Annotated in this window: 45 protein-coding genes (2 of these 45 running past the window's edge); 18 read left to right on the plus strand and 27 right to left on the minus strand. The window is 67.6% G+C overall.

Features of this window, described 5'->3' with window-relative positions:
* Positions 1-1,419: the beginning of a sialidase gene (locus ACOGXI_RS05520; RefSeq protein ID WP_419937884.1), read on the minus strand. The gene continues 1,803 nt to the left of window position 1, outside the view; 1,419 of the gene's 3,222 nt are visible here — the first part of the coding sequence; the start codon lies at positions 1,417-1,419; the stop codon falls past the left edge of the window.
* A gap of 120 nt (positions 1,420-1,539) precedes the next feature.
* Here ACOGXI_RS05520 and ACOGXI_RS05525 point away from each other — a divergent pair, with 120 nt between their 5' ends.
* Entirely contained in the window at positions 1,540-2,157 is a 618-nt protein-coding gene (locus ACOGXI_RS05525) for a Uma2 family endonuclease (RefSeq protein ID WP_419937885.1), read from the plus strand.
* Positions 2,158-2,256: 99 nt separating this feature from the next.
* Here the strand turns inward: ACOGXI_RS05525 and ACOGXI_RS05530 are convergent, their stop codons facing one another.
* The 4 genes from ACOGXI_RS05530 to ACOGXI_RS05545 all read right to left on the minus strand — a co-directional run bounded on the left by ACOGXI_RS05530 (position 2,257) and on the right by ACOGXI_RS05545 (position 5,312).
* On the minus strand, positions 2,257-2,688 hold the full coding sequence (locus ACOGXI_RS05530) for a PaaI family thioesterase (RefSeq protein WP_419937886.1): 432 nt from the start codon (positions 2,686-2,688) through the stop codon (positions 2,257-2,259).
* A gap of 87 nt (positions 2,689-2,775) precedes the next feature.
* Positions 2,776-3,849, minus strand: coding sequence for a M48 family metalloprotease (locus ACOGXI_RS05535; RefSeq protein ID WP_419937887.1), 1,074 nt, complete (start codon positions 3,847-3,849; stop codon positions 2,776-2,778).
* A complete protein-coding gene (locus tag ACOGXI_RS05540; protein ID WP_419937888.1) occupies positions 3,849-4,208 on the minus strand; it encodes a Bor family protein in 360 nt (119 codons plus the stop codon). The genes ACOGXI_RS05535 and ACOGXI_RS05540 overlap by 1 nt, the downstream gene beginning before the upstream one ends.
* A gap of 255 nt (positions 4,209-4,463) precedes the next feature.
* Positions 4,464-5,312 (minus strand): CPBP family intramembrane glutamic endopeptidase, encoded by an 849-nt coding sequence (locus ACOGXI_RS05545; RefSeq protein ID WP_419937889.1) that lies wholly within the window; start codon positions 5,310-5,312, stop codon positions 4,464-4,466.
* Between the two features lie 125 nt (positions 5,313-5,437).
* On the opposite strand from ACOGXI_RS05545, the gene ACOGXI_RS05550 reads away from it, so the two are divergent.
* The gene (locus ACOGXI_RS05550) at positions 5,438-7,789 is read left to right on the plus strand and encodes an ATP-binding protein (RefSeq protein WP_419937890.1); all 2,352 of its coding nucleotides are present in this window, start codon (positions 5,438-5,440) and stop codon (positions 7,787-7,789) included.
* 57 nt (positions 7,790-7,846) lie between these two features.
* On the opposite strand, the gene ACOGXI_RS05555 is transcribed toward ACOGXI_RS05550, so the two are convergent.
* From ACOGXI_RS05555 to ACOGXI_RS05570, 4 genes are all read right to left on the minus strand, one after another.
* Positions 7,847-9,307, minus strand: coding sequence for a pyridoxal phosphate-dependent decarboxylase family protein (locus ACOGXI_RS05555; protein ID WP_419937891.1), 1,461 nt, complete (start codon positions 9,305-9,307; stop codon positions 7,847-7,849).
* 211 nt (positions 9,308-9,518) lie between these two features.
* Entirely contained in the window at positions 9,519-10,157 is a 639-nt protein-coding gene (locus tag ACOGXI_RS05560; protein ID WP_419937892.1) for a hypothetical protein, read from the minus strand.
* A 29-nt stretch (positions 10,158-10,186) separates the two neighbouring features.
* Entirely contained in the window at positions 10,187-12,052 is a 1,866-nt protein-coding gene (locus ACOGXI_RS05565; RefSeq protein ID WP_419937893.1) for a peroxiredoxin family protein, read from the minus strand.
* A gap of 85 nt (positions 12,053-12,137) precedes the next feature.
* The gene (locus ACOGXI_RS05570) at positions 12,138-12,590 is read right to left on the minus strand and encodes a hypothetical protein (protein ID WP_419937894.1); all 453 of its coding nucleotides are present in this window, start codon (positions 12,588-12,590) and stop codon (positions 12,138-12,140) included.
* Positions 12,591-12,790: 200 nt separating this feature from the next.
* Here ACOGXI_RS05570 and ACOGXI_RS05575 point away from each other — a divergent pair, with 200 nt between their 5' ends.
* Positions 12,791-13,906, plus strand: a complete 1,116-nt coding sequence (locus ACOGXI_RS05575) for a hypothetical protein (RefSeq protein ID WP_419937895.1) — start codon at positions 12,791-12,793, stop codon at positions 13,904-13,906.
* Between the two features lie 85 nt (positions 13,907-13,991).
* Here the strand turns inward: ACOGXI_RS05575 and ACOGXI_RS05580 are convergent, their stop codons facing one another.
* Complete coding sequence (locus ACOGXI_RS05580; protein ID WP_419937896.1) at positions 13,992-14,330, minus strand: type II toxin-antitoxin system VapC family toxin; 339 nt, start codon at positions 14,328-14,330, stop codon at positions 13,992-13,994.
* A gap of 208 nt (positions 14,331-14,538) precedes the next feature.
* Between ACOGXI_RS05580 and ACOGXI_RS05585 the strand changes: the two genes are divergently transcribed.
* A complete protein-coding gene (locus ACOGXI_RS05585; protein ID WP_419937897.1) occupies positions 14,539-15,780 on the plus strand; it encodes an AAA family ATPase in 1,242 nt (413 codons plus the stop codon).
* Here the strand turns inward: ACOGXI_RS05585 and ACOGXI_RS05590 are convergent.
* Positions 15,767-15,943 carry a hypothetical protein gene (locus ACOGXI_RS05590; protein WP_419937898.1) on the minus strand — a complete coding sequence of 59 codons (177 nt, stop codon included), beginning with the start codon at positions 15,941-15,943 and terminating at the stop codon, positions 15,767-15,769. The genes ACOGXI_RS05585 and ACOGXI_RS05590 overlap by 14 nt on opposite strands.
* A 48-nt stretch (positions 15,944-15,991) precedes the next feature.
* Between ACOGXI_RS05590 and ACOGXI_RS05595 the strand changes: the two genes are divergently transcribed.
* From ACOGXI_RS05595 to ACOGXI_RS05610, 4 genes are all read left to right on the plus strand, one after another.
* Positions 15,992-16,390: a hypothetical protein gene (locus tag ACOGXI_RS05595; protein WP_419937899.1), complete on the plus strand. Its 399-nt coding sequence runs from the start codon at positions 15,992-15,994 to the stop codon at positions 16,388-16,390.
* Between the two features lie 54 nt (positions 16,391-16,444).
* Positions 16,445-16,732 (plus strand): hypothetical protein, encoded by a 288-nt coding sequence (locus ACOGXI_RS05600; RefSeq protein ID WP_419937900.1) that lies wholly within the window; start codon positions 16,445-16,447, stop codon positions 16,730-16,732.
* Positions 16,733-16,857: 125 nt separating this feature from the next.
* The gene (locus ACOGXI_RS05605) at positions 16,858-20,763 is read left to right on the plus strand and encodes an Eco57I restriction-modification methylase domain-containing protein (RefSeq protein ID WP_419937901.1); all 3,906 of its coding nucleotides are present in this window, start codon (positions 16,858-16,860) and stop codon (positions 20,761-20,763) included.
* Positions 20,760-23,909, plus strand: coding sequence for a helicase-related protein (locus tag ACOGXI_RS05610; RefSeq protein ID WP_419937902.1), 3,150 nt, complete (start codon positions 20,760-20,762; stop codon positions 23,907-23,909). The genes ACOGXI_RS05605 and ACOGXI_RS05610 overlap by 4 nt, the downstream gene beginning before the upstream one ends.
* Here the strand turns inward: ACOGXI_RS05610 and ACOGXI_RS05615 are convergent.
* The 4 genes from ACOGXI_RS05615 to ACOGXI_RS05630 form a co-directional block, all read right to left on the minus strand.
* Positions 23,823-24,500, minus strand: a complete 678-nt coding sequence (locus ACOGXI_RS05615) for a hypothetical protein (protein ID WP_419937903.1) — start codon at positions 24,498-24,500, stop codon at positions 23,823-23,825. The genes ACOGXI_RS05610 and ACOGXI_RS05615 overlap by 87 nt on opposite strands.
* Positions 24,501-24,524: 24 nt before the next feature.
* Entirely contained in the window at positions 24,525-25,817 is a 1,293-nt protein-coding gene (locus ACOGXI_RS05620) for an HNH endonuclease family protein (RefSeq protein ID WP_419937904.1), read from the minus strand.
* Positions 25,818-26,407: 590 nt separating this feature from the next.
* Positions 26,408-27,355 carry a hypothetical protein gene (locus tag ACOGXI_RS05625; protein ID WP_419937905.1) on the minus strand — a complete coding sequence of 316 codons (948 nt, stop codon included), beginning with the start codon at positions 27,353-27,355 and terminating at the stop codon, positions 26,408-26,410.
* Positions 27,356-27,491: 136 nt separating this feature from the next.
* A complete protein-coding gene (locus ACOGXI_RS05630; protein ID WP_419937906.1) occupies positions 27,492-31,601 on the minus strand; it encodes an FG-GAP-like repeat-containing protein in 4,110 nt (1,369 codons plus the stop codon).
* Between the two features lie 232 nt (positions 31,602-31,833).
* Between ACOGXI_RS05630 and ACOGXI_RS05635 the strand changes: the two genes are divergently transcribed.
* The gene (locus tag ACOGXI_RS05635) at positions 31,834-33,417 is read left to right on the plus strand and encodes an ATP-binding protein (RefSeq protein ID WP_419937907.1); all 1,584 of its coding nucleotides are present in this window, start codon (positions 31,834-31,836) and stop codon (positions 33,415-33,417) included.
* On the opposite strand, the gene ACOGXI_RS05640 is transcribed toward ACOGXI_RS05635, so the two are convergent.
* Together ACOGXI_RS05640 and ACOGXI_RS05645 are read right to left on the minus strand one after the other, a co-directional pair.
* Positions 33,398-35,212, minus strand: coding sequence for a CRTAC1 family protein (locus ACOGXI_RS05640; protein WP_419937908.1), 1,815 nt, complete (start codon positions 35,210-35,212; stop codon positions 33,398-33,400). The genes ACOGXI_RS05635 and ACOGXI_RS05640 overlap by 20 nt on opposite strands.
* Positions 35,209-38,226, minus strand: a complete 3,018-nt coding sequence (locus ACOGXI_RS05645; protein ID WP_419937909.1) for a tetratricopeptide repeat protein — start codon at positions 38,224-38,226, stop codon at positions 35,209-35,211. Before ACOGXI_RS05645 ends, ACOGXI_RS05640 begins: the two co-directional genes overlap by 4 nt.
* A 176-nt stretch (positions 38,227-38,402) precedes the next feature.
* Here ACOGXI_RS05645 and ACOGXI_RS05650 point away from each other — a divergent pair, with 176 nt between their 5' ends.
* From ACOGXI_RS05650 to trxB, 3 genes are all read left to right on the plus strand, one after another.
* The gene (locus ACOGXI_RS05650; RefSeq protein ID WP_419937910.1) at positions 38,403-39,593 is read left to right on the plus strand and encodes an ATP-binding protein; all 1,191 of its coding nucleotides are present in this window, start codon (positions 38,403-38,405) and stop codon (positions 39,591-39,593) included.
* Positions 39,594-39,865: 272 nt separating this feature from the next.
* Positions 39,866-40,693 (plus strand): AAA family ATPase, encoded by an 828-nt coding sequence (locus ACOGXI_RS05655; protein WP_419937911.1) that lies wholly within the window; start codon positions 39,866-39,868, stop codon positions 40,691-40,693.
* Positions 40,690-41,655, plus strand: a complete 966-nt coding sequence (trxB, locus tag ACOGXI_RS05660; protein WP_419937912.1) for a thioredoxin-disulfide reductase — start codon at positions 40,690-40,692, stop codon at positions 41,653-41,655. The genes ACOGXI_RS05655 and trxB overlap by 4 nt, the downstream gene beginning before the upstream one ends.
* A 43-nt stretch (positions 41,656-41,698) precedes the next feature.
* Here the strand turns inward: trxB and ACOGXI_RS05665 are convergent, their stop codons facing one another.
* The 9 genes from ACOGXI_RS05665 to ACOGXI_RS05705 form a co-directional block, all read right to left on the minus strand.
* Positions 41,699-42,121 carry a type II toxin-antitoxin system VapC family toxin gene (locus ACOGXI_RS05665; RefSeq protein ID WP_419937913.1) on the minus strand — a complete coding sequence of 141 codons (423 nt, stop codon included), beginning with the start codon at positions 42,119-42,121 and terminating at the stop codon, positions 41,699-41,701.
* Positions 42,118-42,357: a CopG family transcriptional regulator gene (locus ACOGXI_RS05670; RefSeq protein WP_419937914.1), complete on the minus strand. Its 240-nt coding sequence runs from the start codon at positions 42,355-42,357 to the stop codon at positions 42,118-42,120. The genes ACOGXI_RS05665 and ACOGXI_RS05670 overlap by 4 nt, the downstream gene beginning before the upstream one ends.
* A gap of 141 nt (positions 42,358-42,498) precedes the next feature.
* The gene (locus ACOGXI_RS05675; protein WP_419937915.1) at positions 42,499-44,028 is read right to left on the minus strand and encodes a solute:sodium symporter family transporter; all 1,530 of its coding nucleotides are present in this window, start codon (positions 44,026-44,028) and stop codon (positions 42,499-42,501) included.
* Positions 44,025-44,438 carry a type II toxin-antitoxin system VapC family toxin gene (locus tag ACOGXI_RS05680; protein WP_419937916.1) on the minus strand — a complete coding sequence of 138 codons (414 nt, stop codon included), beginning with the start codon at positions 44,436-44,438 and terminating at the stop codon, positions 44,025-44,027. The genes ACOGXI_RS05675 and ACOGXI_RS05680 overlap by 4 nt, the downstream gene beginning before the upstream one ends.
* A gap of 4 nt (positions 44,439-44,442) precedes the next feature.
* On the minus strand, positions 44,443-44,703 hold the full coding sequence (locus ACOGXI_RS05685) for a type II toxin-antitoxin system Phd/YefM family antitoxin (protein ID WP_419937917.1): 261 nt from the start codon (positions 44,701-44,703) through the stop codon (positions 44,443-44,445).
* 62 nt (positions 44,704-44,765) lie between these two features.
* Positions 44,766-44,966 carry a hypothetical protein gene (locus tag ACOGXI_RS05690; RefSeq protein ID WP_419937918.1) on the minus strand — a complete coding sequence of 67 codons (201 nt, stop codon included), beginning with the start codon at positions 44,964-44,966 and terminating at the stop codon, positions 44,766-44,768.
* Positions 44,967-45,008: 42 nt separating this feature from the next.
* Positions 45,009-47,138 (minus strand): amino acid permease, encoded by a 2,130-nt coding sequence (locus ACOGXI_RS05695; protein WP_419937919.1) that lies wholly within the window; start codon positions 47,136-47,138, stop codon positions 45,009-45,011.
* A gap of 57 nt (positions 47,139-47,195) precedes the next feature.
* Entirely contained in the window at positions 47,196-47,477 is a 282-nt protein-coding gene (locus ACOGXI_RS05700) for an OsmC family protein (protein ID WP_419937920.1), read from the minus strand.
* A complete protein-coding gene (locus ACOGXI_RS05705) occupies positions 47,478-47,690 on the minus strand; it encodes a hypothetical protein (protein ID WP_419937921.1) in 213 nt (70 codons plus the stop codon).
* A 91-nt stretch (positions 47,691-47,781) separates the two neighbouring features.
* On the opposite strand from ACOGXI_RS05705, the gene ACOGXI_RS05710 reads away from it, so the two are divergent.
* Positions 47,782-49,584, plus strand: coding sequence for a DUF885 domain-containing protein (locus ACOGXI_RS05710; protein ID WP_419937922.1), 1,803 nt, complete (start codon positions 47,782-47,784; stop codon positions 49,582-49,584).
* A 69-nt stretch (positions 49,585-49,653) separates the two neighbouring features.
* Positions 49,654-50,718 (plus strand): hypothetical protein, encoded by a 1,065-nt coding sequence (locus ACOGXI_RS05715; RefSeq protein WP_419937923.1) that lies wholly within the window; start codon positions 49,654-49,656, stop codon positions 50,716-50,718.
* 32 nt (positions 50,719-50,750) lie between these two features.
* Here ACOGXI_RS05715 and ACOGXI_RS05720 read toward each other — a convergent pair whose 3' ends face one another.
* Entirely contained in the window at positions 50,751-51,548 is a 798-nt protein-coding gene (locus tag ACOGXI_RS05720; RefSeq protein ID WP_419937924.1) for an alpha/beta fold hydrolase, read from the minus strand.
* 20 nt (positions 51,549-51,568) lie between these two features.
* On the opposite strand from ACOGXI_RS05720, the gene ACOGXI_RS05725 reads away from it, so the two are divergent.
* The 4 genes in view from ACOGXI_RS05725 to ACOGXI_RS05740 are tightly spaced (at most 59 nt apart) and all read left to right on the plus strand, a layout consistent with a single transcriptional unit that may run on beyond the window.
* Positions 51,569-52,627, plus strand: a complete 1,059-nt coding sequence (locus tag ACOGXI_RS05725) for a YheT family hydrolase (protein ID WP_419937925.1) — start codon at positions 51,569-51,571, stop codon at positions 52,625-52,627.
* A gap of 59 nt (positions 52,628-52,686) precedes the next feature.
* Positions 52,687-55,086 carry a choice-of-anchor B family protein gene (locus ACOGXI_RS05730; protein WP_419937926.1) on the plus strand — a complete coding sequence of 800 codons (2,400 nt, stop codon included), beginning with the start codon at positions 52,687-52,689 and terminating at the stop codon, positions 55,084-55,086.
* On the plus strand, positions 55,086-56,195 hold the full coding sequence (locus ACOGXI_RS05735; protein WP_419937927.1) for a YncE family protein: 1,110 nt from the start codon (positions 55,086-55,088) through the stop codon (positions 56,193-56,195). Before ACOGXI_RS05730 ends, ACOGXI_RS05735 begins: the two co-directional genes overlap by 1 nt.
* 22 nt (positions 56,196-56,217) lie before the next feature.
* On the plus strand, positions 56,218-57,671 hold the 5' portion of the coding sequence (locus tag ACOGXI_RS05740; protein ID WP_419937928.1) for an FG-GAP repeat domain-containing protein. Its footprint extends 463 nt past the window's final position; 1,454 of the gene's 1,917 nt are visible here — the first part of the coding sequence; it begins with the start codon at positions 56,218-56,220; its stop codon lies beyond the right edge, outside the window.

Below are 57,671 nucleotides of genomic sequence, written 5' to 3' on the forward strand. Positions count from 1 at the left end.
GATGTTCGGGTCGGTCGGATCCGGCGTGGCGAAGCCGCTCTCCCCTCCCCCGACGTGGTGCCACGTGCCGCGCGGGATGTGGTTGATGCGCCGGGTGCCGAGGATGCGGCTGTTGCTCGGGCCGCGGTAGGTCGGCTCATCCTGCTTGTTCCCGAGCACGTTGTAGGGGACCGCGTTGTCCACCGTCACGTGGTACATCTGCGCGTTCGTGAGCCGCTGCCGGAACCACGTCTTCGTGCGGTTGATCGAGATCGACAGCCCCTGGTCGTGCGCCACGATCATGCGGTCCGGGTTCGTGGGATCGATCCACATGTCGTGGTGGTCGCCCCCCGGCGCCTGCGGGCGCGGCGTCACGTCGAGCGTGCGCCCCCCGTCCGTCGACACCGTGAAGGAGGCGGTGAGGAAGTAGGCCTCGTCCTCGTCGTCCGGCGAGATGACGACGCGAGAGTAGTAGTGCGGGCGCCCCATCGCGTTCCGGTTGCGGGTGATGAGCGCCCACGTGCGGCCCCCGTCCTCCGAGCGCCACAACTGGCCGTCCTCCGTGGGCTCGCCATCCCACGGGATCCCGTCGCCCGTCTCGAGCATCGCGTACACGCGCTGCGGGTTGGAGGGCGCGACCGCGACGGCCACCTTGCCGACCGGCTTCTTCGGCAGGCCGATCGCGTTGTCCGGGCCGTTCAGCTTCTCCCACGTGTCCCCGCCGTCGCGCGACACGTGCAGGCCCCCGCCCGGACCGCCGCTCGTGCGCCCCCAGGTGTGGATCTCGAGCTGCCACGTGCCGGCGAAGAGGATGCGCGGGTTGGACGGGTCCATCGCGATGTCCGAGCACCCCGTGTCCTCGTCGATGAAGAGGACGTGCTCCCAGTTCTCGCCCCCGTCCATCGTGCGGTAGACGCCGCGCTCCGGCTGCGGCCCGTAGGAGTGGCCCAGCGCGCACGCGAAGACGATGTCCGGGTTCGAGGGATGGATGACGAGGCGCGGGATCCGTCCCGTGGGCTCGAGTCCCATGAGGGTCCACGTCTCCCCCGCGTCCGCCGACTTGTACACGCCCTGCCCGATGGAGATGTGGCTGCGGATCTTCCCCTCCCCGGTCCCCGCCCAGACGATGTTGGGATCCGCGACGGAGACGGCGAGCGACCCGATCGACTGCACCGGCTGGTCGTCGAACATCTCGTCCCAGTTCACGCCGCCGTCGGTCGTCTTGTAGATCCCGCCCGAGGCCGCGCCCACGTAGTAGGTGTACGGCTGGCCGGGGATCCCCGCCGCCGCGCTGAAGCGGTTCCCCTCCGGCCCAATGTTCCGCCATCGGAGCGTCTCGTAGGCGGCCGGGTCGGGAGCCGACTGCGCCGCCAGCGGGGTGACCGCCGGAAGCGAGAGGATGAGAAGCGCGAAGAACGCGCAGAAAGGTCGGACGCGCATGTTGTGCCTCGCCGGGTTGAGCTGGACGGATGCCGAGAATGTGCCGGAACGCACGGTGCGCCGGGAAACCCCGGCTGACAAGACCGCCCTTTGCCGGTCGCAGGTGTTGTTGAAGGCCGGATGATGGCGCTCGGCATGGTGGAGTTGGACTTGGAGACGATTCCCGCCCGGAGCTATGATGTGCCGACCATGCCGCTACCCTCGATCACCTGGCAGGACGTCCAGCAGATGCCGGACGATGGCAATCGCTACGAGGCGATCGAGGGCGACCTGTACATGACGCCTGCACCGTCGATCCGTCACCACCGTCTCACGAGGGCGCTCTACGACGCCTTCAAGCCCCTCCTCCACAAGCCGGAGTACGGAGAACTGTTCTGGGCGCCCGTGGGCGTCGAGTTCCCGGCGACGGGCGAGGGCGTTCAGCCGGACCTCATGTTCGTGTCCAACGAGCGTCGGGGGATTATCGGGGAGGCCGGGATCGTCGGGGCACCCGACCTCGTAATGGAGATCCTCTCCCCTTCGACGGCGATCCGCGATCGCACCATCAAGCTCCGGCTCTACGAACGGCAGGGCGTGGGCGAGTACTGGATCGTCGATCCGGACGAGAACGCCATCGACGTGTGGCGATTCGGGGAGCAACCTGCGCACGAGCGCTTCACGGGAACCCTACCGGTCAGGCTCGGAGCCGAAGCGGTGGGCGTGATCGATCTGGAGGCCGTGTTCGCTCCCGACCTCTGATCGCCAACCCTCAGATCCAGACGTTCGAGTCGGCGGTGAGGTCGCCGCATTCATCGCCGGTGTTTACGACGCCGCGGGGTTCGACGAGCATCAGCTTCTCTAGTCCGGGGAGACCGATGAGCTCACTTTACGAATCGTCCCTTGAGCGGTGGCGCACAGAGTCTCGGAACGGCCGGATGCCGCGAAGATGTCACAGCGGCACACGGCTTGCCGCCTGCCATGATGGACCACGCCGGCCCGCGCGACCAGGGAATCTCCCGCCGCGGGACGCAAGTAGTTGATCTTGAACTCGGACGTGACCACGCCGGGGCCGAGTACGCTACCGCCCGCAAACGCCAAGGCGTTGTCCGCTGCGTAGCTCAGTACGCCGCCGTGAACGTGGCCGTGTTGCTGCCTTACGTCCGGCGTGACCGGCACCCGGATCACCGCCAATCCCGCCGCCAGACTGAGCAACTCGGCACCGAGCAGGACGCTGAACGGTTGGGACGCCAGCACCCTCTTTCCTATTTCGTGCAGATCGTTCTTCATCATGCACCAGCCCGGGGTTCGCTCACCGATTAGACGAAGCAACCGGGAACTGGCCGTTCTTCGCGATCGTCGCACCCGCAATCGCGTTACTCACTGGCGCGCGAACTCCGGGAGCAGCTCCTCCCCGGCGCGAATCTTGGCCTCAATTTCCTCGATGATCTCGCCCAGGCGCACGAAGCGCTCGGCCGTAGTGGGATGCGTGCCGGCATACGAAATCGCGCTCGGGCTGATGCTCGCGAACTTGCGCCAGATGCCGGGCACTCCCTCCAGCGGATGTCCGGCTCTCGCCACGATGTACGCGCCCACATAGTCCGCCTCCCGCTCGAAGTCCTGCGAGTATGCTTCGGCGGCGGCCTCCATGAACTCGAGCGTGGCGCTACTGTCCGCGTCGACATCCCCGCCCGAAGCGACATCGAGCACTGCACCCAGCAACCCCCCCAGAATGAGGTTCTGGATGCGCGCGTCGCTGTGTCCCATGGCGTTGTGGGCGATCTCGTGCCCGACGATGGCGGTCAGCTCCTCGTCGTCGGCGAACCGCATCATCGGCCACGGTACTATCACCCGTTCTCCGTCCGCGTAGGCGTTGATGTCGCCTTCCGCCGTTACGACCAGATCGTAGTTGCAGGCGGTCACCGGCGTCGCCTCGACCGTCAACAACGATCCGCCGCGCTTCACCTCCAGTCGCACGCGTGCCGCTTCGGAGCTCGCGATGGCGTCGGAAAAGGCCTCGGCTGCCCCTGCCCCCCGGGGAAGGGGTCGGCCATCGGTCCGCAGCACCCTGTCGCCGGGAGCCAGTCCAGCTTCGCTGGCGGGAGACCCCTTCGCGACGCCGAGGACCGTCAGGGTGTCGGTCAGGGAGAGAGCGACCGCTGCGGCCCCGGCGAATCCATCGGCGTAGTTGTCGATGGTTCGCGCCCGGACGCCGATCGTCTCGGTGGTCTGGTCGCGGCACAACGGCGTCGCGGCGAGCAGCAGCGGGAACCCGATATCGTCCAGTCGGCGCTGGGATCTCGCCAGTTCCTCGATCACGAATCGGCGCTGGATGGCCTCCTCGGCCGCGACGGCTCCGGGCGACACCTGCGGAGGGCGCGTCGCCGGCGCCGCGCAGGCGGAGAGAAGGAACAGAAGGCCAATCGCTGCCCTTGAGCTGGAACGGCGGTTCATCACCCGTCCTTTCCGGTAATCGTCTGCCCCTGCGTATCGTCATCCGCCTCCTCCTCGTCGGAGGATCCTTCGCCACAGATGACGGTGATCGACATCGGAGTGTAGATGCCGAGCGTGAGGAACCCGACAAGCTGGTTGAGAAACGAGAGCTGCGTCTCCACGGCGGCGACGCCCCGCTCTCCGCAATCCTCCTCGCCGTCCACATCCCCGGGCGGAACGAGCCCGTTGATGTACGCCGATGCCATTGAGTGATCTACCCGGTCCGGGCCGGGGGCGATCCCCGTTCGCACGGTCGCTTTGTAGCAGCCGCTTACAAGCGTCATGAGTACCAGCACGGTTACGAGTCTTGAACTTCTCATCGCGTTCTTCCTTTCGGCGGTGGCAAGACACGTATGTTACGACTTGGAATCCGATCTTTGGGCGAGAGATTGGGCCGTTTCGGCGAGCATTTGGCGATGACGTCGCGCGGGGCCCCGCGCCGCGGTTGCGACCGCGGTGTCGCTCGGCGCGTCAGGCGCTCTTCGCGATGTCCCGGCCGAGCGGGGTGAGGGGGAAAGGTTCCGACGCATCGCTGATCCGCTGCGCCAGCCCTCCGCGCACCCGCCGGACCTTCTTCATGCCGCCGCGGCGAACGGATAGGTGAACAGGAACAGATGCGACAGGTTGACGAGGAAGTGCACCGCGATGCCGGCCTCGACACGCCCGGTGAGATGATAGGCTGCGCCGTATCCGATCCCCGCGAGCGTGGCCAGCAGCACATATGCGGCCCCGCCCGCAGCGTGCACGACGCCGAACGCCACGGCGCCGACGAGGAGTGCCACAAGCGCCGGCGACGGTACCCTGCCACGCAGAAATCTCCGCGCCCGCCGTTGCAGGATCCCGCGGAAGAACGTCTCCTCGGAGACGCACGTAAGAAGCAGATTGGACGGCACCCACACGGCGAGGATCGCGGGCCACTTCGGATCCCAGGCGATGTACCCCATCGCCGTCCCTGCCGCGGCCACCGAGACCAGCGTCAGAATGAAGACTGTGCCGGTGACGGCGATCGCGCGATTCCAGCGCGCCTTCTTCTGCGGCTGGACGAACACTGCGTAGAGCAGGATGCCCGCAAATCCCTTGTCGTAGTTCCAGAACAGCGTGAAGTCCGCCGAGGAAGCCGACACCGCCACCCCGTCCAGGACCGGGATATTGTGGATGCCCGGTACCTGATTGGTGGCCAGGGCGGCGGCGAGGATCACGACGACGGCCCACGCCAAGGCACGGAGAACCCCAGGGGCCCGAACCGCCGCGAAGCAGGCTCCCGCGAGGATCGCCAGTGCCGCGAGCCCCGCCCATTCGACGATACCGGCGTCCACCGCGGCGGCGACGGAGAGAATCATGAGGAACCACCAGACGAAGCGGAAATTCGTCATGGAGGCCGCCAGCGCCGCCCAGAGGAGAAGGTATGGAAGGATCCAACTCATCTCGTATGTTACGACTTGAAATCCGATTTTTGGGCGAGAGATTGAGCTATTTTGGCGAGCGTTTGGCGATGACTTCGGGCGGGTCCGCGCCGCTTGCGGGCGCAAAGCCCGGGGAGCGATGAGCGATGACAGACGACTCCGCGACGTTGGGGCTCCGGATCGAGGCGCTGGAGCGGCGCGTATCCGAGTTGAGCCGTGCCGCCGTGCGCATAAGCGCGAGCCTTGATCCCGACGCCGTGCTGCAGGAGGCCGTCGACGGCGCCCGCTTACTGACCGGCGCGCGCCACGGGCTGATCACGACGGTCGACGAGGCGGGCAGGCCCCTGCGATTCGTCGGCTCCGGCATCACGGCGGCCGAGCACCGTCACCTGGAGGACTGGGCCGATGGTCCGCGGCTGTTCGAGCATCTGGCGCGGCTCCCGGGGGCACTGAACTTCGACGACATACCCGACTACCTCCGACGCCACGGGTTCGGGCCGGGCGTACTGCCCTACAGCACCGCGCGGGGCACGCGGATCGATTGCCGCGGCGTGCGCGTCGGCTATCTCTTCGTCTTCGACAAGGAGGGCGGGGGGGAGTTCACGGACGGGGACGACGAGGTGCTGCCGCTGTTCGCGTCGCACGCGGGCACGGCGATCGCCAACGCGCGGGCCTACCGGGACGAACAACGGGCCCGGGCCAGGCTGGACGCCCTGGTCGACACGTCACCGGTCGGCGTGGTGGTCCTGGACGCCAGGACGGGCGGTGTCGTGTCGATCAACCGCGAGGCGAAACGGATCGTTGAAGGCCTGCAGGTCGCGGACCGCTCCGTCGAGCAGCTGGTCGAGCTTGTCGCCTGCCGGCGGGCCGACGGGAGCGAGGTCGCCCTGAAGGACTTCCCGCTCGCACGGCACCTGGGCCGCGGTGAAACGGTTCGCGCCGAGGCGATCGAGATCTCGGTGCCCGATGGCCGGAGCGTGAGGACGCTGATCAACGCGACGCCGATTCATGCGCCGGACGGTGAAGTCGAGTCGGTCATGGTCACGATGCAGGACCTGGCGCCCTTCGAGGAGCTCGAGCGGATGCGGACCGAGTTCCTGGCGATCGTGAGTCACGAGTTGCGCACGCCGCTGACCTCGATCCAGGGCTCGACGGGCGCGGTGCTCTCCGCCGAGCCGGGATTCGCCCGGGCCGAAATGATGCAGTTCTTCCGCATCATAGACGAGCAGGCTGCCCGGATGAGCGGTCTGATCCGGGACCTGCTGGATGCGGGGCGCATCGCGACGGGCACACTGTCGGTCTCGCCCGAACCCTGGGACGTGGCGGTGATGGTGGACTCGGCGAGGACGAGCTTCCTCAGCGGCGGCAGCGGGCACGCGATCGCCGTCGACCTTCCCGCGGATCTGCCCCGCGTGATGGCCGACCGGGAGCGCGTCGTCCAGATCCTGAGCAACCTTTTCCTGAACGCGGCTCGGCACTCCGCCGCGTCGTCGCCCATCCGGGTTGACGCCCGCCGCGATGGCGCCCGCGTGGCGATTTCGGTCTCCGACAGCGGCCGGGGCATTTCGCCGGAGCAGCTCCCGCACCTGTTCAAGAAGTACGCCGGCGGCGGCGAGGGAACTCGCGGTCCCGGCAGCGGTCTCGGCCTGGCCATCTGCAAGGGGCTGGTCGAAGCCCACGGCGGGCGCATCCGGGCCGAGAGCGCCGGAGAGGGCCGGGGCGCCCGGTTCACCTTCACGGTCCCGGTGGCGGAAGAGGCCGCGTCGCCCCGCGAGGCGGCGCCTCGGCCGCGAGGTCGGGGGGTCGCGCACCATCGGGGCCGGGAGCCGGTGACGGTCCTCGTGGTGGACGACGATCCGGAGGTGCTTCGCTACGTCCGCGACGTGCTCCGCGCGGCCGGCTACACCACCCTCTCCACAGGCGATCACCGGGAGTTGTCCAGCCTGATCCGCGCCGAGAAACCCCACCTCGTCCTGCTCGACCTGATGCTGCCCGAAACGGACGGCATCAAGCTGATGGAGCAGGTTCCGGAGCTCGCCGATCTGCCGGTCGTCTTCATCTCCGCCTACGGACGCGACGAAACGATCGCCAGGGCGCTTCAAGCCGGAGCCGCCGACTACATCGTCAAGCCGTTCTCGCCCACGGAGCTGACGGCAAGGGTCGGTGCGGCCCTGCGGGGCCGTGCCGAGCCCGCGCGGTTCGAGCTCGACGCGCTATCCGTCGACTACGATCGGCGCCGGGTGACCGTGTCCGGCCGCACCGTCAAGTTGACGGCCACCGAGTACGAGGTGCTGCGCGTGTTGTCGGTGAACGCGGGGCGGGTCTCGACCTATCGATCGCTGCTCCGGCGGGCGTGGACCAGGCATCCCGGCCACGTCAAGCCGAAGCTGGTGCACGCCGTCGTGCAGACGCTCCGCCGGAAGCTGGGCGAGGACGGATCCCGGGCGGCCTACATCGTGAACGAGCGCGGGGTCGGCTACCGCATGCCCGCCCCGTAACCGTTGAAATTGACGCCCCTCAGGTACTCGCTCGAGGAGCTCCGGTGCCGCACGCGATCAGGGTTCGCCCGGTGAGAGGTCGGCAGCGGCCCGATGGAGCGCTTCGAGCGCTTCGTCCAGGTGGCGCTCCTCCGTGTGAACACTCCCGACGGACAACCGTACGGTATAGCGGCCATCCAGTTCCGTGTGCGAGAGAAACGAGCGTCCGCTCGCGTTGACCCGGGCGATAATCTCGCGGTTCAACCGCTCCTCTCCCGCCGCATCGCCTTCCCGCGCGGCACGAAAGCAGACGGTGCTGAAGGAGACGGGCGCCGCGAGCTCGAACACGCCGCCCTCGACGAGCCGCGCCGCGGCCGCTTCGGCCATCGCGATATGCCGGCGCATGGTCTCCGCCAGACCGTCCGTCCCGACACAGCGGAACAGCACCCATAGCTTGAGGCCGCGGAAGCGGCGCCCGAGCGCCAGGCCGACGTCCATGAGGTCCGTCTCGTCGTCCTCGGATTCGAGGTAGGTCGGCGTCAGCGCGAGTGAAGCCCGGAAGGGAGCCACATCGCGATACAGAAGCACCGAACAGTCGAGTGAGGTTCCGAGCCACTTGTGGGGGTTGAGGACGATGGAGTCCGCCGCCTCCCAGCCGCGGAAGTGCGCCCGCTGTTCGGGCACTATGGCCGCCGGCCCCGCGTAGGCGGCATCCACGTGCAGCCACACGCCGTAGCGTTCGGCGATCGACTGGAGGGCCGAGACCGGATCGACGCTTGCCGTCGAGGTGGTGCCGACTGTCGCGCACACCATGGCCGGCCGAATCCCGGCCTCGAGGTCCGCGGCGATGGCCGCTTCGAGCGCATCCGGACGCATGCGGAAGGCGGCGTCCGTCTCGATGCGGCGGACGGAGCGGCGACCGAGTCCGGCAGCCATGGCCGCCTTCTCCACCGACGAGTGGGACTGCTCGGAGGTGTAGACCGCGAGGGCGGGTCCTCCCACGAGACCTTCATCCCGAACCCCGGCCCCGGCGCGCTCGCGGGCGGCGAGAAGGGCCGTGAAGGTTCCAGTCGAAGCGGTGTCGAAGATGACTCCCGAGAAGGAATCCGGTAGACCGACGGCCTGCCGCAGCCAGTCGACCGCGGTTCGTTCGACTTCGGTCGCGGCAGGCGAGGTTCGCCACAGCATTGCGTTCACGCCGACGGCGGCGACCAGGAGTTCCGCCACGATGCTCGGCGCCCGCGTGGAACTCGAGAAATAGGCGAGGAAACCCGGATGGTTCCAGTGGGTTAGACCGGAGACGACGTGCTCGTCGAAGTCGGCCAGCACCCGCTCGAAGGACTCCGGGGCGCGCGGCGGCGCCTCCGCGAGCGCGCGGCGCACGTCGCCCGGCGCGATGGCGGGAAAGACCGGCCGTTCCTCGACGTGGCTCCGGTAGTCGACCGTCCATTCCGCCGCTTTCGCGAGCGCCGCGCGCAGGGTCGCCGCGTCCCAGTCCGACGCGGTGGCGGCGTCCGTTGGATCGGTGTGGTTCGGCATGCAAACTCCTGACCTTGGTCACTGGCCGATTCTCACGAAGCGTTCACGGACCCTCTCCCGCCGCTGGACCGACCGATTCACGGGAGGCTCGCGGGGAGAGATCGGGGCCGCAAGGCACCAGGCGCCAGCTTGCGGCCCGACTCTCCCACAACGATCTGACGGGGCAGCTTCCCACCAGCCTTCTCGGAACCTCCCGCAGGAGCTGCGGGAGCTAATGGATCGTGGCGCCTACCTGCACTGCGACGAGCCGCGTCAGTCCACCGCCAGCGTTCGGCACCAGCCCCCAATGATAGATCGACTCCGCTGTGATCGTGAGCGTGCTTGCCACCGTGTAGTGGATTCCGCCGCCGAAGGCCACTCCCGCATCGGGCATTTCATCCGTGTAGCAGCCTGCGGCCAATGCGCCGGCCACCGAGCATCCGACCCGTAGCGCCGCCCACGGGCCGAACAGCAAGGAGACGGCGAAACGGCCTCGCGCATCCCAGGGCATGTTGGCTTCGAGGAGCGGCGAGAACTGCAGGAAGTGTAGCCGTTGCGTGCCCGACGACGGCGTCCCGTTGGCATACCGTCCGCCGGACCCGGCGCCGCCCTTCACGGCGTAGGTGAAGCTGACCCGAAAGCTCAGCACCCCCGTGGCGTGCCGCACATCAGCCGATATCAGGGGCGAGAGGCTCCAGTCATCGGGCGCGCTGTGGCAATCCGTCTCGGGGGGACACGGTGCGTAGGCGACGCCGCTGAAGTCCATCCGTGCGAGCCCCACACCCGCACGAAACCCGAGATCCGTCTGAGCGGCGAGCGGAGCCGCGGTGAGGCCGAGAACCGCCGACAGGATCATGAACCTTGAATACATGCTGTTCGCCTCAACGGAGCGTGGCCTCTTCATGCGTCGGGCTCCACGCTTTCCGGTCTCAAGACACCCACCTGCCTGGGGACGTCGACGAGTTCGGAGCGCTCGAAGCGTACGCGGCCCTCGGCGTCGAGGACGAAGTTCGCCTGGATCGCGTACACACCGAACGCGCTTGTCGCGGCGTCGTCGAGGTCGTAGTAGACGGGATAGGTGATTCCCCGCTCTTCCATGAACGCCTCCATCGACGCCCCGGGCGGATCGCGCCATGCGATGGACAGCACCTGCGCGCCCAAGCGATCCATTGTCTCCTGTAGACGCACCACGTCCGGGATCTTCTGGACGCACGGCGGGCACCACCGCGCCCAGAAGATGAGCACCGTGGGCTTGCCCGCGGTCAGGTCGGCCAGGGAGTGCCGGTTTCCGCCGGCGTCCGTTACCCAGGCCTCGCCCGGCGTCCATTCGACGGCCGCCGACAGGACGTGCCGCAACGCCTGCCCCGTGCCCGCCTCGAGCAGGGCCCGCCACTCCGGACTGTCCGGGTCGTGTCCGACGAGCATGGCGAGCGAGTCGGCCCGTTCCCGGGACACGCTGGGATCGGAGGCCAGCGCCGCGTAGGCGCGCGCAGCGCCCTCAACATCGCCGGCGTTCAGCTTCAGTTCGCCGAGAATCTCGAACAGATCCGGGCTCGCCGATCGGGTCGTCGCCTCCTCGACGATCTCCAGCGCCTCAGCCGGGCTCGCGTATTCGTTGAGGAACCTGGCGTAGTCCTTCAACAGGGGGGCGCGCTCGGCGGCGACCGATTGAGCGTGCTCCTCCGCGGTACGTCCCAGCGGGCGCACCGGGTCGTGAAACTCGTACCGCACCTTCGCGAGTTCCACGGCGCGCGCGCGGCGCTCCGGGATCACGGCAATCATGCGGGGCAGCGCCAACCCCAAGATCCGATACGGGAACAAACGCTCGATCCATCGATCCAATACGACGAGGTCCCTCGCATCCAGGGCGAGTTCAAAGGCGAACGGCTCAAACGGGGTCGCCGTCCCGCGGGCGTCCGGCCAGTGCCGCTCGAAGTCGGCCAGCGCCGCCGCCGTGTCACCGTCGGCCTCCAACCGGTCCAGGATGCTCCATCCGATGTCCATGGCCCAGGCGTCCGTGCCCACCGTCCGTTCGGCCGCCGCCTCCCAGTGGGCGGCGCCCTCCTCGTCGCGCACGGCGGCGGCGTAGCTGGCGAGCCCCTCGATCGCCGACGGCGAGAGGTCTCCCTCAACCCTGAAGCGTTGGTGGAGCCCGGCGAAGTTCTCCTGATGCCACGCGAAGAGGCTGTCGCCCGTGGTCGACCCCAGGGCGGATCTCTCGAGGGAGCGAAGCTCGCTCCACCCGTCGAGCGAATCCGGATACAGCTCCATCGCTCGGCGAAGCGCCTCCAGCGACGTGTGCACGTTCCGATCCTCGAACTCGTCGGCCCGCCGCCTGAACGCATGATAGAGCGGTCTGTCGTCCGGGCCGTGCACGAGGAGATCGAAGAGTCGGCCGCCGTTCGCGTCGAGCCGCTCGCCCGTCGCGTCCTCCACCACGAAAGCAGCGTAGACCGCGGCCTCCGGCAGCGTGAACCGCGTCGTGAAGGCGCCGCCGGATCCTCGGGTCATGCGCGGGATCGTGAGCAGCCGCTCCTCGAGCCGAACGTCGGAGTCGGCGGTTCCGTACGTGCCGCGCAACACAAGCTCCGAATCCGCGGCCAGCGTCCCGAGCGGCGCATAGCTGACCGTGACCTCGTCGCCCGCGAGCGGGCGGTCCGGGGAGAAACGGAGCCCGGTCTCACCCGGCGCGCTCTCTCCGGAACAGGACAGCGCCGTTCCCACGGCGAATAAGGCCGCAACCTTGCCTCCGCATCGTGTCATCATGCTTTCTCCCCCAAAGGCCTTGTCCAGCAGGAGGCGCTCACATAAGGCGTTGCCGCACTCGTGCGTGCCGGTTTCCGGCCGGCAGCTACTGCCGCTGCCAGACCGTCGTCGAAACAGCTGCTGCCGGTTCGGTCACCATGACGGTGAGGACGTTACCCGCCACGGTGTACGTGCCGCTGGCCGGTCCTGTCTGGCCCGTCTGCTCCCAACTCCCGTCCGCACGAACGGTGTACGTCCCGGAGTCCATGATCGCGGTGACGTCTCCGGTCAAGGGGTTCGTGAACGTTCCGTCCAGGGACATCGTACCCGTCGCCGCGTCACCTGAGGAGGGGGTCTGCGACAGCACGAACGTCCCTGCGGCAATTGGCGGTCCGACCGTCGCCCCTTGAGTGAGCACGCCGGTCACGGACACCAGGCTATACGTGCCGGAGAGATTGGGCGGCCCTTCCGCGGCGGGCGGATCCGGGTCCACCATGTCGCCGCTGGCGCAGCCGACAACGGCCACGACGGCAAACAACGTAAGCAGCTTCAGCTTCATAATTCCTCCCGTGAACTCTCGGATTCTTCGGTTTCGCGGCGGGCAATGCGGGCTCGCTTCCGGAGTGCCGCAACGTATCCGAACGGCGGCAGGGCGACCAGCCCGAAAAAGAGCGAGTAGATCATCTCCGGGGGTACGCGAAGCCCCGCTGTCAGGGGTCGCCACTTCGTTGGGCGGGCCGCCGTGTCGTCGAGACGGAAATGGTTGACATACGGGAGGTTACGGCAAAGATTTGCGGGCGGCGGGTGGTTGGAACGGCAATCAGCGAGGACCAGTGCAACGTGAGAGATTCCCGACGACGGATGAACGCCGCCGGGTGCACCGCCGTCGCCCTGGTGCTGGTTGCCGCATGCGCCGATCCCACCGGACCGGGTCGTGCGGGATGCCCTGCCGAGGGCGTGACGCTCACGCTGGGGTTCTATCCGTTCTTCGAGCCGGTGAGCTACACGTCTTCGGACCCACAGGCGCCCGGCTCGGGCAGGCACCTGGGCTATGAGGCCGATCTCCTCAGCGCCGTCGAGGTGACTGGGCTCTCCTTCAAGCGGCAACCGGTCGCCGAGTGGCCGGGCATTTGGCTTTTGCCGGCCACGCCCGATTACGACATCGCCGGCGGAGGCATCACGATCCTTGAGTCCCGGACGGTGAACGAGGCCGGCGAACGCGCCGTGGCTTTCACGTCGGGTCACATCGCGTTCCGCCAGTCGCTGCTCGTGCGATCCGAGGACGCCGCCCGGATCTCGGCGTACGAGGATTTGACCAGCGCCGTGCGTGTCGGGGCGCTTCCCGGAACGACCGGGGAGGCACGGCTGCTCGAAATCACCGGGATCGTCGACTCCACGGGTGCGCTCCGGCCCGGGACGCGCGTGGAGACGCCGCGGGGGACCCTGGTGGCCGACGGTACCGGGGCCTTCACGATCACGGCCGCCGTAGTCTCGCCTGCTCTCTTGGGCAGGACGAGGCTTCTTCCCCCTGCCGAGGGAATGCCCGAGATCGTCTACCTGGGCCGGGAGACCGGAGAGGGAGAGCTGCTCACTGCGCTGTCGGACGGAACCATCGACGCCGTTGCACGCGGTGAGGTCGGGAACGGCGAAGCCGCACATGTATCCGGCGGGGCGTTCGTCGTCACCGCACTCGACTCCCTTGCCGAGTACGGAGGGTTCACCGTCGACGCCGACGACCGCGCCCTGCTGGCGTGTCTCGACGAAAGGATCGGCTGGCTGACCGATGATCGCCGGATCGGCTACGCGGAGTGGCGGGCGGACGCCTCGGTGTTCGAACGACGAGCGGTCCGATGGCCCGGAAGTGAAGCGCCCTAACTCTAGGTTGACGGCTTCTCGCAATCCGCGCCCCTCTCCTTCGTGGCTCCCGCCGTTCGTCACCGGAGGCTCCCGGACAGCACGTTCATCCCGGGAGGCGAAGCCAGGCGATTCCGTCCACATGCTCGAAGTGGCGAGCGGCCGACACCAGATCGGCCCCCGTCTGTATGGCGTGGGCGGCGATCCAGATATCGTTGGTGGGGATGGGCCGGCCCTTTGCGCGCAAGGACGCCGCGATTCTCGAATACCGGTCGGCGGTGGTCTCTCCGACGGGCACCACGGTGACGTAGGGGTTGTGGAGGAAGGCGCGCATCGCGCGGGCGTGGCTCTCGTAGCGCGAGCCGTGGCGGAAGCCGTACGGCAGTTCGCCGAGCACGACCGTCGACAGCAGAACCTCCTCCGCTCTCCGCACGATCCCGGCCACCCTCTCGCTCCCAACGGGGGGTCACCGCACCCGGCCGCAACGAGAGCGGGCTTGCTGCCGTTCGTCGCAGAGGGAACTCTCGATGAAGTACGTCGGCGGCCAAAGCGACGGGCAGGGTCGTTAAGCTATGTTCCGTCCCGTCCGACTCGATGGATCGGCGGCGGTGCTACCGCCGAGCAGGGAACGAAGGGCCTCCAAGGGGAGCGTGATGCTCAGGAAACTCAGAGTCCAGAACTTCAGGTCTCTGGCCGACGTGACGATCGAGTTGCCGCAGCTCTCGGTGTTGTTCGGATCGAACGCCGCCGGAAAGAGCAACATACTCGAGGCCATCCAAGCGCTATCCTGGATCGGGAACGCCCGGACCCTCGCCGATGGACTCTCGTCGCTGCGGGGCTATCCGTTCGAAGCCTTCTTCTTCGGTGAGGACGGTTGGCCGGGGCTCTTCCACCAGGGATCGGCCCAGTTCACGCTTCAGGCCGATGTCTCGACGAACGGCGGAAATTACAGGTATCGCGTACAACCCGAGATGGACTTCACATCCGGAGAACTTCGCGTCACGGACGAATTCCTAACCCAGCTGACGAAGAGCGGGAGCGTGTCGAAGAACTCGAGGGCCGCCATCGAGCGTGTCCAGTCGAACCTTCACGTCCGGCGGAAAGGGAAGCCATCGTACCCGAGACAAGAGCCCATCGGGCTGAACCACTCCGTCCTCTCCGATCGGAGCCTCGCTGGTGACGGGTATCCATGGCTGGAGCAAGTCAGAACCGAGCTGTGGAACTGGCGGACCTATTACCTCGAACCTCGGACGGCCATGCGCGTACCGCAGTCGCCGGCGGACGTGTTCGATATCGGGCGACACGGTGAGTACATCGCGCCATTCCTGTACAAACTCCGAGCTCAGTATTCCGCGTACTTCGATGCTGTCTACCGCGCGCTTCGATCCACCATACCGAGCATCGAAGTGCTGCAGGTGCAGCTCGATGAGCGGCACGGTACCCTCGACCTCTGGATCCAGCAGGCGGGCGTCGCCTACTCGGCGAGGGTCATCTCGGAAGGCACGCTCCGGGTCCTAGCACTGTGCACTCTGGTCGTAAACCCGTGGGGCGGATCGCTCGTGGCGCTGGAGGAACCCGAGAACGGGGTCCATCCCCGGCGACTCGAACTGATCGCGAGGATGCTGACCTCTCTCGCCCTCGATCAGGGACGGCAGGTCGTGGTCACGACCCATTCGCCCCTTCTCTGCGACGCGATCCTCACCGAGGCCCGATCGAGGAAGAGCGACGACATCGCGTTGTTCAACGTCCGGCGCGCGGGGCAGCAGACCGTGGTCCAGCGCTTCGACATGGACGCACCCCTGCTCCAGGACATGGAGCTCGCGGCGGCTTTCACGAACCCGGCTGAAGACGGGATGTTCGAGAACCTCGTCATGCGTGGCCTCATCGATGAGTGACGTCATCCGCGTCGAACTCTTCGTCGAGGACCAGGCTCACGAGCAGTTCCTCGTCCCGCTGGTGGAGCGAGTCGGCCGGGAGGAGAAGGTGGTCGCGCGTTGCCGGATCCGGTCGGCCCGAGGCGGCCACGGTCGCGCCATCCATGAGTTCAGGACGTACCAAGATCTGTGGAATCGGGGCCACTTAAGCGATGTACCAGACCTGCTCGTCGTGAGCATCGACAGCAACTGCCAAGCGTTTGCCCAGACCCGCTCGGAGATCGAGAGCGCTACTCGCAGCGAGTTCCGGGATCTTCTCGTGGCGGCTTGCCCGAACCCTCATATCGAACGCTGGTTCATGGCCGATCCCGACTCGTTTCACACCGTGGTAGGCCACCGCCCGGCCTTGGGCCCCGAGAAGTGTGAGCGGGGCTACTACAAGAATGAGTTGAAGCAGGCCGTCCGAGGCGGCGGACATCCGCAGACGCTCGGCGGCATCGAGTTCGCGCTTCCCCTCACCATCGAGATGGACCTCTATCGCGCCGGCAAAACCGACAGCTCGCTGAAGGCATTCGTGGACGACCTGCGCACCAGACTCCGCCGGTTGCGTGGACGTGAACCACGGGCCTGAAGACTACATGTGATCAACTGCAGATTGGGGCACTTCCGAGAGAGGTGAGTTGTCGTGAGCGAACCCGCAAATCAACAAGCCCGGTGGGAAGGGTTGGCGGCAGCGCCGGCAGATGAGATGTTCGGCCGCCTGGTCGCAGCTGAGAAATTCGCCGTCTTGTTTGCAAGAGCAGCCCGGGACCCGGACATGGACATCGAGTTGTGGGATCCGGGCTACACGCAGGAGGAGATCCTCGATGCCTTGACAGCTTATGTCCCGCGCGGCGCTCGAGTCCTCCCAAGGTTCATGATGGGCTTCACCGCAGAGGTCAACCATCTCCGCCGAACGGTGCTCCGAGGTTGATCCTGACCGAGCTCGCCGCTGGTGTACGATCCAGAGTGCGCTTGCGACGCGAGAGGCCCCGCGACGACAATCTGCTTGCCACAGCACCAAGTCGCAGAACCCCTCTAGGTCGTAGAGCAAACTGAATGCCATACAATGCAGTGGACGCGGATTCGTTGCTGGATCGGCTCCTCGAAGGTGGTGCTGGCCGACCGATCACGCCGGAGCCCGGCGCCAGCCGGGCGGTGGCCGTCAATAACATCGAGATCGCGGTCGCGGATCGAAGCGCCGACACATTCATGCGGGCGAGATGGCGCGAGCGCGTGGGCAACACGCCCCGGTCCTACCTGCTCCTCGTCGACGATCCCGAGCGGTCGGGCCGAGTCCGCGTGCTGGGGCCCTCATCCGCGAAGGCGGCGATCCGGTCGGTCGACGCCGTGCTCCTCGCGGATTCGATTCAGGAGATCGCGTCGCTTCCGGCACTGGATGCGGTGCGGCGGCTGGCGGACGACCTCACCCGCATCGGCGGCGATGGGTTGACCTTCAACGGGGTGCTGACAAGACACACGCTCGTCCACCGGTTCCAGGGGGATGGCGCACGCTGGACCGCCGCATCGAATCTGGTGAAGGACGTGCTGCCGGCGGACGATTGGCGTCGACTGCTCACAAAGCTCGGGTATTCCGTCGATCGTCTTCCGATCCGAGGCCACTTGGCGCGCCACGACGGACGGCCCATTGCGCTGGTCCACCCCAAGAGAACCGCGCGTGATTTCGCCCGGCTCGACGCGGACGGGCGTCCCCCGGAGGGCTTACTCCTGTCCGACTGCGCGGAGCATGGCGCGTCGTACGGCATCCTCGCGCAGGGCGGCCGACTCCGGCTCTTCGACGCCCAGTCCGCCTCACCCGCGAGCGAGTGGCTGGAGCTTGATGCGCGCTTGCTTGGGACCGATCAGCTGCCGTTTCTGGCGCTGCTGGCACCCGCCTACCTGGCCGACGGCGGCTTTGAGCGCCTGCGGGACGAAGCCCGGACATTCGGGGTTCACCTGAGCAAGCGACTCGATCGTACGATCCGCCAAGAGGCGCTCCCCGCCCTCGCTACCGGGATGGAGCGATGGGCGATACGGCGCGGGATGGATCTGTCCGATGACGAGGTGCGACTCGAACTCGAACGCGCGGCGCTCACGTTGATCTTCCGCCTCATCTTCGTGCTCTTCGGCGAGAGCGCCGGGCACCTCCCGATGGGCAATCGGGCGTACGAGAAGGCTTCGCTTTCGTCGCTCGTGCGGGAAGCCCACGAGACCATGACACGACTGAGCCCCGCGTCGTCTGCTCTTTGGGCCGGGTTCGTCCGGCTGGTCCAGGCTCTGCGTGTGGGCAACCCGGCTTGGGACATGCCGCCCTACAACGGTGCGTTGTTCGCGGACAGTGACTTCGACGGCGCTCGGTTGCTGGAACGGATGGAGCTGCCCGACCCGGACTTCGCCCGCGTCATCGTGGCGATCGGCCAGGATGAGGAGACGAGTCGCGGTGCCGACTTCTCGACGCTCGATATCGCCCACATCGGACACACGTACGAGTCGCTCCTCAGCCTGAGGCTCTCGCTGGCCCGGCAACCCCTGAGATACGACGCGAGGACGGATCGCTATGTGCGAGCCGGAACTGATGAAGAGCCCGAGGTCGCGGCCGGCGGGCTTCTGTGGCAGACCCACGAGGGCGGGCGTAAGGCGGGAGGGGTCTACTACACACCGGTCGAGATCGTCCGGCACCTCGTGAAGGGGGCCGTCCTCCCCGCCTACGAACGGCACTTGGAGGCCGTGGCGAAGACGGCCGAGACCGACCCGGCCAAGGCGGCCCGCGAGTTGTTGTCCTTCGCGGTCGTCGATCCCGCGTGCGGGAGCGCGCACTTCCTCGTTCAAGTCGCGGAGACGCTGGCCGAAGAGACCGTCCGTTTTCTCGCGAAGCATCCCCTGCCTGACCTCGCGGAGGAAGTGGACCGGCTGCGAGACGGAGCTGATCCGGGCGCGGAGATTGATGACGTGGCTCTGCTTCGCCGGCTCATCGTGAAGCGCTGCGTGTTCGGCGTCGACCGAAGCCGCATGGGGGCAGAAGTCGCCATCCTCTCGCTTTGGCTCGCTTCGTTCGTGCCGGGGATGTCGCTCGCCTACCTGAACAGAAATATCGTCGTCGGAGACTCTCTGATTGGCGTGGGCGACGCCGATAAGGTCCTAGAGGAGGAGGGACTCTTCGCGGGGATCCTCGAAGAGCAACTTCGTCAAGCGACCGAGGCCATCGCACGCATGGCCGAGATCCACGACCGCACACCCGAGGAAGTAGCGGCGAGTAAGCGGGCGGACGAGGAGGCCACGGCCGCCACGACCGGACTCAAGCGCCTGTTCGATCTTTGGACCGCTGAGCAGTTCCAGCTCACCGGTGCCCGTGAGTACGCGGCACTACACCCTGCCGACGTGATCGCGGGAACCGGTCGGGGAGACACGGCTGTCGTGCGCCGGGCGGGTGAGATGGCCGCAGAACACAGCTTTCTTCACTGGCCCCTGGCGTTTCCCCAAGTGTTCTCGCGGGAGCAGCCGGGGTTTGACGTGGTGGTGGGAAACCCCCCATGGGAAGAAGTCACGATCGAGGAGCTGTCGTTCTACGGCATGTTCCTCCCGGGCGTGAACAGCCTCCGCGACGAGCAGCGCTCCGCCGCCGTCACGCGATTGGTCCGCGAGCGACCGGAACTCGAGGATCGCTTCCAAGCTCGGCAAGACAAACTAAAGATCCATCGTCAGGCGCTGTCGGCCGGCGACTACGAGTCAATGATTGGCGATCCGGACCTGTACAAGTATTTCTGCCTGCGGTATCGGACCCTCGTTCGAAAAGGGGGATTCACCGGTGTGGTGCTACCGCGCACCGCGTTCAATGCGAAGGGATCCGAGGGATTCCGAGACTGGCTCTACACCGGATCGACAGCCCATCGCGTCGATTTTCTCCTCAATCGCAGGCGGTGGATCTTTGACACGCATCCGCAGTACTCGATCGCTCTTCTCGCGGCCGAGCGAGCGTTGCCGCAGCCTCAGCATCGGGTGCGAGTTGCCGGGACAGCGACATCGCCGGCCGAATGGGGCGAGCAATCGGTTCGGGACGGGATTCGCCTGGCGCCATCTGCATTCGGTCCCGGCTGGCAGACCCCGCTCGTACGGTCCCAAGAAGAGGCGACTCTTCTCGCTCGACTCCGGACGGGTAACAGGTTCCCCCACGGCGCCGGCGGCCGCTGGTCGTGTTTCCCAGTGGCGGAACTTCATGAGACTGCCGACAAGAAATTCTGGCGTGACCAGACCGAGGGTCAGCCGCTATGGAAGGGAGAGAGCTTCGATCAGTACCATCCGCGAGGCACCGGTGAGCGCCCCTGTCCCGTCACGCCCGACCTCCTCAAGAAGATCCGTAAACCCCGCCCAGGTTCTGGCTCGGTCCTTGCTTCGACGTTCCCATTGGCTGTCCGGAGAGAAGCTGTTTTCACCGAACTCAAGCGGGCGCGGGTGGCCTTCCGTGACGTGGCCCGCGCCACGGATTCTCGCACCATCAGAGCTTGCCTGGTCCCGCCGGACGTCTTCCTTACGAACAAGGCTCCCTACCTGGCGTTTTTGAATGGTGGAGAGCGCCACCGAGCTGCGTGCCTCGGCATCATGAACAGCCTGCCGTTCGACTGGCAGGCTCGGCGCTTCATCGAGATCAACGTGAATTTCTTCCTACTTGAGGGACTCCGCTTGCCCAACCTCCAAGACCGCGACTTCAACGCGATTGCCAACGCGGCGGCGCGACTCTCAGCCGTCGATGACCGCTTCGCGGATTTTGCTTCCGCCACGAATGTGCCGGTGGCCGAACTTGACTCCTACAAGCGCACGAGATTGCGGGTCGAGATCGACGCAAGAGTCGCACGGGCGTGGAGCCTGTCGCCGGATGACCTCCAGCTAATGTTCCGGGACTTTACCGAGGACGCCGTGACGCCGGCCTATCGGGCGGAGCTGATCTCCCGCCTTGAGCAGCTGCTATGACGAACGGCGGGCGTCCCTCGATCCTGGACAACCTCCAGCCCGAGACGGGGCACGGGGACGGCCTCGCTTACCTTGCTGGAGACATCCGAAGGAGACATCCGCTCTCCGTCGCGACCGGGTACGTCAACCTCGGTGGGCTGCACCATCTTGCCGTTACCGTCGACGACACCAGGGCGACGCGCTTGCTGCTTGGTGCGGCACCCGGGACGGGTCTAGGCACGGACGTTCCCGGCACGCTCTTCGAGCGGACCCTTCGGGCCCTACGCTCCGAGCGTGACCTGTCCCGCTTCCCGCCGAGCCGTGCTCTTCAGAAGCTCATGGGGATCGAGGCGTGGCTCGACCGTCCCAACGTCGAGGTTCGCCGGTACGTCAAGAAGTTCCTGCACGGGAAGGCGTATCTCTTCGGCGACAGGAGCGATGCCCGGGCGGCCCTCGTGACGTCTGCCAACCTGACCGCTGCGGGGATGTGGCAGAATCTGGAACTCGGTCTGGTACACTACGACCCGCCGGTCGCCGAGCGGGCGATCGAATGGTTCGACTCGCTTTGGGAAGATGCGACCGACTACAAGGAGGCCCTTCGGGAACTGCTGTTCCCCGATGTGAGCCTACTCGACCCTCGCACCGTCTACCTCCGCGCGCTTCTGGAGCTATTCGCCGACGAACTGGAAGCTGAGACCGTGCCCGCTTCGGACGCACTCCGTCTCGCCCCATTCCAGGAGGACGGCTTCCGCCGCGCCCTTAGCGTCATCAAGCAACACCACGGGGTCGTCTTCGCCGACGGCGTCGGGACGGGCAAGACGGAGATTGGCCTCGCTTTCGTCGAGGAGTATGCGGTCCGCCGGGGGCAGCACGTTCTCATCGTGGTGCCCGCTCAGCTCGCCGCGCACTGGAGGACGCGGCTCGACGAGACGCGGCTCCCCGCCCAGGTCATCAGCTACCAGCAGTTCGCCAACGACGAACAGCTGGTCCGGCCACCGACAGGAGGGGGGCGGCGCGTGCTCTCCAACGACAAGGACGCCTATCGGCTCGTCGTGTTCGACGAAGCTCACGCCCTCCGGAACCCGGATACGACGTGGTACTCGGCCATGTCGCGCCTTCTCGGCGGTGAGCAGAAGGACCTGCTCCTCCTTACCGCGACGCCCATCAACAACGGACTGTGGGACCTCTTCCACATGGTCATGGCGTTCGCCAGGCACGACCGTGCCTTCGTAGCCCACGGGATTCCGTCGCTGCAGCAGCTGTTCATCCACGCGGGGGCCAACGAGCGCGACCCCGAGAACCTCAACCCGGACGTGCTGTTCCCGCTCGCGGACATGGTCAGCGTGCGGCGCGACCGTCGCTTCATTCAGACGCGCTACCCCGGCGCCGTGTTCCCGGACGGGACGCCGGTCGCCTTCCCCACCCCGCACCTCTCCACCTCCCGCTTCGACCTGGACGAGTCGTACCCAGGGTTGGTAGCCGAGATCACTACGCGGATCAGCGCCTTGAACATGGCCCGCTACCGCCCGAGCCATTACCGGCAGGACGGGGCCGAGGAGGCGCGCGAGGCCACGCTCAGCGCGCTCTTGCAGTCTGGGATCCTGAAACGGTTCGAATCCTGCTGGCACGCGTGCCTCCTGACCGTGCGCAGAATCCTGGCCGCACACGATGCCTTTCTCGAGGCATGGGAGCAGGGGCACGTACCCGGGCCCGAGACGCTGCGGGCCGCAGCCAAGGCCGACCTCGACGAGACGGGAATGGCGCAGTGGGTGACAGCGGAACTCGAAGAGACCGACGACGCGGAGCCGGTCGAGAACTTCATGTCTCAGTTCCGCGAGGATGTGGAGCACGACCGCGGCCTGCTCGAGGAAGTCGGAAGCCTTCTTGAGAACCTGACGCCCGCCCGGGATCCGAAGCTGATCCTCCTTCGGCGCCTGCTCGAAGATTCGCCGTCGGAGAAAATCGTCGTGTTCTCGACGTTCGCCGACACGATCGCATACCTCGACGACCATCTCCCGGCGGAAATCTCCGGTCGAAAGCGCGTCACGGTGATCGGGGCGGAGACGACGCCGGACGAGCGGACGGCGGTCCTCGCCCGGTTCTGTCCCGATACCGTCGTTCGTCCCGGCTACCAGCCAAGCGACGGAGAAGTGGACCTCCTGCTCAGCAACGACGTGCTTTCCGAGGGGCAGAACCTGCAGCAAGCCGCCGCGGTCATCAGCTATGACATCCCGTGGAACCCTCAGCGGATGGTCCAGCGGTACGGGCGAGTGATCCGCCTGAAGAGCCCCCACCGGGACGTCCATCTCACTACCATGCTCCCCGAGCCCGGCGAACTCGAGGAAATCCTCCGGCTGGAGATCGCCATCCGTCGAAAGATCGTCGCGGCTCGGCCCTACGGCATGGAGGTCGATGTCGTTGACGACATGGAAGAGGAGGTCCGCTCCTATACGAGGCGCCTGGCGGACGGCGACGAAGATCTCCTTGATGAAGAAGACGACTCGTACCGATTCTCCAGCGCCGCCTTGCGGGCCGAACTCCGCCGCGAACTGGAAGAAGGCCGAGGCGAGGAGCTTCGCAAGCTCCCGTGGGGCATCGGAGCGGCGTTCCGACAGGAGGAAGGCGTACCATCGACCGGGGCACCCGGTTTCTTCTTCGCCTGCCGGGTCAACGGCGAGCGCTACTGGCGTTACGTTGACGCGAAGGGAGTCCTGACCGAGTCCGCCCCCATCCTTCGTCGCATCGATCCCCGGAACGCACCGGGAATCGACCAACCCACGATCGACCTCGAGACCGCCTGGCGAGATGCCGCCGCCTCGATCGTTGCCGAACACAATGCGGACTCGGCTGAGAAGGCCGTCGAGTCCGTTGGCACAGTCCAGAAGTGGGCCCTCGCCCTCTTTTCCGACCCCGACGTCGCGGTTCCGGCCACTGCCTCCCAGGCGTACGAAGCTCTCGGCGTAGGCCGAAGCCAGCCTGTGCGACGCGCGTTGGGCGAGATCAAGCGCCTCCTCGAAGCCGAGGAAATCGGACGTAACGAGGCCGCCCGCCGAATCATCGGCGTCGTTGATTCGTTCGGGCTACGATCCGTCGCCGACGCTCCGGTTCACGACCAGATCACCGCCGACGACATCGGCGTCGTCTGTTGGCTGGCCGTCCTGCCTTAGGTACAAGGCACCCCTCATCATGTCCCATCGACGCACGGTGTTGGACAAAGCCTCCGCGCTGCAGGCAATCCGTTCCAACTGCTTCACCTGAGCTTGTGCTGGCGATTCCGCGGCATCCGTCCGCTCGAACGACGTCACTTCCAGAACGGACTCCGCTTGGTGTCCCGTCCGAATCAGCCAGCCACCTTCAAACAGGGCCCGGACCTGGACGCGATTGGATCCGAGTTCATCGCGAAGCCCGCCGTATTGTCCCCATGTGAGCACACGTTGCTCCCCAGGGGCCAGCGCAGGCACACCCGAGATCAAGGGGCCCTCGGCCATCTCTTCCAAAGCCGTTTTCTTGCCGGTCGGTCGTATCCCCGGAGCAAAACGAGGTATGCTGCGGGACAACTCACACTTGACGCCGTAGGCCACGCCTCTTCCGATGTTCTTGATTACGAGGAGCAGCAACGTAGGGCGATCTCGATCATGCTTGACGTACACGATAACGTGAGGATCCGAACTGACCCGGAACAGCAAGTACGCTGCGAACGCCGCAATCGTCGCAACAGCGAGGCTGGCTATCGGGAGTACCTGGAGCGTCACATCCATCCCGTCCTCCTTCCGCTACCCCTTCTATCGATGGCCGGAGGCGGCTGTCGCAAGTTCATCGGCACCCTTGGCCTGGTTGCACGCCGGGCAGGTCACCTGACCGTTCTCCACCGTTGTTTTCCCGCCACGCGCCCATGGCGTTAGATGGTCACAATGCCAAGCGTCCCACCGCACCCTTTCGCCTTCGCAACACAGTCTCAACTGACACACTCCGCGATCGCGACGGTAGACCGCAAGCCTTTGCTGCGGCGTGAAGCTCCTCTGCGCGTCTTTCAGGGAGAGGCCATCGTGCATGGTCAGCAGATCTCGTAGCAGGAAATCCATTCGAGCTCGAATCGAATCTTCCGAGTCGGTGCTGTGGCTGATCTTCTCTTTGTACGAGACCCACTCTGCCTCAGCTTCGTCTTCGGAGAGTTGCTCCTGTTCTCGGCGTCGTCCCTCAAAGTCGATGAACCAGCTATGTAACAGATCGGCGAATTCTGAACGAACATAGGCGGCCAGTAGCTCCGCGCAGACACAGTAGAGTGCGACAACGTTATATCGTGTCAACTCTGGTGTCTTCTCGGAGAACACCTCCGCTAACAAGTCAAGGACCTTACGGACTGCCTTCGCCTCCTCGCCTTGTCCGTCAAAGTTAAGGTGCTCCTTATACATCTTGTTAAGGTCTCGGTTCTTCACGTTGGTCGGTCCCCCGGCGATCTCCAGGCAGACAAATTGAGCCGCGACCAAATCGTGCGTAAATCGAGAATTCGAAAACGCGACCGATTCAAAGAACCGATGTGAGGCGAGCTGCCGCACGAAGTCTCTCATTTGACCGGGATAGGCATTCCGCTTCTCCTGCGCCCGGAGCGTCGTGCCGTTCTGAAGCCGAAGAAACATCTCTCGCACCTCATCTTCGTCTGCGTCATCGACCAGGACGACATCGAGGGGATACGTATCCAAGCGGATGCGAAGCTCGTCGGGCAAGGCTTCGTATTTGAGATTGGCGACGGCATATCCGTCGACCGGATCCGCGTTACGTGGGAGGCCGTACCCACCGGAGAAGAATTCCCAAACGGCGCGCAATCGTTGCTGCCCGTCGATCACGTCGTATGTGTCAGGCTTCTTGCCCGTGCGACGCCAGTAGAGTTTCGGAACATCGTAATTCCGGAGGATTGAATCAACTAAGAGCTGCTTCTGACCTCGAGTCCAAACGGGGGGCCGCTGATAATCCGGGTTCGTGTCCACGCGATCTTGGATCCCGTAGATGGTCGCCAACGGCCAGGGCTTCTTGGATGTTTCCATATCGGCGTTTCCTAACAGCACGAGGACCGACAATGCCGTCTCGTCGGACTTCGGATGATGGATGCGGACATTGTCGGTGGGGCCATAACCTGCGTATCTTGTCGGCGTTGCGCAACGGCACTCTCAAGCAGCATACGGCACCTGTCTCACTGATCCCAGTTTGCCGGTGCACGGCGTGCGCGGGCCATGTTCGCGGATACAGCACGGCTTCAGGTCCAAGCGTCGGACTCCGCCGCGCGCTCGCCCCGCTCGTCGCCAGAGTTCACGACCCCGTGGAGCTGGATGCGGAGTGTGCATCGAGGACGCAGATCGGCTCCTCCCCGACCGGCGTGGTCGTGCCACACGAACTCGCCGTTCCGGCCTGCGGCCTCGAACTTGTGGGGCCTTGAGTTCGGCCCCGGGGCGCGGCTGCCAGTGTTCAGGTAAAAAATCGAACTGCTACTCTCAATTGACGACGTTCATCGGTCGCGCCCGTTCCGCTTCATGGCGTCCCGCACCGTACACCGACCTCATTCTTCGCCAGCTCTGTGCGTCATCGTGTCCGCGCCATCCGAGAACCCCGTCTGGCGTGCGCCGAAGAGAAACTCTGCCGGTTGATCTGTGACCTCCAATTACTCCTCAGGTTACCCACCGTACTTTCTTCGCAGTAACTCCATCGCTGTGTACTGTAAATCAGCTAGGAACGACTGGTCTATTCTACCGGTGTGCCAATGTGCTATCTCGTTTCTGTATTTCTTCAATTCCACAGGCGTTCTTTTGCCCGCAATAATTGTCCGCTCATTCAGCAGCCCACTCTGCCCCACATGCCTTCTCGCATCTTCCATCGCCTGCCACAACCGCAAGTACGAAAGCCTCAGGTAGCCATCATCTTGATTCTTATCAATAATCAGCGCATCGAACAATTCCATGGCCACAGGGTCCGAGTCCGACATCATCCCTTCGAGCATAGCTTCCAACGCTCTCCCCTTCTTCTCAAGATCTCCCCTAGTGAGCGGAGTGGTCACTTGCGCCATCGCACTCATACTCAGCGTGAGCGGGTAGACTGCTTCCTCTTTATCACTTACGAAGCAGGAGCAACTGTACAGCTCCCGCAGATGTCCCGTAGCATTCTGTTCTACCTTGACTGCTGCCAACACGACGTTCAAGGTGTGCCGACCAGCTTCGACTTCGGGCCAAGGGTCGCCGAGCGTAGGGAAGGCGAGGAGCGCCTTCTCGCCTTCCCTACCCCCTTCCAACATCGCCTGGCCATCTCGCCATTCGTCGATAAGATAACACTGTCCTTCCGACAGGGACGTTGGCGCCACTCCCGCGTACTCTTCTATCACCACGAAGACCGGTGACGATGAGGTGTCGGTTCGATCTGTGCTCCTCTTCCACAAATCGTGAACACCTGAGCGGAGCGAGACATCGATGGAGTAATGGCGAGATTCGCCCGGTACCTTCTCAAAGTATCCGATGAGATCTGATACAACCGCGGCCGTGACACCGTCTTGAGAATAAAAGATCTGAGGCGGGATGGGCGCATCTTCGATCAGGTGTCCGCGAGGGAAGGCGTATACGTGCGTCCGCAAATGCCCCGTTATCGTGCAGTCCGCGGGCTGTCCGCCTAACGCTTCGGCTGCCAGCTGCGCACCGTATGTGCTAAGGCCACCGCTGGGGGATCCTCTTAGGCTGTTTGCAAGAGTTTCGTGTCGACTCGTCGCATTCCTATTTCGCCTGGCCATGCTGCCTCCCGTAGTTCTCTTCTAATGTGTCCAGCTCTACTTTCAGCGACACCGCTCGGTCGAACGCTCTCCGGATTGGTTCGGACTCTTCCGCCAGCACCGTAGACCAGCGCCGTTCGTCCAGGGTCTGAGCGTCCGCCGGGGAGAACCGCTTTCGGCACAGAAGACAAATCTTGACTGGACTAGCACTTACGCTGACGTACAGCGGACGAATCAAGAATCCATCGGGATTCTCGTCGATCGCCATGTGAGCGCAGACACGCTGTAGCTTAGTTCTGAGTCGTTTCATCCTCCATGCTCGCCAACCATCGGATCGGGTTATGACGACGATGACCACCCCAAATACGCCGGTAATGAGGGCAGCAACGATGACCGGATGGGACAGGAAACCGCGCGCTTGCGTGACCCACAGCGGAGCGATCGGAGGGAGCCGCAGCGGGCTGACGCCCTGAGCCGGATCCAATCGTGTGGAATCATGCCTCTCCGCAGGGATCACGCGTGTGAGATACTCCCCGAGTGCCGGGTCGTCGGGGGAGTCGGCGCGGCTCTCGTCCGGGGGAGGGGGATAGCCCGACAGCGCCCGCGATGGGAGGGGCACGACACGGTCTCCCGTGGCGGTGTTGAGGTCGCCGTCCTTCACCCAGCCGACGGAGTAGATGAGGAAGGTGCGCGTCCAGCCGTCCAGCAGCGCGGGGAAGGCCTCGGCGTCGAAGCGGAGCGTGATCTCGTCTCCCGCGTTCTGGATCACGTAGCGGTCGTCGCCCTCGGTTACGAGGTCGGTCACGTCGCCGAAGCGGGTGTAGAGGCCGAACAGGTCGTGCCAGCGCGGCTCGACGGTGACGGAATCGTAGTCGAACCAGTGCGGGCCGTAGCGGCCGCCCTTCCGGTATTCGCGCGCGAAGCCGCGGTAGTGGATGTCCGCGTTCATGGGCGCGAGCGACGTCACGCGCGCCTCGTCCGCCGCGGGGTGGGCGGGGCCGGTCGTGAAGAAGGCCTCGTCCCAGTAGACCATGAGGTTCGTGCGGATCCGCACCCGGCGGTCGTCGGTCGGAAACAGGCCGCGCAGGTCGGCGACGACGGTCTTGTCCTTGCCCGACGGGAAGCTGAGGCCGGGGATCGCGGGCTGCCACTCGCCGCCGGGGCCCATCACATCGAGTTCCGGGAAGTGCGGCTGCAGCGCGTCCGACTGCCCGATCGCGACGTTGATGCTCGCGTCCGTGGGGAAGATCCACCCCGTGAGGAAGAGCGTGACGTCGCCGGAGGCCGCCTCCGGACCGAGGTCGAGGATGAGTTCGTGCGGCTCGGCGATCCCCTGGAAGCGGCCGGGGCGGAACGATGACACGTAGTCGAAGTCCCTTTCGGCGAGCGTCTCGCGGTGATCTCGCCCGGCTTCGTCCGTGGCCGAGACCGGGGCGTGCCGCTCCCCGACCCGCCACAGTTCGAGGTCGATCGGGGCGGGGGGGATGAAGGCCTCATTCACGTAGATGTCGATCTCCGAGGGATGGTCCACGGCGACGAGGTTGACACCGTCCACGTAGATCGTCTCCCACAGTTCCTCGGTGATCTGCATCACATACTCGCCGTCCAGCGGCTGGAGCACGCCGTCCGGGAGGCGCCGGTACTCCTGCGAGGGGAAGGCGGGGGCGTAGGAGCGCTGGCCGCCGAGGATGCCGAGCGGCATGCCGAGGGCGCTCTTCCACATCATGTCGCCGACGAACTCGAACCCGTCGCCGTCCCACACGTAGAGCATGGGACAGGAACCCTTGAGCGTCTGCTCCTCGACGAGATCCTGGTCCGTGCCCGGGAAGTAGAGGTCCTGCGGCACGCCGTTGGGCCAGTAGACGCGGACGACATCGGCCTTGAGACGCCCGTCGAGGCCGATGAGGGTCGTCGGGTCGGTGACGGTGTGGACCTGGAAGAGATCCCCGGCGCGCACCTCGACGCGAGCGCCGATTCCGAAGCGGTTGTTCTTGCGGCTCCCCTCGCCGAGTCCGGCGAGATCGAGCCTCAGGTAGTGGTTCGCGTTGCCGCCGTCGTTGCGCAGCAGGCGGGGCCGGCCGTCGGTCCCGAGGACGATGAGGTCGGCGTCGCCATCCTCGTTGTAGTCGAAGGACTGGACGGAGCGGAGGGCGAACGGGAAGTCGGGGAGGAACCGGTCGGCGGAGCCGAAACGCCCGTCCCCTTCGTTGCGGAGGAGGCGCAGCCCGGACTCGGAGCCGGCGCCCGAGGCGGGAGGCGTGCCCGCGACCGCGAGGTCCAGCCGGCCGTCGTTGTCGAAGTCGACGAAGAGAAGGTCGCGCGGCGCGAGGCCGTTCAGGGGCACGGTCGCGGCGAGCGTGAAGGCGTCGGTGGCCGAACCGTGGAGCAGCCGGAGGCCGCCCGCGCCGGCGGCGGCGATGTCGAGCCAGCCGTCCCCGTTCACGTCGCCGATGGCCACGGCCTGCGCATCGGCGGCCGCCGCGCCGCCGTCGCCGCCGGATGCGGCTCCGGAGAGGCGTTCGGTCCGCTCGCGGAAGGCGCCCCCGCGCTCGTTGTCGAACAGCCGGAGCCCGCCCGGACCCTCGGCGAGGACGACGTCGAGATCCCGGTCGTCGTCGAGATCCGCGAAGGCGGCAGCCCGCGTGTCGGCATCCGCCGAGCCCTCGAGGCCGAAGGCGGCGGCCATCTCGCTGAAGCTCAGGTCGCCGTTGTTTCGGAAGAGGCGGTTCGGGCCGGTCCGGGCCTCGAGGGCGTCGAGGTCCCCGTCCTGGTCGAGGTCCGCAAAGAAGACGCCGTTCGTCGCGCCGTCTCCGGCCCCCGCCTGCGGCGGCAGTTCGATCTCCCGGAAGCCGGCGGCGGGGTCGTTGCGGTAGAGGCGCGAGGCGGGCCCGGCCAGCCATGCGTCGAGTCGGCGGTCGTCGTCGATGTCCGCCCACAGGGCGACGGAGGCGCCCCCGGCGCCGGCGGCGACCGGGCCCAGCTCGTCCGTGGCGTCCACGTAGCGGCCGAGATCGACCCGGAGGAGGCGCCCTTCCCCGCCGCGGCTCCACAGGAGGTCCTCGTCCCCGTCGCCGTCGAAGTCGCCCACGGCGAGCGCGGCGGCGGGCTCCGCCCCGTCGGCGGGGGGCGGCCCGGGGGACAGGGCTTCGAGGCCGGCCAGCTCCGACGCATGGGTGTAGCGCAGCGCCGAGAGGACGGCTTCCGGCTCCTGGATGCGGAGCGAGACGAGGAAGCTGAAGTCGAGCGTGGCGACGCCGGCGAGGGGGCCGCCCGGGGAACGGAGCTCTTCGAGACTCGCCTGGTAGGGCGAGGTCACCTCGAACGCCGCCCGGAAATCGGCGAACTGGCTGATCGCCGTCGGGGCGTCGCCATCCAGGATCGCAGTTTCAGAGGCTTCGAAGGCCGCGCGCGGCCGCGCGCGGAAGTCCGGGGCGACCTGGCGGAGACTCTCCAGGGTGCCGAGGGCGGCGTCGAGTTCGCCGCGCGCGAGTTGCGCGGCGGCCAGCTCGGCGAGCGCGGCCAGGCTGCCCGGCGCGGCGGCGGCCAGGCGCGCGAGGGCGTTCGCCCGGGCGTCGGAGTCCGGGCCGGCCGCCCGGGCTTCCACCTCGGCCAGCGCCCATAGGCTGCGCGCGTGGGCCGGCTCCGCCGCCAGCGTCTCGTCGAGCAGCGCCCGCGCCTCCCCGAAGGCGCCCGTCTCGATCCGCAGCGTGGCCAGCGCCAGCGTGAGTTCCGGGTCATCAGGCGCCCGTTCCCGCGCCTCGACGAAGTTCTCCTCGGCAGTCCCGTAGTCCGCCGCCTTGAGCGCCGTCAGCCCGAGCCCCGCGTAGCCCGCCGCCTCGGCCGGCGCCATCTCCACGAGGCGCCGGTACTCGACCCGCGCGTCCTCGAGGCGGTCCTGCTGCAGCGCCGCGTCGCCCGCGCCCCGCGCCGCGAGGATGTCCGCCAGCGACGCCTCGGGAACCGGTGGCCCCGCCTCCCCACACGCGATGAACAGCGCGAGGGCGCCGACGCCAGCCGAGGCGACGACACTGCTCGGAGCCGAGACGCCCGTACCGCAACGCCGATTCCGCCGCCTCGCCTTGTCGCGCCAGCGGCGCCACTTGGGTTTCGTCAACGCTCCCCACGCTCCCTTCCGATGGCCCGTCCGATGGTCAATCCCGATGAGTTCGGCACCCGCTCGACCGCCTCCGGCTGCGTTACGAGCATGCGATCCGCCGCGCTCTATTAGCACATAACGTGTCCGGTTTCAACACGGTCGCGGCGCGGGCCGAGTCCCCGAGGCGAGGAGTCGGTGCGCACAGACCCGTACGGTTGCTCCCCGCACCCGGGGCGTCGAGCTTGGGGTCATGCGGGACTTCAACACGGCCGGGCCGGTACGGGCCGACATGCACTACTGCATTCCGCCGCTCGAACGGCCGACCCTCGCCGAGGTTCTCGCGCTCGTCCGGCGGGAGCGGTACTTCGTCCTCCACGCTCCGCGGCAGACGGGCAAGACCTCCGCGTTGCTGGCCCTGCGCGATCTGCTCAACGGCGGCTCCGAGGGCGACTACCGCTGCGCGTACGTCAACGTGGAACCCGCCCAGACGGCCCGCGAGGACGTGGGCCGCGCGATCGGGACCATCGTCGACCGAATGGGGACCGAGGCCCGGCACACGCTGGGCGACGAGGCCACGGCCGAGGCGGCGGGCGCCATCGACACGACGATCCGCCCGGACAATGCTCTCGCCGCATTCCTGGCCAAGTGGTCCGCAGCCGACCCGCGGCCGCTGGTGCTGCTGATCGACGAGATCGATGCGCTCGTGGGGGATTCGCTGGTCTCCGTGCTGCGCCAGCTGCGCGCCGGCTATCCGGACCGCCCGGATCACTTCCCGGCGAGCCTGGTCCTGTGCGGGATCCGAGACGTGCGCGACTACCGCATCCACGCCAGTTCCGAGAGAGAGGTGATCGCGGGTGGCAGCGCCTTCAACATCAAGGCCGAGTCGCTGCGCCTCGGCGACTTCACCGAGGCCGAAGTCCGGAACCTGCTCGGGCAGCACACCGCCGAGACCGGCCAGGCGTTCGCGCCCGAGGCGGTCGACGCCGTGTGGGAGCAGACCCGCGGCCAGCCCTGGCTCGTCAACGCGCTCGCGCGGGAGCTGTGCTTCGAGCACCAGGCGCTCCGTCTCCGGGACCGGCCCCTCTCCGAGGCCGACGTGTTCGCGGCGCGCGAGGCGCTGATCCTGCGCCGCGACACCCACATCGACCAACTGGCCGACAAGCTGCGGGAACCGCGCGTGCGCCGCGTTATCGAACCGCTGCTCAGTGGCGGCGACGCCGAGTACTCCGACCGCGACCGGGAGTACGTGCGCGATCTGGGTCTCGTGGCTCCGGACGCCCCCCTCCGGATCGCGAACCCGATCTATGCCGAGGTCGTGCCGAGGGAGCTGACCTGGGTTCTCCAGGATGAGATCCCCCGGCGAACGGCATCGTACGTTGACGCGGATGGACGTCTCGATCTCGACGCGCTGCTGGCGGCGTTCCAGGAGTTCTTCCGCGAGAACTCCGAGCACTGGATCAAGCGGGCGCAGTACACCGAGGCCGGACCCCAGCTCGTGCTGCAGGCGTTCCTGCACCGGATCGTGAACGCGACCGGTCGGATCGAGCGGGAATACGCGCTGGGGAGCCGCCGGGTGGACCTGCTCGTCGTGTGGCCGCGCGAGACGGGCCGGGCCGACAGGTTCGTGGTCGAGTGCAAGCTGCTCAGGCGCGGCCGCGAGCGCACCATCGAGCGCGGGCTGGAGCAGACCGCCGCCTACATGGACATCTCCGGCGCCGACGCCGGACACCTCGTGATCTTCGACATGCGGGAGGGACGAAGCTGGGACGAGCGCATCTTTCGCGAGCGGCGCACGGCCCCGGGCGGGAAGCGCATCACCGTGTGGGGGATGTGAGTTCGGACAGCACGATTTCCCCGCCGGCTTCTACCGGCCCCACGACGGTGCGGTCTCCACGCGGCCACGTCACGACGACGCTGTCGGCGCGCGGCGCCCCTCCCAGGCCCGCGAGCACCGGGTTCGTCTCGGACTGCGACAGATACGACGAGGCGGTCGAGAGGACGAACCGCTGCGCGACCGGTCCCACGAACACCCGCACGGTCGCCCCGACCGCGCCGAGATTCGGGGTCGCGCCCTCCAGCCGCAACCGGACCCAGCCGGCGCCGGGTTCCAGATCGTTCCGGAACAGTTTCGCCGGTCCGCCGTTCGTGGAGATCACCACGTCGAGATCTCCGTCCCGGTCGTAGTCGAACGTCGCCACGCCGCGCGCCACGATCGGCTCGTCGAACCCGCCGCCCACCAGGCTCCCGACCTCCGCGAACCCCCCGCGCCCGTCGTTGCGGAACATCAGCGGCGGCTGGGCGAAGGTCACATCCCCCTGAATCGCCTCGATCTCCGGCTCGATGTGGCCGTTTCCCAGCACGAGATCCACGTACCGGTCCATGTCCAGATCGGCGAAGCGGAGCCCGAACGTCAGCGGGAGGAGCGTCGAGCGCGTGAGCCTGGCCGACCCCGCCAGGTCCTGGAACAGCCGCGCCTGGATCTGCGTGAACAGCGACACCGGCTCGTTCGAGAAGTTGCCGATCGCAATGGAGAGCTGTCCGCGATTGAGGATGTCCCCCACGTCCACGCCCATCCCGGCGCGCGCCCGCCCGAACTCATCGAACGCGACCCCGGCATCCAGCGCCACGTCGGTGTACTTCCCTTCCCCCAGGTTCTCGTACAGGAAGTTCTGGTACGTGTCGTTCGCGATCGCGACGTCCGGGAGGCCGTCCCCGGTGAAGTCGTCGATCGCGATGCCGAGCGACTTCCCCTCGGGATTCTCGAGCCCGGACTCCGCCGTCACGTCCCGGAAGCCGCGCGCGGAGGGTGCGCCGTCGTCCGCACCGCCCGCGCCGACCCCGGCCGCCGATGCAGGTTCGTTTCGCAGGAGACGGCAGGATTCGCCGCTGTATTCCTCGGGGGTCGCGTAGGACTTGTTCACGCCGTCGCGGGTGAAGAAGAGGTCGGTCTCCGGCGTCCAGTCCACGTAGTTGCAGACGAGGAGGTCGAGCCAGCCGTCGCCGTCCGCGTCGAACCAGGCCGCCGCCGTGGACCAGGCCGGATCCGCCGCGCTGGGCGCATTCCCCTCCGTCCCCGTCTCCCGGGTCACGTCGGTGAAGCGCCCCCCCTCGTTCCGGTACAGCCGGTTGTCGCCGACCGCCGTCACGTACAGATCCGTGTCGCCGTCCGCGTCGTAGTCCGCCGCCGTCGCGCCCATCCCGTAGATGGGCCGCCCCAACCCGGCCTCGGCCGTCACGTCGCGGAAGGTCCCGTCCCCCAGGTTGCGGAGGAGCATGGACGTCGCGCCACGATCCTCGGCCCGACCCTCCCAGCCCGTGCCGTTGACGAAGAAGAGGTCGGGCCAGCCGTCGCCGTCGTAGTCGAGGACGACAACCCCGCTCCCCATCGTCTCCGGCATCCACTTCTCGCCGAAGGCGCCCGTCGCGTGCACGAAACGGATCCCCGCCGCGGCCGTGACGTCGGTGAAACGGAGGGAGGTGGACGCGTCGCTCCCGGCCCGCTCCGCGAAGCCGGGGCGCGTCTGCGTATACGAGGGCGGCTCGGCGGTTTCCGGGTCGTCCCCTCCGCACGAAGTCGCCGCCGGAGCGAGAACCGCCACGGTGAGGAGAGCTGTTCCGCGTGCGCTCATGAACCTCCGCCGCCGCTCGCCGGACGGACCGCCCCCGCGGCACCCGGTGAACCGGCCGCCGCCTCCGACCGCGCGAGCGGCCGCAGTTCGTGCGTGTGGATGTCCTGTGCCATCAGATTCACGCCGGGGTTCTCCGCCCTGTAGGCCCTCGTGACCGCCTGCGCCGCCTCGTCGATGCTGTAACGCTCGAACGCGGCCTCGCCGAGCGCCGCCTCGTCGCCCCGCCCCTGCGCCCGCAGGCTCAGCATGCGGTTGTAGTGCGCCTGCCGGTGCTCCGGATCGATGGCCAGCGCCCGGTCGAACGCCTCGACCGCCGCCTCGTACCGGCGGGCAAGATATCGCGTCCGTCCCAACTGGAACCAAGCCTCGCGATCCTCCGGGAAGGCGTCGAGCACCGCAAGGTACGCCGCCTCGGAGGCCTCGTACGCGCCGTCCTCCTGGTGCGCGCCGCCCCACACCCAGGCCACGCGCGGGTTGCCCGGTTCGATGGTTTCGGCCCGCTCGAGGTTGTCGAACGCGTCGTCGAGGTTGCCGGCGATGAGCGCCATGCGCGCCAGATTGAGAGGCCCGTCCGGGCGGTCCGGGAAGAACTCCGCCACCCGCTCGAAGGGGCGTTCGGCGAGCCGGTCGTTCCCCTCCCGGAGGAGCGCGATCCCGTAGTCGTTGTAGCGGACCCAGGTCTCCTCTTCCTGCCCGCCCGGGGTGACCGGGTCCACGCGACCGCCGACCCCGATCACGACCTCGTCGCGCGCGATCTCGGTCACGGGCAGGGCCGGCACGTCATCGAACTCCGCGAACCCCGCCGGGTTGGCGCCGAAGGCGAACTCCGTGTACGCCCGGTCGAACTTCCGCCACAGGACGCGCGCCCGCGCCGTCAGCGCCCCCTCCGGCAGGTCGGGCGGCAGCGTGATCCGGTAATGGGCGACGTCCGCGCTCCCGGGGCCGATCACGTTCACCGCGGCGGTCACGTGGATATCCTGCGCGTTCCGCTTCCGGATCGGCCGTCCCTCGCGGTCGAGGATCACGGCCTTGAACACGTGCGCCAGCGGATCGAGGTGCCCGTCCGGCCCGATCTCTCCGCTGATCGCGATCCGCCGCCCCTCGGCGTCCTCCAGTTCGAACTCGAGCCAGCCCTCGTTCGAGTCGTTCGTCCCTCCGGGGAAGGTGTGGCCCACGCCCCGGTTCCGGACGACGACCTCGAACATCACCGTCTCTCCCGGGGACACGCTGGGAGGCGACAGATCGAGTCCCATCTCGGGTTCGTCATCGGGGCCCCGGCGGAGGGCGAAGATGTCCACCCGCAGCTTCTCGTCCCGCAGGAACTCCTCGATGCGGCGGATCGTCGCCGTGTCCCCCCGCAGGAAGGGGAGCGCCGTGTTCACCGCCACGAACCGGTGCGAGCGCACGCGTCCGTTCTCCGCCGACACATCGCCGAGCGGGGCCTCCTCCCACGGCATGTGACAGTCCTGGCACACGCGCGCGGCCGCGGGCAGGTAGAAGGTGCGCGAGGCGTTCCGCGCCACGCCGCTGTCGTGCCAGGCGTCGTACTCGTTCTGTCCCCGCAGCCAACGGTAGTTATTGACGGGCTCCGTGAGGCTCACCTTGTGGCACGTGGCGCAGAACTCCGACGTGGAATGCACCGGTTTGAGGAGCTGTCCCATGTGGACGGAAGGCTTCGCCTTGAGCGCCGCGTCGTGCAGGAACGCGCCCAGCGTGCCCGCCTCCGCGTCGGCGAACAGGTACGGGTCCTCCTGCTCGTCGGCGATGTTGTAGTTGCCGTTTCCCGTGTTGTCGTGGATGCGGTCGATCGCGTGGCAGGCGAGGCAGGTGAGACCGGCCTGCGCCTCGACGGTGGCCGGGTCGATCGGCGCGTCCATCGCCCCGGCCAGCATGAGCGCGGGGTCGTGGCACCCGCTGCACCACTTGCTCTTCACGCGCCCGGCCGCGTCCGGTTCGAGCCCGAACTCTCGGAGGTGCGCGATGACCTCCGGCCCCGCCTCCAGCGACCCCGCCCGCATGTCCTCGATCGTCGCCGTATAGAAGGGGTTGTTGAAGGAGGCGAAGCGGTGCGCGGAGGTCGCCCACTGGGCCGTCACGTCCGCGTGGCAGCGCACGCACTGGGTCGCGCCGATGAGTTCGTCCGCCGCGAACCCGCGCCGTTCCACCTCGGCGCGGACGCGCGCCGCGCGCTCCCGGGCCGCCTGCGCCGCGAGTTCTCCCGCTTCCGTGCGGGTGATGATGCGGGAGGGCAGATAGCTCCCCGTGCTCGTCGTGGTCGCGGCCGGGAAGAACGGACTCTCGGGCGGCACGAGCCCGGTCGGGACGAAATCGGTGTCGAAGAAGCGGGACACGTCCCGGTCGCGGCCCCCCGGACCCTCGTTGAGACCCTGCGCGAGCGCGGCCTCCGCCTCCGGCGTGAGCTGCAGCCCGCGGTGCGTAAGGCTGTGCCACCCGATGAGGACGACGAGCACGCCCCCCGTGGCGAGCGCGAAACGGCGGACCCGCCGCCCCGGCGGACGCGCGTAGCTCACGAGCCGGTGCCCCGCGTAGGCGGAGACGATGAGGACGGCGCTCCCCACGTGCGCCCACCACGCCCAACTGTTCTCGCGGCTCGCGGCGGCGGTGAGGATGAAGAGTCCCGTGAGGACGAGAACCCCGCCCACGAGCCCCATGCCGATGCCCGTGAGGATCGAGGCGCGGTGCTTCCGCTTCCACACCGTGGGCAGGTGCGCGGCGAGGAATCCGAACATGATCGCGGCCAGCAGGAGCCCCACGCCCGTGTGGGTGAGCACCATCGTCTGGAACAGCGTGGGCAGCGAGTTCTCCCCCACCGCGAAGAACTCGAGCCCGAGCCCGTCCGCGAGCCGGTTCGCGAGCAGGTAGAGCGTGTTCGCCAGCATGAACACGGCGACGCCGAGCCCGAACCGGAGCCAGCGCCGCTGCCCCGTCCCGAGGATGGAGCGCAGCGCCGGCCGCCCGCGCGGTGCGGTCTCGACCCCCGTCTCCCGTGTCATCTGCCGGTCAGGATCCGGCGCGTTTCCTTCCATGCGTCAACGAAACCGCGCCCGGACAGTCGGCGCAACCAAGACCACCACGCCTCCTTCCCTCATGCCGCTTGGATTTATAGGCAGTTTAGCGATATTATCCTCTCACGATAAACTCGCTAAACTCCACATAAACCGGACGACCGATGGATCCGATTCTCAACCCCTACGCGCCGGGAGCCGGCATGCCTCCGCCTGAATTGGCGGGCCGCGATGACCTCTTGCGACGCGTGCGGATCACGCTGGAGAGGGCACGGCTGCGCCGCCCGGCCAAGAGCGTCCTCGCGGTCGGTCTGAGGGGCGTAGGCAAGACCGTGCTCATCCTCGAATTGAGCGACTACGCCGAGTCGCAAGGCATGCTGGTCACGCGCGTCGAAGCTCCTGAATCGCGCTCGCTACCCGCGCTGCTGGCACCGGGTCTTCGCCTGGCGATGATCGAGCTGGCGCGAAAGTCCCGCGCTCGCGAGCTGGCAGGGCGGGCACTCCGTGGTCTGGCGGGATTTGTTGGCGCCCTCAAGGTGAAGTATCACGATATCGAGGTCGGCCTCGACTTCGATCCTGAACCAGGTCTCGCGGACAACGGCGATCTTGAGCTTGACCTGCAGGCCCTTCTGCAAGCCGTCGGCGAAGCGTGTGCGAGCGCCGACACCGGTCTGGCCATGTTCGTTGACGAACTTCAATACGTCGACGAAGACGAGTTGGCGGCGCTGATCGTCGCGCTTCACCGAACTGCACAACGCAGTCTCCCGATCACCCTCGTGGGCGCGGGGCTCCCGCAGTTGCGCGGCCGGATGGGCCGGGCGAAGTCCTATGCCGAGCGTTTGTTCGACTTTCCGGACCTCGGTCCACTGTCCCAAGAAGCCGCGTCGACAGCAATCATCAAGCCCGCCCGGGATCTGGGAGTGGACTTCCAGCCGGAAGCGGTCGACATGATCCTCCGCGAGACCGAAGGATACCCCTACTTTCTCCAGGAATGGGGGAAGCACGTATGGGACGCGGCCGAGGGATCTCCGATCAAGCCGGAGGACGTACGGACGGCCTCGGCGGCAGCCATCGCGACGCTTGATGAGGGATTCTTCATGGTGCGCTTCGATCGATCGACTCAGGCGGAGCGAAGATACCTCCGGGCAATGGCCGAACTCGGTCCGGGACCGCATCGCTCCGGGCAGATCGCCGCAGTGCTTGACCGGGCCGTCACCTCGCTCGCGCCCATGCGCGCCCAACTGATCTCAAAGGGCATGATCTGGAGCCCCGGACACGGCGATACCGCCTTCACGGTGCCGCGCTTTGACGGCTTCATGCGGCGAATCCTCCCCGGAGCCGATTGGCAAAGATAGCCGCGGCAGATGCGCCATCGTTGATGTTGCGTCGGCGCAGGTTGACTCCATCGAACCAGGACGGGCGCGTCGGGCTGGGCGTGGAGCGCGTTCAGAGCGCCAGGCGGACCCCGACGCGAACCGAATCGTCACCAACGTCCGCCGCCCGGGCCACCGCAGCCCCCCCCCGGCGCATCGAAGGCTGAATCTTCTGCTCTTCTGACCCAGATCGAGGTCGCGACGCGGTATGTTCGAATCCTCGACGGAGTGGACATGGCGGCGGAGGGAGGCAGATGAGAGTACTGGTCATCGCAGGTCCGAACGGGGCGGGCAAGACAACGTTTGCGCGACGCTACCTGCGGTTCGCGGGGCCGGAGATACCTTTCGTGAACGGTGACATCATCGCGGCGGAGTTGAACCCGGACGCGCCCGACGCGGCCGCGCAGCTGGCCGGAAGGATCGCGCTCGAACGGATGGAGTCGTACGCGGCGGAACGGAGAGATTTTGCTTTCGAGACGACGCTCAGCGGCCGGGCATACGCGCGCCGCCTCATCGAATGGCGCGAGCAGGCGTATCGCATCGGCATGGTCTACCTCCGGCTCCCGTCGGCCGATCACGTCGTCAGGCGCGTCGCCCAGCGCGTGAGCGAGGGCGGCCACGACATCCCCGAGCCGGTTGCCCGTCGTCGGTTCGAGCGAAGCTGGCGTAACTTCCTCGAGCTATACCGCCCCGTTGCAAACGAATGGCAGGTCTACGACACTTCGGGCCGGTTCGCGACCCTCGTCGCAGCGTCGGACAGCGCTGACATTCTGCCGTTCCCGCCCGCCGCAATACGCATCCGGGAGGTTCCGACCGCGACGCGTGCAGACGCCCATGAAGGGCTGAGCCGCCGAGATCATGCTACAGGGAGAGACTCCGTGACGAAGGATGCAACACACCCTCCGGACAGGTTCCCGGAGGGAGAGCCATCGATCAGGAATGTGACGATGGCGCTAATGCAGGCGCGCGACGATGCGCTGGCCCGCGCCGAGGCGGTTCGGCGACGAGAGGCCGAGGCCGCGCGGGCCGACAAGGCGTCATCCGCCATCGAAACCCGCGAAACAACCGATACGGAGCGATGAGCACAGAGACTGTCGTCATCATCGGCTCGGGCCCCGCCGCGTGGACGGCGGCGATCTACGCGGCCCGGGCGAATCTGAATCCGCTCGTGTTCGAGGGCGCGGGGAGCCGCACCATGATCCCCGGCGGACAGCTCATGTTCACAACGGACGTGGAGAACTATCCCGGTTTCCCCGAGGGGGTTAGCGGCATCGACATGATGTTGGACTTCAAGAAGCAGGCGCTGCGTTTCGACACGCGCGTGTTCACGGAAGACATCGTCGAGGTCGACTTCTCCAGCCGACCCTTCCTGCTCCGTTCCTCGGGGGATCGGGAGGTGCGCGCGGAGACGGTGATCCTGGCCACGGGCGCCAACGCGCGCTGGCTCGGCGTGCCGGGAGAGGAAAGGCTCGCCCAGAGCGGCGGCGGCGTGTCCGCGTGCGCGGTGTGCGACGGGGCTCTGCCCGCCTTCCGAAACCAGGTCCTGGCCGTCGTGGGAGGCGGCGACAGCGCGATGGAGGAAGCGCTGTACCTGACGAAATTCGCGAGCGAGGTCCTGCTCATCCACCGGCGCGACGAACTGCGGGCGTCGCAGATCATGCAGGAGCGGGCCTTCGCCAGCGACAGGATGCGCTTCCTGTGGAACACGACGGTGGAGGAGGTGCTGGGTGAAGACGTGATTACCGGCCTCCGCCTCCGCGACACCGTGACGGGAGAGGCCTCGGAGATCGAGGTGGGCGGGATGTTCGTGGCCATCGGCCACATCCCCAACACGGAGTTCCTGCGGGGCCAGGTCGACCTCAAGGAGAACGGCTACGTGGACATGCCCACGCCGTGGCGCACGGACACGAACGTGCCCGGCGTGTTCGCGGCGGGCGACGTGATGGACGACTACTACCGTCAGGCCGTCTCCGCAGCCGGCACCGGCTGCATGGCCGCCCTGGACGCCGAGCGCTTCCTGGCCCACAACGGCGCCGCCGGCTGACCGCAGCCGCGACACCCCGGGCCGCGACCCCGGGCGCGCCGCGTCACCCGCCGGGCATCCGGGTCGGTATGGGTCGGCGCCGGCTCCTGCGATAGATCCTGAAATCGCCGTCCAGGGTGAGGACCACGCTGCCGGCGTGCTGTTCGGACATCCGGACGAGGCACGCGTCCGCCAGCGACATCGGTACGTCGTCATACTTCTTCATCATCCGCTCGACCGCGGCGGCCTCATCCGCCAGCCGGAACGACACGTCGAGGACGCCCCGCTCGACCAGCGAGACCACGGCTTCCGGCGCCCCGGAGGCGAGACGGCGCGCGAGAAACGACGCCTCGGCGATGACGGCCTCGCAGGTGAGGAACGGGGGCTCGACACGCGCCCATTGTTCCCGCGCCCAGTTGTGGCGCCCGTCCCGGGAGTTCAGAAACGCGATCAGCGGACCCGTATCGAGGATGACCCCGGGGTTCACTGACCGAAGCCACGCAGGTAGTCCGGGTTCGCCGACAGGTCTTCAGGCCCGGAAAAGGCGCCGGCGAGATCGATGGCGCGGGACAGCGCGGAAACGGGTGGCACGCTTTTCTCCGCACGCAGGAAGGCCTCGAGGGCCTCGCGAATCAGCGCGGACCTGCTGACGCCACGCCGGCGCGCGACCTCGGAGATCTCCCGCGCGAGGTGTTGCGGCATCTTCAACGACACGGGTTTCATTCCGACCCATTCCCTCTCGCATATACTACACGACGATGTACTACCGTATTACGACTTTCAGTATTACACGGTGTGCCGTGAGCCGTCAATTCCGACATCACGTGGCGGCGACGACGCTCCCGCGGCTCGCGAGAAGAGGATTCACCAGAAGATGATGTAGAGGATGGCCGCACCCGCGATCACGCCGCCGGCCCAGAACCCGGCGCGGGGAGCGGGCGTCAGGTCCACGCCGTCCGCGGCGCGCGGCAGACGCCGCGGGGCCGAGAGCGGGCGGGCCTTCGACACGACCGCCATGAAGGCGCTGATCGCCAGGAACGTGATCGCCATGTGGTGCAGGAACGCGACCCCCGGCAGCAACCACAGCAGGAGGCCGTAGACCGGGACACCGAGCACCATCCCGCCGAAGGCGGCGGCCGGCGGCGTGCGCGGCGCGAAGATCCCGAACAGGAACGCGGCCACGATCCCCGGCGAGATGAACCCCCAGAACATCTGGATGTACTCGAACACGCTCGGCGCCCGCGCCACGACCGGCGCCCACAGACACGCGACCACGACGAGCACGCCCGTCGTCACGCGTCCCACGACCATCAGCCGGCGCGACGACGCCTCGGGCCGCAGGTGCCGCTTGTAGAGGTCCACGCTGAAGATCGTCGCCGCCGAGTTGAGCATCGAGTCGAGCGAACTCATCACGGCCCCGAACAGCGCCGCGAACATGATGCCCGTCAGCCCCGCCGGGAGGAGTTCCCGCATCATCACGGGATAGGCCTGGTCCGGGTTCGTCACCTGATCCGCGAACAGTTCGGCCGCCATGATGCCGGGAAAAATGATGATGAATGGGATGAACAGCTTGATGAAGCCCGCCAGGAAGAGCCCGCGCTGCCCGTCCGCGAGGCTGCGCGCCGCCAGCGTCCGCTGCGTGATGAACTGGTTGAGTCCCCAGTAGAAGATGTTCGGGATCCACAGTCCGCCGATGAAGACGGCCACCCACGGCATCTCCGGGTGGTTGAAGGGGAGGACGGTGTGGAGTTTTCCGTCGGCGGCCTCGAGGAAGGGGCCGATGCCCCCGATCGCCCGGAACCCGAGCACCGTGACGAGCACGGCACCGAGCAGGAGCGCCACGCCCTGGATGAGGTCGGACCACACGACCGCCTTGAGTCCGCCGTAGATCGTGTACCCGCCCGCGAGGATGCCGATGAGCCAGATTCCGGTGCCGGTGTCGAGTCCGAAGATCGACTCCAGGGCGAGGGCTCCGGAGTAGAGGACCGTCGCGAGGGCCACCAGCACGTACGCCGCCAGGATGAAGCCCGCCATCAGGGTGCGCGTGCGAACGTCGTAGCGGTATTCGAGGTACTCCGGGATGGTGTAGATCCCGGCCGCGAGGAAACGGGGGAGGAAGAAGAGCCCGACGAGGACGAGGGTGACCGCCGCCATCCACTCGTAGCTCGCGATCGCGAGGCCGAGGTCGTATCCCCGCCCCGCCATCCCGACGAAGTGCTCCGTCGAAATGTTCGACGCGATGAGCGAGAAGCCGATCAGCCACCACGGCAGATTGCGTCCCGCGAGGAAATACGCGGCCGCATTCCTGCTCCCGCGCGAGGCGTACAGCGACACGCCCACCACGAGCAGCAGAAACCCCGCGAACGCCGCGACGTCGAGCGGCTGAAAGTTCATTCTTGCGAGTGCGCGAACGGGTTGAGGGTCTTTACGCCCAGTCGCTCGAAGTCCCTAACGTTCCGGGTCACCACGGTCAGCCGGTTCGCGATGGCCGCAGCGCCGATCATGGCGTCCTGGAGAAGCGTATCCGATTGCCGGTGCATGAGCCTCGCCCATTCCCGGAACGTGGGCGCGTCCATCGGCAACACGTCGTACGTATCGAGCACCTTGTCGAGCCACGCCTCGAGTTCCGCGGCCTTGGCGGGATCCTGCTCGCGGGTGATTTCGATTCCGGCTTGAATCTCGCCGATCGTGGCCGCGGACAAACTCAGGTCCGCGTCGGGAACCTCCCGAAACCACGCCAGAACTCCGCCGTGCGGCCGGGGACGCCGCAACTCCGAGACGATGTTCGTATCGAGCAGGAACATGCTTCTAATCGAAGCGGGGCGTGGCCCGCTGGCGGATCGCGCGGCGCGGCGGGACCAGCGTGTCCGTCCGGGCCTCGGGCGCGAGCAGCAGTTCCTTCAGGCTGGGTTTGGCCATCTTCTCCAATCGGCGCCAGTGGTCAATGGGAACCAGAACGGCGGTCTCGACGCCCCGTTTCGTGACAACTTGCGGTCCCTGCGTCAACGCCGTCTCAAGGAGCGCGCTGAAGCGTGCCTTCGCCTCCTGAACCTGCCAGGTGTTGCTCATCCAAGCCTCCGGATATTCTGACTAGACGCCAGACTAGTCCGATTGCCTCGCGGAGGCAAGCGTCACGGGCGAGCGGGGACCTCCTCGATCTCGGCGGTCCAGTCGACCTTGATCGCGCCCTCCAGCGAGCGGGCGGTGGGGCACTTCGCGCCGTGGCTGGCGAGCGCCCGGTCCACCGTCTCCCGCGCCTCGGCAGGCACGCGAAGCCGGTAGTGGACGATGATCTCCTCCAGCGGGGGCATGCGGTCCCGGAGGCGGGTCACGCCTTCCGCTGCTCGACCGAGGCGCCCACGGCGCCGGTGCGTTCACGACGCGCGACCCTGTGTGCCGCGCCGCCACCAGCGGGGCGCCGTGGTTGCGTGCACATCGTAGCGATGCCGCAGGTCGATGATATCGCGCGGAGAGCCCAGGATCGTCAGGCGGTCGCCCGTCTCGATGAGGGTGTCCTCGTGCGGCACGACGAGCTGGCCGCGCCGCCGGATCATCGCGGCGAGCGTACTCTCGGGCAGCGCCATCTCCTCAATCGTCATCCCCGCCAGGGCGCTGCTCGCCCCCTCGGACAGGACCTCCATGACGAGCATGCGTTCGTCGCGCAGCATGACCTCGCGCAGCTCGAGGTCGTCTTCCGCCTCCAGCCACTCGGTCAGGAAGCTCTCGTCATCCACGCGCCCGGCGATCTGAGCCAGCGTGCGCAGGTGGCGGCCGTCGTTGGCCGCGGGGCTGGCGAGGAAAAAGGCGGCCTGGATGAGCTCGTCTTCGGCCGGGGGCACGTCGGGCTCCCCGGTGTCGATCTCGATCCCGCCGCGGACGCGCGCGAGCACCATGCGCGGCCCGGAGATGGAATCCAGATACAGGTGCGGCAGCACCACGCCGCGGGACATCGGCGTGAGGCCGCGGGCCGTGCCTTCCAGAAGTCCCTGCGCGAGCCGGGTGGCGCTGACTCCCACCTGTTGCGAAAGCGCCTGCGACGCGCGGTCCACCAGCGCCGAGAAGCGAACCGAACCCTCGAAATCCAGCACATCGGAAGACGCGATGAGTGCCTCGAAGGGGTCGGCGTCGCGCACGCCCTTCTCCTTCAGGATCTGTCGCAACTCCCGCTCGAGCCCCCGGTTGCGCTGCTGGCCCAGCCGCTCGAAGACGTGATAGATCGCACCCTCGCGGCGGATGTGGTCGCGAGCGTAGACGCTGTACCAGAGGGTGCCGAAGGCGACGAATGCGATGCTGACCAGCGTGGCCATCCAGCCCATTTCGATGATGAGCGGAAGCGGGGTGACGATGCCGACGATCTGGACCCAGGGATACAGGGGCGCGCGGAAGCCCGGATCGTACGGCGCAAGGCCGCTTTCCCGCATGACGATGACGGCCAGGCACGCCAGCGCGAACATGATGAGCTGGAAGGCGCTCGCGAGCTTTGCGATGCCCGACGGGTCGAAGAGCCACAGCCAGAGCAGGATCAGTCCCGTCGTGGCAAGGACGGCGACCCAGGGTACGCCCCGTCGGCTGATCCGGCGCAGCGCGGCCGGAAGCACCTGGTCGCGGCTCATGGCCAGCGGATAGCGGCTGGCCGACAGGAGTCCGGCGTTCCCTACCGAGAAAAAGGCCAGGACGGCGGCCACGGTCATGACGGCTTCTCCGGCTGGACCCGCGACGACCCGTGCCATCGATGCCGCGGGCGCCAGATTGCCGCCCCCCGCGGAGAGCGCCCCGACCCCTACCGCCCCCACCATCGCCCAGGTGCCGAGGACATACACGAGGAGCACCGTCGCGAAAGCCAGGAGCATGCCCAGCGCCAGGTTGCGGTCCGGGTTCTTCACCTCTTCCGAGACCGAGGCCACATGGGTCAGCCCCATGTACGACACGATGACCAGTCCCACAGTGGAGAAAAACGGCGAGGGGCCCAGGTCGAAGGCGCCGTCGAAGGCGGCGGGATCCATGGCGGTGACGCCGGCGCCGATCAACCAGCCCAGCATGGCCAGGAGGACCACGGTGAGGACGAGTTGCAGGGCGCTGGTCTTCTTCGCGCCCAACAGGTTGATCCCGGCGAAGCCCAGGGCGAAGGCGAAGGAGATCTGGCCGACGGGCGCCTCGGGAAAATACACCTGCAAGTAGGCGCCCAGACCCACCAGTGCGAAGGCGGACTTGAGCGTCAACGTCGCCCAGGTGCCGAACCCGCCGATCGTCCCGACCCGCTGGCCCATGCTGCGATCCAGGAAGTAGTAGATACCGCCGGCGCGCGGCATGGCGGTGGCCAACTCCGCCATGCTGAGGATCCCGGGCAGAAGCAGCAGGCCCGCCAGCAGGTACGCGAAGGGGATCGCGCTGCCGGCCTGGGCCGCCGCGAGGCCGGGAAGAAGGAAGAAACCCGAACTCAGCGTCGCACCGGTCGCGATGGCGTACACGTCGAACAGCCCGAGTTCGCGATTCAGTCTTGGCATGGCCGCCGTCCCCGGCGCGGGGGACCTCCTACCCTCCGCTGCGGAGAGCGCCCCGCGTCACGAGCGAGTGGACGTCTCCTCGATATCGGCGGTCCAGTCGACCTTGATCGCGCCCTCCAGCGAGCGGGCGGTGGGGCACTTCGCGCCGTGGCTGGCGAGCGCCCGGTCCACCGTCTCCCGCGCCTCGGCAGGCACGCGAAGCCGGTAGTGGACGATGATCTCCTCCAGCAGGGGCATGCGGTCCCGGAGGCGGGTCACGCCTTCCGCTTCGGCGCTGATGTCTTCGGGGTCCAGGCGGATGCCGCGCACTTCCAGTGCGCCGTTGAGCGTGCCCAGCATTCAGGCGCCGGTCGCGGCCACCTGGTAGTCGACGGGGAGCGGGAGATTCTTCGCGTCGATCCGGTAGTGGGACTTGATGGGCCCGTGGACACCGAACTCCAGTTCGGTCCCGTCCTCGAGCCGGCCCCGGCGGTGGACGCCCTCGACCTTCTCCAGCCGGGCGCGCGCGGTATAGAACGAATCGGACACAGGATCGGACACAGGGTCGGACACAACGGCCTCCTTTGCGGGCGCCCCTGCCCCACCGCATCTTCGTGCGGCGATGCCGGGCGCGAAGCGAACCCAACGATCGAGAGCCGCCAGCATGACGTCAACCCGTTTGGCCGGACCGCCGGGCTTCGCCGCGGTGCTCATCCTTCTGGCGGGCGGGATCGCGGCATGCGAGCGGGGGTCGGCCGAAACGACGGATCCGCTTCCGCCCAGCGACATCTCGGCGCTCGGCGACCGCTTCTGGGACGGCTACCTCTCCTGGAATCCGCTCCAGGCGACCTACCTCGGCGAACACCGCCTCGACGACCGCGTGCGCGACATCTCGCCTTCCGGGCGCAACAACCGCCGCCGCGAAGTCCGTGCCCTCTCGGACGCGCTCGCGGCCATCGATTTCGTCTCCCTTCCGCCCGAGGACCGGCTGACGTATCTCGCGCTCGAGCACCAGCTTTCTGCCGAAGTGGCAGAGCAGACCTGCGACCTCGAGGTGTGGGTCGTGGACCACCGGGAGGGATTCCAGCTCGACTTCCTCAACGTGGTGGGAGCCCAGCCTCTCGAGACTCCGGTGCAGGGCGAGCGCATGATCCGGCGCTGGAACGCGTTCGCCGACTTCATCGACGACCACATCTCGAACCTGCGGACGGGACTCGAGACGGGTCGCGTGGCGGCGCGCGCCTCCGTGAACCGGACGATCGTCCAGCTCGACGCCCTCCTCGAGCGGCCCGTAGAGGAGTGGCCGATCTACGCCCCGGCGGGGACGAGGCTCGATGCGTGGCCCGAGGGCACGCGGCACGACTTCCGGGCCGGGATCCGGGAGGCCGCCACGGAGCGGATCCGTCCCGCCTACGCGAGGCTCCGGGATTTCCTGCGCGATGAACTCTACCCGCATTCGCGAGACGGAACCGGGATCGGGCTCTCCAGCCTGCCGGGAGGCAGCGCCTGCTACGAGGCGATGATCCGCAACCTCACGACGCTCGAGCTCACGCCCGCCGAGATCCACGCGCAGGGCCTGGCGGAACTGGAGAGAATCCACGCCGAACTGCGGACGCTGGGACAGGAAGTCCTCGGCGCCTCCGATCTGAGAGAGATTCAGCAGCGGCTGAGATCGGATCCGGAGATGTACTTCCGCTGGCCGGGCGAGATCGTGCAACTGGCCGAGGAGGCGTACGCGCGGGCGGCCCTCGTAATGCCCGACTGGTTCGGCACGCCGCCGCGGACGGAGATGGTGATTCGTCCGATCCCGCTGTACGAAGCGCCGCAGAGCGTGCTCGCCTACTACCGGGAGCCGGCGCCGGATGGATCGCGCCCCGGGACGTATTATGTGAACACCTACCGGCCCGAAATCCGGCCTCGGTACCAGGCCGATGTTCTGAGCTTCCACGAGGCGATTCCGGGACACCACCTCCAGACGGCGATCGCCCAGGAGGTCGAAGGCCTCCCCGAGTTCCGAAAGCACCTCGGCTCGGTCGCCTTTGTCGAGGGATGGGCGCTGTACGCGGAGCGTCTCGCCGATGAAATGGGCCTCTACGTGGACGACCTGAGCCGCATCGGGCTCGCTTCGTACGACGCCTGGCGCGCGAGCCGGCTCGTCGTCGACACGGGGATTCACGCTTTCGGCTGGACGCGCGAGGAGGCGATCGACTTCTTGCGCGAGAACACGCTGCTCGCCGAGGTGAACATCGAGAACGAGGTGGACCGCTACATCACATCGCCCGCCCAGGCGCTCACCTACAAGCTCGGGCAACTCGAGATCTCGGGTCTGCGATCGAAGGCGGAGGCCAGACTCGGGGAGGCGTTCTCCATCGCGGAGTTCCACGACCGGGTCCTGGAGAACGGGGCCCTCAGCCTCCCCGCCCTCGGCGATGCGATCGACCGCTGGCTCGCGGAGGCCGACGGCTAGCTGTAAAGGCTGGCCGGATTTCGGTTGCCGCGTTGAGGGGGCGTTGATACGGCGCCTCACCTTCAGAACATGCGTTCTCTCGGCAGGATCCCGCGGCTTCGGGCCCCCGCGCCTCCGGAAGCGGAGCCTCGCGGCTTCGCGCTGCCCTCGGCCATGCTCATGCTGCTGCTCGTTTCGCTCATGGCGGCCGGCGGTTTTCTCATGACCTGGATCGACGGACAGTCCGCCCGCGCCTTCGCGCGCTCCACGGAGGCGTTCTACGTGGCCGAGAGCGGGCTCGCGACGGCGCTCGCGCTCGCCGAGGCCCCCGATCCCTCCGTCCCGCCCGTATCCGTGGGGGGAGGGACGGCGACGATCTCCTTTGAGCCGCTGCTGGATCTCGGGCCCATGGAGACGGTCTACCGGGTCGAATCGCTCGGACGGATTGTCGTGGGCGACGCAACCTTCGAGCGCTCTGTCGGCCAACTCCTGTGGATGGCCGGTCCCCCGCGGGTCCCCGGCGCCCTCGTCCTCGTGGGGGGGACAAGCGGAACCGGACTCGAGGGGACGATCAGCGGCCTGGACCCGCTGGGAGCCGCCTGTGCCCCGCAGCCATCGCCCGTTGCGGGTGTCGCGTACTGGGGCGGCCCGCCGCCGGCGCCCGACTCGCTGCTCACGATCTCGGGATCCCCGCCGGAGCGCATGTTGCCGGCGGATGTCTCCGTGGCGGCGGAGACGGGGATCCGCTGGGCGGAACTGATCGCTTCCTGGGGCCCGCGTCCCGACGCGGTCGTGCCGCCCGATCCGTGGCCGGCTCCCGGAGCGGATTCCTCCTACACCCGGATAGCGGGATCGGAAACGCTCGGCGCGGGTTCCAGCGGGCGCGGCGCCCTCGTCGTGGAGGGCGACCTGACGCTCAACGATGGGTTCTCCTGGAGTGGGCTCATCCTCGTGGGCGGCGCCCTGCTCCTGAACGGAGATGTCTCGCTCCGCGGGAGCGTGGCGAGCGGGCTCGCGGGTGGAGCGGGATTGGCGGCGGACTTCGGCGGACACCGACTCGACCTGCGCTTCAACGCCTGCGCGGTCGCCGCGGCCGCGGAACGACTCACCGCGCCGGCGGCCGCCATCCCCGGCACGTGGCACGAAGTGTGGTAATCCCGACGGGCCGCGGCCCGGGCGCGGCCCGTTTAGAGGCGCTCGGCGACGAGGTTCCGGAGTCCATCGGGGTTGTCCACGTGCAGCCAGTGCCCTCCCTCGAGTTCATGGAGATGCACACGGCCGTTCACAGCGGCCGCCCGGAATCGTCCGATGTCGTCTGCCGAGAGAATGTCCGACTGCGCGGCCCGTACGACATGGATTTCCGACGGGGGGACGGGTGTCTCGATGACGTCCCAGAGATCGCGCCTGAAGTAGTCGGCAAGCAACTCTTCGATCGCGTCGGGGTCGAGGCGCCACCGATAGCCGGCGTCGACGAAGACGAGGTTGGCCGCCAACCAGTTGGCAACGTGCGAGGCGAAGCCCTCGGCCTCCACCGCGGATACGGCGCGGCGTCTTGTCGCGAAGGGTCCCGGGCGCCGGCGAAACACGTCCGGCAGCCGGGCCGCCCCGCCGCCGGGCGAACGGCGGGAGGGCGTCGCATCGATCACCCACGTCTGGCTCGGCGCCGCGGCCGCCGCCACCATCAGCGCCGCCTTGCCGCCGAAGGAGTGCCCCAGGACCGCGTCAACAGGCCGTCCGAGCGACTCCGAGAGTTCGAGCACGTCGTGTACACACGCCGCGAGCGTATGCGGTGGCTCGAAGCTCGGGGAGTGCCCGTGCAGCCGCAGGTCCACGAGCACGGCGCCCCATTCGGGACGTCCCGCGACGAGCCGGCGGGCGAACGAAGCCCAGTTGCGGCCGGTGCCGTAGATGCCATGCAGCACGTAGAGCCAGCGCCGGGAACCCGCCTCCGCAACGGTGTACTGGTGCAGGAATGATCGAGACACGGAACGAAGGTAATGGATCCTTGAAGAACCTGGCGGCGTTCGAGCCTGCGCGGGGACTCCGGAATCCTCACGCGCAGACCGTGGTCGGACGGATCGCGCGCCGGCGCTTCGAGCCACGGTACGACCGGGCGCGGCTCGACACGGACGACGGCGACTTCATCGATCTCGACCTGTGGCGAGGACCGGAAAACCCCACGAGCCTGTGCCTCCTTCTCCACGGGCTCGAGGGGAGCGCGCGCTCCGGCTACATGGTGACGACGAGCGAAGCGCTGGCGGTCGCCGGCATCCGGGCGGTCGCACTCAACTTCCGGTCGTGCAGTGGGGAGCCGAACCGGCTGCCGGGCGCCTACCACTCGGGCCGGACCGACGACATCGAGCGTGCGCTGGCCTGGATGGCGGCGCGTTTTCCGGATCTGCCGCGGACCGCGGTCGGGTTCTCGCTGGGCGGGAACGCGCTCCTCAACCTGCTCGGGCGGGAGGGTGGGGGCCGGGGTCTCGTCGCCGCCGCCGCCGTTTCGGTCCCCTACGACCTCGCGTCCAGCGCCGACGCCCTGCAGCGCGGGATGGGGCGCGTGTACGGCAGGCGTTTCCTCCGCAGTCTGCGGGAGAAAGCCCGCGAGAAGGCGGCGAGGTTCCCGGACGTGGTGGCGCCCGAGGCGGCGACGGCCCGCACGATTCGCGAGTTCGACGACCGGCTCACGGCGCCGATCCACGGCTTTCGTGACGCCGCGGACTACTATGCCCGCTGCAGCGCGAAGCGCTTCGTGGGTTCGGTGGACCTGCCCATGCTCCTCGTACACGCGCGGGACGACCCGCTGGCGCCGGGGAGTTCGGTGCCGGTCGAAGCGATCCGGCGGCGCCGGAGTCTCTCTCTCGAACTGACGGAGCGGGGAGGTCATCTCGGGTTCGTGGGCCGGGGGCGTGGCAACGGGTGGCCCACCCCGCGAACCGGCTGGCTGGAAGAGACCGTTTCCCGCTATATCTCGCGGGCCCTGCAGCGGACCACGGAGCGGGCCGCGCAGCGGGCCACGCAGCGGGCAACGCAGCGGGCAACGCATCCGGATTCCGGGGTGTTTTAATTGGTTTGCAAGAGCTTTGTAGCAGGATTGTTCGCAGTCTTCAGGATGGGAGTCGTTTCATGCACCGATTTGCTCGATTCGCGGCCCTTGCGGCCGCCTTCGCCTGCCTGGCCACGCCAGTCACGGGACAGGGTTTCGGACGCGGCAGCGCGGTCGCCGTCTCTTCCGGCCAGGTCCTCATCGCCGAAAGCGGCGGCCCGACTTCCACGGGGACCGTCTACGTATACGAGAAGGGTCCGGATGGATGGGCCGTCTCCGCGGAACTCGCGCCCTACGCGGCCGAAGAGGGCGGCCGGTTCGGGAGTTCGCTCGCGGTAGATGGCGACCGCATGCTCGTGGGCTCGCCCGGCGCGGCCTACGTGTTCGAGCGGAGCGACGGCGCATGGGAGGAAGCCGCGACGTTGCGGGCGACCGACCTGCCGGAGGGGTACGTGTTCGGCTCGGGCGGCGCGATCGCGGGCGACCTCGCGATGGTGGCGGCACAGGGCCGGCCCAGCCGCCAGGGGCCGGGCGCCGCGGGCCGGGTCTATTTCTTCGAGTGGGACGGCTCCGCCTGGAATGAAGCCGGGTCCATCGAATCCCCCGAGGCGGCCGCCGGAGACGGCTTCGGCGCCGCGATGCTCACTGACGGCCGGGTGGCGGTGATCGCCGCCCCCACGGCCCCGGTGGGCGACGCGAACCGCGCCGGCGCGGTCTTCCTGTTTACGCGCGACGACGACGGCGCCTGGACGCCGGCGCTGGAACCGCTCACCGCGGCGGACGCGAGTGAGAACGCGGGCTTCGGGAGCGTCCTGTACGGCGAGGACACCGGGGACGGCTTCCGCCTCGTGGTCGGAGCCCCCCGCGCCGGGGGCGTGGGCGTCGCCTATGCGTTCACGGCCGGCGACGACGCGTGGAGGCCCGAAGGCCGCTTCTATCCGCCCGTCGTTGCCGGGGGCGGCCGATTCTTCGGCGGAGCTTTCGCCACCGCCGTTGCGGCCGCGGACGGAGAGATCTGGATCGGCGGGTCGGGCTCCGGCGCGGGCCGCGAGGGGCGCGTGCTTCGCTACTCGACCGATCCCGGCGGCGGGATCGAACTCGCGGGCGCGGTTTCCGCCTCGAACCGGGCCGCGGGCGACGGCTTCGGCGGCAGCGTCGCCGCGCAGGGCGACATCGCGGTCGTCGCCGCGAGCCGCAAGGACTACGGGATGGGGACCGCCTACATCTTCGAGCGACAGGGCGACGGGTGGGTCGAAGCCGCCGAGGTATGGAGCGATGCGACGAACTACGCGGCGATCAACGGTCACGAGGTGGGCTGCGAGGAAGGGGTCTCGGCCGACTTCGACTGCAGCGAAGTGAACATCCTCTCCTTCATGCCGGTGCAATCGCTCGGGGCGAACCGTGGCGTCCGCGTCAACGACGTGTGGGGCTGGACCGATCCGCAGACCGGGCGCGAGTACGCCCTCGTGGGGCTCACCGATCAGGCTTCGTTCGTCGACATCACGGACTCGCAGAACCCGCGCTACGTCGGCCGTCTTCCGATGACGGAGGGCGCCCGCGGCAGCGTGTGGCGCGACATCAAGGTCTTCAGGGATCATGCCTTCATCGTTTCCGACGGGGCGGGCGACCACGGCATGCAGGTGTTCGATCTCTCGCGTCTCCGCGATGTGGGGAGCGAGCCGGTCACCTTCGAGGCGGACGCCCACTACGATGGGATCGCCTCCGCGCACAACATCGTGATCAACGAGGAAACGGGCTTCGCCTACAGCGTGGGATCGAGCGGCGGGGGCGAGACATGCGGCGGCGGCCTCCACATGATCGACATCAACGAGCCCACGGAGCCGAGCTTCGCCGGTTGCTTCGGTCACGAGGGGACGGGACGCCGCGGCACCGGATACTCGCACGACGCGCTCTGCCTGATCTACGACGGCCCCGACCGCGAGCACGCCGGCAAGGAGATCTGCTTCGGGTCGAACGAGACCGATGTCTCGATCGCGGATGTCACCGACAAGGAGAACCCGGTCCCGCTGTCGACGGCGACGTACGCCAACGTCGCCTACGCCCACCAGGGCTGGGTGACGGAGGATCACCGCTACTTCTATCTCGGCGACGAACTCGACGAACTGAGGACGCAGTTCTCGGGCACGCGCACGATGATCTTCGACATCACGGACCTCGACGATCCCGTCCTCGTCAAGGAGCACTTCGGCGAGTCCACGGCGAGCGACCACAACATGTACGTGCTCGGCGACCTGCTCTATCAGTCGAACTACAACAGCGGACTGCGGATCCTGAACGTGAGCGACCCGGAGAATCCGACGGAGGTCGGCTTCATCGACACCGTGCCCTATGCGGAGGGCCCGTCGATGGGCGGCTCGTGGAGCAACTATCCGTACTTCGCGAGCGGGACGATCATCGTGACGAGCGGGAGCGAAGGCCTGTTCATGGTGAAGTACCAGAAGCCGGAACTCGTGCCGTAATGGAGAACATCGCAAGGGCGGCGCGGTCCGGCCTCCTCGCCCTGGGGATGGCCGGACTCGTGGCGGTTCGGGCCGTGGCGGCAGGGGGCGTGCCCGCCGCCTCCGCCGAAGGTCGGTTCCTCTACGTGGCGAACCAGGAGGCGGCGGCCGTGACGGTCATCGATCTCGAGACGCACGAGGTCGTCGAGGTCATCGACCTGGAGGCCATGGGATACGGGGCGAACGCGAAGCCGCACCATGTGGCGGTCGAGCCGGACGGGTCGTTCTGGTACGTGTCGCTCATCGCGGCCAACCGGGTGCTCAAGTTCGACCGTGACAACGAACTCGTCGCCGCCGTCGAGTTCGAGCGGCCGGGGCTCCTCGCGCTCCACCCCTCGGAGCCGTGGCTCTTCGTGGGGCGGTCGATGGCGGCCGTGAACCCGCCGCAGCGCATCGGCCGCATCGACCGGCTGTCGATGGAGGTCGAGGAATACGATGTCTTCATCCCGCGTCCGCACGCGCTCCTGGCGAGCCCCGACGGCGGGTGGGTCTACGCGGGCAGCCTGGGGGAGAACTCGGTCGTCACGGTCGAGGCGGAAAGCGGCGAGGCCGAATTGCTGCGGCTTCCCGGCTCCGGGGCGATGCCCCACGTCCTCGTGCAATACGCGATCTCTCCGGACGGAAAGACGCTCGTCGCGACGGCCGAGATGACGGCGAGGCTCCTCGTGTTCGACGTCTCCGAGCCGACGGCGCCGGCGCTGGAGCGCCAGATCGACGTCGGCGCGCGACCCTGGCACCCCAGCTGGTCGGCGGATGGACGCTGGATCTGGTTCGGCAACCTGGGCGCGAACGAGGTCACGCTCGTCGACACCTCCGACTGGTCCGTGGCGGCCGTGATCCGGGGCGAGGGTCTCGCTGAACCTCACGGCAGCGTGCTTTCCCCGGACGGCTCCCGACTGTACGTGGCGAACCGGAACGAGACCGGCTCCTACGAGTCGTCGGACCGGATGGGATACGAGGCGCCCGGCGGTACGGTCGTCGTCATCGACACCGCGACCCGCGAGATCATCGACGTCATCGAGACACCGCCCTACGCGTCGGGCATCGGTCTCGCCTCCAGCCCGAGCTGAGGACCCCGGCGACGTGAGCTGCATGGCCGTACCGCCGAGCCGACGGGCTGCGCCGGGAGCGCTGGCCGCCGCAGTTCTCGCCGCGGGATGCGCCTCGGGGGCCCTTCCGCCCGGGACCACGGCGCCCGATCGCGGGGCCACGGCCAGCGAGACGGGCTTCGTGCGGTCCGTCACGCCGTTTCCCGTGTTCCACGAGTCCGGAGACCCGTACGAAATCCCCTTCCTCGGCGGCTTCAACGTGCCCCGGCCGCAGTGGGTGGACATCGACGCCGATGGCGACCTCGACCTCTTCGTGCAGGAGACGACGGACCGCCTGCTGTTCTTCGAGCGCGAGGACACGCCGGACGGACAGCGCCACACCTGGCGGCCGGATGCGTACTCGGATCTCGAGGTCGGAGAATGGTTCCGCTTCGTGGACGTCGACGCGGACGGCGATCGGGACCTCCTCGCGGAGTCCCCCTTCAGCTACATGAAGCTCTATCGAAACACGGGCACGGCGGGCGGAGCCGTGTTCGAACTCCTCGCGGACACCCTTCGCGACACGCGCGGGGAGGCGATCTTCTCGGACCGCCAGAACATCCCGAACGCGGCGGACATCGACTGCGACGGGCGACTCGACCTGTTCATCGGCCGCCTCGTGGGAACGGTCACCCGCTACGAGGCGACGGGCGCGATCGGCGCGAACGCCTCGCCCTTCCGGCACATCACCGACCGCTTCGAGGACATCGAGATCGTCGCCGATCCGGCGGCGGCCGGGGGCGTGCCGCCCTTCGATGGCCCGAGGACGGGGGGGCCCTTCCCCACGCTGCACGGCGCGAACACGATGGCGCTCGCCGACTACGATGCGGACGGCGATACGGACATGTTCTGGGGTGACTTCTTCGAGGCCGGGCTGCTCCTGATCGAGAACGCGGGCTCGTGCGAGGCCCCGAACCTCCGGGTGGAACCGCGTCCCTTCCCGCTCGACGACCCGATCCGGACGAGCGGCTACAACGCCCCGACCTTCGGCGACTACGACGGCGACGGCGACCTCGACCTGCTCATGGGCGTACTCGGCGGCGCGTACAACGCGAACACGACGACCGCCGACAACCTCATGCTCTTCTCGCAGGAGTCCGATGGCGGCTTCGAGCTTCGGACGCGCCGCTTCATCTCGCAGATCGACGTGGGCAGCGAAAGCGTGGCTTCGCTCGTGGATCTCGACGGCGACGGCGATCTCGACATGCTGCTCGGCAACAAGATCGATCCCGGGGACCTGACGAACTCACGCGTCTTCCTGTTCGAGAACGAGGGGAGCGCGACGGGGCCGGTCTTCCGCCGGAAGGGCGAATTCGAGTTGCCGGGCGCCTACCACAACGCGCCCGCCTTCGGCGACCTGGACGCGGACGGCGACCTCGACATGCTGCTCGGCACCTGGCGCGACGAGATCCGCTACGTGCGAAACGACGGATCTGCCACGACGCCGCGCTTCACGCT

The organism is Candidatus Palauibacter sp. (assembly GCF_965208055.1).
GTDB lineage: Bacteria > Gemmatimonadota > Gemmatimonadetes > Palauibacterales > Palauibacteraceae > Palauibacter.

Coding starts and splice junctions, on each gene's coding strand:
- ACOGXI_RS05525 (WP_419937885.1), top strand. CDS start 1,540: ATGATGGCGCTCGGCATGGTGGAGTTGGACTTGGAGACGATTCCCGCC.
- ACOGXI_RS05530 (WP_419937886.1), bottom strand. CDS start 2,688: ATGATGAAGAACGATCTGCACGAAATAGGAAAGAGGGTGCTGGCGTCC.
- ACOGXI_RS05535 (WP_419937887.1), bottom strand. CDS start 3,849: ATGAACCGCCGTTCCAGCTCAAGGGCAGCGATTGGCCTTCTGTTCCTT.
- ACOGXI_RS05540 (WP_419937888.1), bottom strand. CDS start 4,208: ATGAGAAGTTCAAGACTCGTAACCGTGCTGGTACTCATGACGCTTGTA.
- ACOGXI_RS05545 (WP_419937889.1), bottom strand. CDS start 5,312: ATGAGTTGGATCCTTCCATACCTTCTCCTCTGGGCGGCGCTGGCGGCC.
- ACOGXI_RS05550 (WP_419937890.1), top strand. CDS start 5,438: ATGACAGACGACTCCGCGACGTTGGGGCTCCGGATCGAGGCGCTGGAG.
- ACOGXI_RS05555 (WP_419937891.1), bottom strand. CDS start 9,307: ATGCCGAACCACACCGATCCAACGGACGCCGCCACCGCGTCGGACTGG.
- ACOGXI_RS05560 (WP_419937892.1), bottom strand. CDS start 10,157: ATGTATTCAAGGTTCATGATCCTGTCGGCGGTTCTCGGCCTCACCGCG.
- ACOGXI_RS05565 (WP_419937893.1), bottom strand. CDS start 12,052: ATGATGACACGATGCGGAGGCAAGGTTGCGGCCTTATTCGCCGTGGGA.
- ACOGXI_RS05570 (WP_419937894.1), bottom strand. CDS start 12,590: ATGAAGCTGAAGCTGCTTACGTTGTTTGCCGTCGTGGCCGTTGTCGGC.
- ACOGXI_RS05575 (WP_419937895.1), top strand. CDS start 12,791: ATGGTTGACATACGGGAGGTTACGGCAAAGATTTGCGGGCGGCGGGTG.
- ACOGXI_RS05585 (WP_419937897.1), top strand. CDS start 14,539: ATGCTCAGGAAACTCAGAGTCCAGAACTTCAGGTCTCTGGCCGACGTG.
- ACOGXI_RS05605 (WP_419937901.1), top strand. CDS start 16,858: ATGCCATACAATGCAGTGGACGCGGATTCGTTGCTGGATCGGCTCCTC.
- ACOGXI_RS05610 (WP_419937902.1), top strand. CDS start 20,760: ATGACGAACGGCGGGCGTCCCTCGATCCTGGACAACCTCCAGCCCGAG.
- ACOGXI_RS05615 (WP_419937903.1), bottom strand. CDS start 24,500: ATGGATGTGACGCTCCAGGTACTCCCGATAGCCAGCCTCGCTGTTGCG.
- ACOGXI_RS05635 (WP_419937907.1), top strand. CDS start 31,834: ATGCGGGACTTCAACACGGCCGGGCCGGTACGGGCCGACATGCACTAC.
- ACOGXI_RS05640 (WP_419937908.1), bottom strand. CDS start 35,212: ATGAGCGCACGCGGAACAGCTCTCCTCACCGTGGCGGTTCTCGCTCCG.
- ACOGXI_RS05645 (WP_419937909.1), bottom strand. CDS start 38,226: ATGACACGGGAGACGGGGGTCGAGACCGCACCGCGCGGGCGGCCGGCG.
- ACOGXI_RS05650 (WP_419937910.1), top strand. CDS start 38,403: ATGGATCCGATTCTCAACCCCTACGCGCCGGGAGCCGGCATGCCTCCG.
- ACOGXI_RS05655 (WP_419937911.1), top strand. CDS start 39,866: ATGAGAGTACTGGTCATCGCAGGTCCGAACGGGGCGGGCAAGACAACG.
- trxB (WP_419937912.1), top strand. CDS start 40,690: ATGAGCACAGAGACTGTCGTCATCATCGGCTCGGGCCCCGCCGCGTGG.
- ACOGXI_RS05670 (WP_419937914.1), bottom strand. CDS start 42,357: ATGAAACCCGTGTCGTTGAAGATGCCGCAACACCTCGCGCGGGAGATC.
- ACOGXI_RS05675 (WP_419937915.1), bottom strand. CDS start 44,028: ATGAACTTTCAGCCGCTCGACGTCGCGGCGTTCGCGGGGTTTCTGCTG.
- ACOGXI_RS05680 (WP_419937916.1), bottom strand. CDS start 44,438: ATGTTCCTGCTCGATACGAACATCGTCTCGGAGTTGCGGCGTCCCCGG.
- ACOGXI_RS05685 (WP_419937917.1), bottom strand. CDS start 44,703: ATGAGCAACACCTGGCAGGTTCAGGAGGCGAAGGCACGCTTCAGCGCG.
- ACOGXI_RS05695 (WP_419937919.1), bottom strand. CDS start 47,138: ATGCCAAGACTGAATCGCGAACTCGGGCTGTTCGACGTGTACGCCATC.
- ACOGXI_RS05700 (WP_419937920.1), bottom strand. CDS start 47,477: ATGCTGGGCACGCTCAACGGCGCACTGGAAGTGCGCGGCATCCGCCTG.
- ACOGXI_RS05710 (WP_419937922.1), top strand. CDS start 47,782: ATGACGTCAACCCGTTTGGCCGGACCGCCGGGCTTCGCCGCGGTGCTC.
- ACOGXI_RS05715 (WP_419937923.1), top strand. CDS start 49,654: ATGCGTTCTCTCGGCAGGATCCCGCGGCTTCGGGCCCCCGCGCCTCCG.
- ACOGXI_RS05730 (WP_419937926.1), top strand. CDS start 52,687: ATGCACCGATTTGCTCGATTCGCGGCCCTTGCGGCCGCCTTCGCCTGC.
- ACOGXI_RS05735 (WP_419937927.1), top strand. CDS start 55,086: ATGGAGAACATCGCAAGGGCGGCGCGGTCCGGCCTCCTCGCCCTGGGG.